This window comes from Pseudomonas sp. 25 R 14, from assembly GCF_900004755.1.
Classification (GTDB): domain Bacteria; phylum Pseudomonadota; class Gammaproteobacteria; order Pseudomonadales; family Pseudomonadaceae; genus Aquipseudomonas; species Aquipseudomonas brenneri.
The window spans coordinates 1-46,666 of record NZ_CVTS01000002.1 but is presented as its reverse complement, the minus strand read 5'-3'; the positions used below and the strand labels follow the sequence as shown (position 1 = coordinate 46,666).

The 46,666-nt window shown below is 59.3% G+C and carries 46 protein-coding genes and 1 tRNA gene; 23 read left to right on the top strand and 24 right to left on the bottom strand.

The window, feature by feature from the left end; all coding sequences use genetic code 11:
- Positions 1 to 383: 383 nt before the first annotated feature.
- Both BFQ03_RS00275 and BFQ03_RS00270 read right to left on the bottom strand, forming a co-directional pair.
- A complete protein-coding gene (locus BFQ03_RS00275; protein WP_065942289.1) occupies positions 384 to 626 on the bottom strand; it encodes a hypothetical protein in 243 nt (80 codons plus the stop codon).
- Positions 627 to 638: 12 nt separating this feature from the next.
- Positions 639 to 1,118 carry a hypothetical protein gene (locus BFQ03_RS00270; protein ID WP_032860840.1) on the bottom strand — a complete coding sequence of 160 codons (480 nt, stop codon included), beginning with the start codon at positions 1,116 to 1,118 and terminating at the stop codon, positions 639 to 641.
- Between the two features lie 584 nt (positions 1,119 to 1,702).
- Between BFQ03_RS00270 and BFQ03_RS00265 the strand changes: the two genes are divergently transcribed.
- From BFQ03_RS00265 to BFQ03_RS00250, 4 genes are all read left to right on the top strand, one after another.
- Positions 1,703 to 2,218 carry a hypothetical protein gene (locus tag BFQ03_RS00265; RefSeq protein ID WP_139115615.1) on the top strand — a complete coding sequence of 172 codons (516 nt, stop codon included), beginning with the start codon at positions 1,703 to 1,705 and terminating at the stop codon, positions 2,216 to 2,218.
- The gene (locus tag BFQ03_RS00260) at positions 2,215 to 2,604 is read left to right on the top strand and encodes a hypothetical protein (RefSeq protein ID WP_050593372.1); all 390 of its coding nucleotides are present in this window, start codon (positions 2,215 to 2,217) and stop codon (positions 2,602 to 2,604) included. Before BFQ03_RS00265 ends, BFQ03_RS00260 begins: the two co-directional genes overlap by 4 nt.
- A 536-nt stretch (positions 2,605 to 3,140) precedes the next feature.
- Entirely contained in the window at positions 3,141 to 3,338 is a 198-nt protein-coding gene (locus BFQ03_RS00255; RefSeq protein WP_065942287.1) for a hypothetical protein, read from the top strand.
- Between the two features lie 118 nt (positions 3,339 to 3,456).
- Positions 3,457 to 5,166: a polyurethane esterase gene (locus tag BFQ03_RS00250; protein WP_065942286.1), complete on the top strand. Its 1,710-nt coding sequence runs from the start codon at positions 3,457 to 3,459 to the stop codon at positions 5,164 to 5,166.
- Positions 5,167 to 5,279: 113 nt separating this feature from the next.
- Here the strand turns inward: BFQ03_RS00250 and BFQ03_RS00245 are convergent, their stop codons facing one another.
- The gene (locus BFQ03_RS00245; RefSeq protein ID WP_065942285.1) at positions 5,280 to 7,139 is read right to left on the bottom strand and encodes a calcium-binding protein; all 1,860 of its coding nucleotides are present in this window, start codon (positions 7,137 to 7,139) and stop codon (positions 5,280 to 5,282) included.
- A 796-nt stretch (positions 7,140 to 7,935) separates the two neighbouring features.
- Positions 7,936 to 8,853: a LysR family transcriptional regulator gene (locus tag BFQ03_RS00240; RefSeq protein WP_065942284.1), complete on the bottom strand. Its 918-nt coding sequence runs from the start codon at positions 8,851 to 8,853 to the stop codon at positions 7,936 to 7,938.
- Between the two features lie 66 nt (positions 8,854 to 8,919).
- Here BFQ03_RS00240 and BFQ03_RS00235 point away from each other — a divergent pair, with 66 nt between their 5' ends.
- Positions 8,920 to 9,525 (top strand): LysE family translocator, encoded by a 606-nt coding sequence (locus BFQ03_RS00235; RefSeq protein ID WP_065942283.1) that lies wholly within the window; start codon positions 8,920 to 8,922, stop codon positions 9,523 to 9,525.
- A gap of 43 nt (positions 9,526 to 9,568) precedes the next feature.
- Here the strand turns inward: BFQ03_RS00235 and BFQ03_RS00230 are convergent, their stop codons facing one another.
- Entirely contained in the window at positions 9,569 to 9,979 is a 411-nt protein-coding gene (locus BFQ03_RS00230) for a VOC family protein (protein ID WP_032860829.1), read from the bottom strand.
- Positions 9,980 to 10,235: 256 nt separating this feature from the next.
- Here BFQ03_RS00230 and BFQ03_RS00225 point away from each other — a divergent pair, with 256 nt between their 5' ends.
- The gene (locus tag BFQ03_RS00225) at positions 10,236 to 11,336 is read left to right on the top strand and encodes an alkene reductase (RefSeq protein WP_032860828.1); all 1,101 of its coding nucleotides are present in this window, start codon (positions 10,236 to 10,238) and stop codon (positions 11,334 to 11,336) included.
- Positions 11,337 to 11,375: 39 nt separating this feature from the next.
- Here BFQ03_RS00225 and BFQ03_RS00220 read toward each other — a convergent pair whose 3' ends face one another.
- Complete coding sequence (locus BFQ03_RS00220) at positions 11,376 to 12,260, bottom strand: LysR family transcriptional regulator (RefSeq protein WP_032860826.1); 885 nt, start codon at positions 12,258 to 12,260, stop codon at positions 11,376 to 11,378.
- Between the two features lie 321 nt (positions 12,261 to 12,581).
- Here BFQ03_RS00220 and BFQ03_RS00215 point away from each other — a divergent pair, with 321 nt between their 5' ends.
- Together BFQ03_RS00215 and BFQ03_RS00210 are read left to right on the top strand one after the other, a co-directional pair.
- Positions 12,582 to 13,190 (top strand): LysE family translocator, encoded by a 609-nt coding sequence (locus tag BFQ03_RS00215; protein ID WP_032860825.1) that lies wholly within the window; start codon positions 12,582 to 12,584, stop codon positions 13,188 to 13,190.
- Positions 13,191 to 13,380: 190 nt separating this feature from the next.
- On the top strand, positions 13,381 to 13,830 hold the full coding sequence (locus BFQ03_RS00210; RefSeq protein ID WP_065942282.1) for a hypothetical protein: 450 nt from the start codon (positions 13,381 to 13,383) through the stop codon (positions 13,828 to 13,830).
- Positions 13,831 to 14,166: 336 nt separating this feature from the next.
- On the opposite strand, the gene BFQ03_RS00205 is transcribed toward BFQ03_RS00210, so the two are convergent.
- Positions 14,167 to 14,532, bottom strand: a complete 366-nt coding sequence (locus tag BFQ03_RS00205; RefSeq protein ID WP_223232754.1) for a hypothetical protein — start codon at positions 14,530 to 14,532, stop codon at positions 14,167 to 14,169.
- 300 nt (positions 14,533 to 14,832) lie between these two features.
- On the opposite strand from BFQ03_RS00205, the gene BFQ03_RS00200 reads away from it, so the two are divergent.
- Entirely contained in the window at positions 14,833 to 15,507 is a 675-nt protein-coding gene (locus tag BFQ03_RS00200; protein WP_032860821.1) for a response regulator transcription factor, read from the top strand.
- Entirely contained in the window at positions 15,500 to 16,855 is a 1,356-nt protein-coding gene (locus BFQ03_RS00195; protein ID WP_083204780.1) for a sensor histidine kinase, read from the top strand. The genes BFQ03_RS00200 and BFQ03_RS00195 overlap by 8 nt, the downstream gene beginning before the upstream one ends.
- 40 nt (positions 16,856 to 16,895) lie before the next feature.
- Here BFQ03_RS00195 and BFQ03_RS00190 read toward each other — a convergent pair.
- Positions 16,896 to 16,982, bottom strand: a tRNA-Leu gene (locus tag BFQ03_RS00190).
- A 414-nt stretch (positions 16,983 to 17,396) separates the two neighbouring features.
- Here BFQ03_RS00190 and BFQ03_RS00185 point away from each other — a divergent pair.
- From BFQ03_RS00185 to BFQ03_RS00170, 4 genes are all read left to right on the top strand, one after another.
- Complete coding sequence (locus tag BFQ03_RS00185) at positions 17,397 to 18,584, top strand: NAD(P)/FAD-dependent oxidoreductase (RefSeq protein ID WP_162276354.1); 1,188 nt, start codon at positions 17,397 to 17,399, stop codon at positions 18,582 to 18,584.
- Positions 18,585 to 18,611: 27 nt separating this feature from the next.
- The gene (locus BFQ03_RS00180) at positions 18,612 to 18,986 is read left to right on the top strand and encodes a DUF1641 domain-containing protein (protein WP_065942279.1); all 375 of its coding nucleotides are present in this window, start codon (positions 18,612 to 18,614) and stop codon (positions 18,984 to 18,986) included.
- Between the two features lie 21 nt (positions 18,987 to 19,007).
- Complete coding sequence (locus BFQ03_RS00175; protein ID WP_065942278.1) at positions 19,008 to 19,826, top strand: methyltransferase domain-containing protein; 819 nt, start codon at positions 19,008 to 19,010, stop codon at positions 19,824 to 19,826.
- A gap of 97 nt (positions 19,827 to 19,923) precedes the next feature.
- A complete protein-coding gene (locus tag BFQ03_RS00170; RefSeq protein ID WP_032860772.1) occupies positions 19,924 to 20,277 on the top strand; it encodes a hypothetical protein in 354 nt (117 codons plus the stop codon).
- 282 nt (positions 20,278 to 20,559) lie between these two features.
- On the opposite strand, the gene BFQ03_RS00165 is transcribed toward BFQ03_RS00170, so the two are convergent.
- Positions 20,560 to 21,171 (bottom strand): TetR/AcrR family transcriptional regulator, encoded by a 612-nt coding sequence (locus BFQ03_RS00165; RefSeq protein ID WP_032860771.1) that lies wholly within the window; start codon positions 21,169 to 21,171, stop codon positions 20,560 to 20,562.
- A 16-nt stretch (positions 21,172 to 21,187) separates the two neighbouring features.
- The gene (locus BFQ03_RS00160; RefSeq protein WP_065942277.1) at positions 21,188 to 22,408 is read right to left on the bottom strand and encodes a multidrug effflux MFS transporter; all 1,221 of its coding nucleotides are present in this window, start codon (positions 22,406 to 22,408) and stop codon (positions 21,188 to 21,190) included.
- A gap of 273 nt (positions 22,409 to 22,681) precedes the next feature.
- Here BFQ03_RS00160 and BFQ03_RS00155 point away from each other — a divergent pair, with 273 nt between their 5' ends.
- The 4 genes from BFQ03_RS00155 to BFQ03_RS00140 all read left to right on the top strand — a co-directional run bounded on the left by BFQ03_RS00155 (position 22,682) and on the right by BFQ03_RS00140 (position 26,352).
- A complete protein-coding gene (locus tag BFQ03_RS00155) occupies positions 22,682 to 23,893 on the top strand; it encodes an EAL domain-containing response regulator (protein ID WP_065942276.1) in 1,212 nt (403 codons plus the stop codon).
- A 57-nt stretch (positions 23,894 to 23,950) separates the two neighbouring features.
- Positions 23,951 to 24,430 carry a VOC family protein gene (locus BFQ03_RS00150; protein WP_065942275.1) on the top strand — a complete coding sequence of 160 codons (480 nt, stop codon included), beginning with the start codon at positions 23,951 to 23,953 and terminating at the stop codon, positions 24,428 to 24,430.
- Between the two features lie 55 nt (positions 24,431 to 24,485).
- Positions 24,486 to 25,058 (top strand): nucleotidyltransferase family protein, encoded by a 573-nt coding sequence (locus tag BFQ03_RS00145; RefSeq protein WP_032860767.1) that lies wholly within the window; start codon positions 24,486 to 24,488, stop codon positions 25,056 to 25,058.
- 166 nt (positions 25,059 to 25,224) lie between these two features.
- Positions 25,225 to 26,352, top strand: coding sequence for a GGDEF domain-containing protein (locus BFQ03_RS00140; protein ID WP_032860766.1), 1,128 nt, complete (start codon positions 25,225 to 25,227; stop codon positions 26,350 to 26,352).
- A gap of 114 nt (positions 26,353 to 26,466) precedes the next feature.
- On the opposite strand, the gene BFQ03_RS00135 is transcribed toward BFQ03_RS00140, so the two are convergent.
- The 6 genes from BFQ03_RS00135 to BFQ03_RS00110 all read right to left on the bottom strand — a co-directional run bounded on the left by BFQ03_RS00135 (position 26,467) and on the right by BFQ03_RS00110 (position 34,378).
- Complete coding sequence (locus BFQ03_RS00135) at positions 26,467 to 28,653, bottom strand: response regulator (protein ID WP_065942274.1); 2,187 nt, start codon at positions 28,651 to 28,653, stop codon at positions 26,467 to 26,469.
- A gap of 85 nt (positions 28,654 to 28,738) precedes the next feature.
- Positions 28,739 to 29,590 carry a CAP domain-containing protein gene (locus tag BFQ03_RS00130; protein WP_032860764.1) on the bottom strand — a complete coding sequence of 284 codons (852 nt, stop codon included), beginning with the start codon at positions 29,588 to 29,590 and terminating at the stop codon, positions 28,739 to 28,741.
- 80 nt (positions 29,591 to 29,670) lie between these two features.
- Positions 29,671 to 30,999 (bottom strand): MFS transporter, encoded by a 1,329-nt coding sequence (locus BFQ03_RS00125; protein WP_032860763.1) that lies wholly within the window; start codon positions 30,997 to 30,999, stop codon positions 29,671 to 29,673.
- Positions 31,000 to 31,086: 87 nt separating this feature from the next.
- Complete coding sequence (lhgO, locus tag BFQ03_RS00120; protein WP_032860762.1) at positions 31,087 to 32,280, bottom strand: L-2-hydroxyglutarate oxidase; 1,194 nt, start codon at positions 32,278 to 32,280, stop codon at positions 31,087 to 31,089.
- 112 nt (positions 32,281 to 32,392) lie between these two features.
- Positions 32,393 to 33,103: a FadR/GntR family transcriptional regulator gene (locus tag BFQ03_RS00115; protein WP_032860761.1), complete on the bottom strand. Its 711-nt coding sequence runs from the start codon at positions 33,101 to 33,103 to the stop codon at positions 32,393 to 32,395.
- A gap of 54 nt (positions 33,104 to 33,157) precedes the next feature.
- On the bottom strand, positions 33,158 to 34,378 hold the full coding sequence (locus BFQ03_RS00110) for an MFS transporter (RefSeq protein ID WP_032860760.1): 1,221 nt from the start codon (positions 34,376 to 34,378) through the stop codon (positions 33,158 to 33,160).
- 124 nt (positions 34,379 to 34,502) lie between these two features.
- On the opposite strand from BFQ03_RS00110, the gene BFQ03_RS00105 reads away from it, so the two are divergent.
- The 3 genes from BFQ03_RS00105 (at position 34,503) to BFQ03_RS00095 (ending at position 36,527) form a co-directional block, all read left to right on the top strand.
- Positions 34,503 to 35,411 (top strand): LysR family transcriptional regulator, encoded by a 909-nt coding sequence (locus BFQ03_RS00105; RefSeq protein ID WP_082445615.1) that lies wholly within the window; start codon positions 34,503 to 34,505, stop codon positions 35,409 to 35,411.
- A 27-nt stretch (positions 35,412 to 35,438) separates the two neighbouring features.
- Positions 35,439 to 36,119, top strand: a complete 681-nt coding sequence (locus BFQ03_RS00100) for a GNAT family N-acetyltransferase (RefSeq protein WP_065942273.1) — start codon at positions 35,439 to 35,441, stop codon at positions 36,117 to 36,119.
- 186 nt (positions 36,120 to 36,305) lie between these two features.
- Positions 36,306 to 36,527 carry a hypothetical protein gene (locus BFQ03_RS00095; protein ID WP_032860755.1) on the top strand — a complete coding sequence of 74 codons (222 nt, stop codon included), beginning with the start codon at positions 36,306 to 36,308 and terminating at the stop codon, positions 36,525 to 36,527.
- A 43-nt stretch (positions 36,528 to 36,570) separates the two neighbouring features.
- On the opposite strand, the gene BFQ03_RS00090 is transcribed toward BFQ03_RS00095, so the two are convergent.
- The 6 genes from BFQ03_RS00090 to BFQ03_RS00065 form a co-directional block, all read right to left on the bottom strand.
- Positions 36,571 to 36,960 (bottom strand): hypothetical protein, encoded by a 390-nt coding sequence (locus BFQ03_RS00090; RefSeq protein WP_032860754.1) that lies wholly within the window; start codon positions 36,958 to 36,960, stop codon positions 36,571 to 36,573.
- A gap of 32 nt (positions 36,961 to 36,992) precedes the next feature.
- Positions 36,993 to 38,249 carry a 3-phosphoshikimate 1-carboxyvinyltransferase gene (gene aroA / locus BFQ03_RS00085; RefSeq protein ID WP_032860753.1) on the bottom strand — a complete coding sequence of 419 codons (1,257 nt, stop codon included), beginning with the start codon at positions 38,247 to 38,249 and terminating at the stop codon, positions 36,993 to 36,995.
- Between the two features lie 102 nt (positions 38,250 to 38,351).
- The gene (locus BFQ03_RS00080; protein ID WP_032860752.1) at positions 38,352 to 38,909 is read right to left on the bottom strand and encodes a UPF0149 family protein; all 558 of its coding nucleotides are present in this window, start codon (positions 38,907 to 38,909) and stop codon (positions 38,352 to 38,354) included.
- An 84-nt stretch (positions 38,910 to 38,993) separates the two neighbouring features.
- Positions 38,994 to 39,686: an anti-sigma factor gene (locus BFQ03_RS00075; RefSeq protein WP_032860751.1), complete on the bottom strand. Its 693-nt coding sequence runs from the start codon at positions 39,684 to 39,686 to the stop codon at positions 38,994 to 38,996.
- Positions 39,683 to 40,222 carry a sigma-70 family RNA polymerase sigma factor gene (locus BFQ03_RS00070; protein ID WP_065942290.1) on the bottom strand — a complete coding sequence of 180 codons (540 nt, stop codon included), beginning with the start codon at positions 40,220 to 40,222 and terminating at the stop codon, positions 39,683 to 39,685. The genes BFQ03_RS00075 and BFQ03_RS00070 overlap by 4 nt, the downstream gene beginning before the upstream one ends.
- Positions 40,223 to 40,311: 89 nt before the next feature.
- On the bottom strand, positions 40,312 to 40,833 hold the full coding sequence (locus tag BFQ03_RS00065) for a DUF3455 domain-containing protein (RefSeq protein ID WP_065942272.1): 522 nt from the start codon (positions 40,831 to 40,833) through the stop codon (positions 40,312 to 40,314).
- Positions 40,834 to 41,035: 202 nt separating this feature from the next.
- Between BFQ03_RS00065 and BFQ03_RS00060 the strand changes: the two genes are divergently transcribed.
- Positions 41,036 to 41,821 (top strand): sulfite exporter TauE/SafE family protein, encoded by a 786-nt coding sequence (locus tag BFQ03_RS00060; RefSeq protein WP_065942271.1) that lies wholly within the window; start codon positions 41,036 to 41,038, stop codon positions 41,819 to 41,821.
- A 134-nt stretch (positions 41,822 to 41,955) separates the two neighbouring features.
- Here BFQ03_RS00060 and pcsA read toward each other — a convergent pair whose 3' ends face one another.
- Together pcsA and BFQ03_RS00050 are read right to left on the bottom strand one after the other, a co-directional pair.
- Positions 41,956 to 42,678 carry a phosphatidylcholine synthase gene (pcsA, locus tag BFQ03_RS00055; RefSeq protein WP_032860748.1) on the bottom strand — a complete coding sequence of 241 codons (723 nt, stop codon included), beginning with the start codon at positions 42,676 to 42,678 and terminating at the stop codon, positions 41,956 to 41,958.
- A 150-nt stretch (positions 42,679 to 42,828) separates the two neighbouring features.
- Complete coding sequence (locus BFQ03_RS00050) at positions 42,829 to 43,767, bottom strand: class I SAM-dependent methyltransferase (protein WP_032860746.1); 939 nt, start codon at positions 43,765 to 43,767, stop codon at positions 42,829 to 42,831.
- 192 nt (positions 43,768 to 43,959) lie between these two features.
- Here BFQ03_RS00050 and mdeB point away from each other — a divergent pair, with 192 nt between their 5' ends.
- Positions 43,960 to 46,638, top strand: a complete 2,679-nt coding sequence (gene mdeB / locus BFQ03_RS00045; RefSeq protein WP_065942270.1) for an alpha-ketoglutarate dehydrogenase — start codon at positions 43,960 to 43,962, stop codon at positions 46,636 to 46,638.
- The last annotated feature ends 28 nt before the right edge of the window (positions 46,639 to 46,666 follow it).

The following is a 46,666-nucleotide window of genomic DNA, read 5'->3' as shown; positions in this document are numbered from 1 at the left end:
GCTGGCTGCTGGCTGCTGGCTGCTGGCTGCTGGCTGCTGGCTGCTGGCTGCTGGCTGCTGGCTGCTGGCTGCTGGCTGCTGGCTGCTGGCTGCTATTATATTTAAGTTATTGATATTAGTCAAGTTTTTGTCCGGGTTCTAACTCGTAAGCTGCAGACTTTAGCGACCACTCGGAGTCGTGAACATAAGGCATTTCTGAGTTTGTTTTCGGGGATGCCGGCACTCATTGGTCAAAATAGCCGGGGGAGCTGAGAGTGGGTTATCTGTAAATCTCATACTGGTAATCGTGAAGCTGGCTTGTTTGCGAGTTGTGTTCGGTCGGCAGGACGGGACATGTTAGAAAAATAAATCCGTCCCCTTTTCGCTTAAAACTCCTGCCACCTTCAACCCACCTGCTCGAACCGCCGCCGCTTCAGGAACAACCCCGCCCCCAGTGCAACGGCAAAGATCGACAGCAACCCCAGGTCAAACCCAAACAAGCGGATTTGGCTCGCTGCAACGCAGCCAGCTGCACCTATCGCTATCAGCAGTACCCCTAACCATTTACGAAGCGGGTACGACTTAAGAAACCGATCGAGCAGAAAGAACAGCACCAGAGCAACGACCAGTTGGGTAATGTCAGACATGTGTTTCTCCCGTCAGGTCTTGATGATCAGTGTCGAGGCGGTGCGTTGCGGGCCGATGCCGCCATTCACCTGCGCCTCAATGCTCACCAGTACGTCGCCTGCATGATAGGTGGGCAGGGTTTCATTCACATACATGCGCACACCGGCGCCGACAGGGGCACCCACGTAGGGGGAGGCAACATAAGAGGTAGCGCCAGCGAACGCCGAGGCCGCAAGGTTAGCGATTTTGGTGCGTTGGGTGTTGAGAACATCGCCCTGTTGCCGGGTCAGCGGCTTGGAGATGCCGATCATCATCAGGCACGGCAGGTTCTTGGCAAGCATCTTGTCGTACACCTCGACGACCTTGCGGTTGACCTCGTAGTGGGCGCTTTTTGCTTCGCCAAAATGCAGCTCGCGCAGGCGTCCGCGTTCGCTGTCGGTGAGGGTGATCTGCGAGACGTTGAACACGATCCCGTGATTGCCCATGTATTGGAAAGTCCCTTCGAACTTCATCGCACGCATCCTTTCGAGCCAAAGGCGGGGATTGTCCAGAAAGCGCGCGCTGGATTCAAATCATTTCACCTGGCTGGCAAGGTGCGTTACCCACCGTGAGGTGCTGACGGACATAAATGGTCGTACTGGGCTGCCCCGGGGATAAAGGGGACGGATTTATTTATCCGACACCCGTTTCGCTTGCAGACAGTAATCGAGGAGGTGGCGGTGCGCGGTTTGAGGCGACGAGCAGCGAACGATGCCTGATCGGTTAAGGGACAGAATGGGGCGATCCGTAAGACATTCGGCGTGTGGTGCCAGTGGCGCCACCCGAAAACAGGCGAGGAACAATGGTCGGAGTCACGCACGAGTTGCGTTGGTTGCAAATGAGCATTCCGAGCCTGTTTTCAACGCAGTATGCTCGTCGCACAGGCATTTTCCGTACAAAATCTAAGGGTTGAAGGCGTTTGGCCATTAGCACAAGCGTGCTATTTGATCCTGCCCACCCACGGCTCATATTATTCCTCCTGAATTACAGAAATCGGGAAAGGATCTCCATGGGCTACAGACTTCCACCCCCTTGTCGATGGCTGGCTATCTTGGCCATGGCCTGCAGTACCCCGGCCATGGCCGAACAAGCCTCGGGCGATTACTGGATTATTTACGGTAAAGGGGAGCGCCTGCACAACGAGGTGTACGTGGCCGATGCCGCCGGCATCATGCAAAAGCCTGGTGGCGTGCAATCGGTGCAGGTCATGCAGTTGTTTGAAGACCCGGCCTTCCCGACCCTTGCCGCCTATGAGGTGCAGGTCAAATGCAAACAGCGCCAGATCCGCCTGGATAGCGCCCGGGCGATACGTCGCTTCGACGGTGCCGTGAAGGATGTGAAGACCAATATCCACGGCTGGGTCGCACCGAAGGACTACTGGTTGCAACGCACCTTTGCCTTCGTCTGCGCCCCAGATAACCGCACGCGCAACCAGATGTTGCCGATCGGCAAGATGCCGGCGGCGCGGATGGTCGCCACCATTCAGGCCATGTTCATTCAGTTGATCGGTGTTCAAGCCAACAGCCAGGCGGTGCAAGAACTGGACGACATGCTGGGCAGCAGCGCCCGATGAGCGCACGTCCTCTGCTGCTTCTCAGCTTTCTGCTGCCGACTCTGGTCGGCTGCATCCCAACCCTGCCGGAATTGCGCGCCAGCCACCAATGGCAGGGGCGCGACGCCAAGGAGGCCATCGACTTCTTCGGCCCGCCCGGGCGCATGGAGCCGTTGGCCAGTGGCGGCGGGGTGCAGTTGGGCTGGTACCGCGACACCACCTATGTGCGCCAGGAGGTGGTTGGCAGCACCGCCGAGAGGCAAGGTAATGTGATGGTCCATACCAATTACTGGGACGACGTGACCCATCCTGGCGGCTGCACGATCCTGATGACGGTGGACAAGGCGCGACAGATCAGCGACTTCTCCATCAAGGGTCGCTGTAACGGCGTGAACCTGGCGCCGTAGCAGTCCTGAAGAAAAGCAGGCGAAGGCTCGTGGGGGCGGGCTTGTCCTGCGATTGCCGTGCCCCGACATTGGTCAGCCACCGCGAACCTTCTTTACTTGCTGGTACACCCCTTGCCCCCGGTGTACGCCCATGAAGATTGTGGTCACCAGCATCCCCGTCGACGACCAGGCCAAAGCTATTCGGCAAACCCAAGTGCAGTGAGTGAATTGTTCAGAAAGTCGAAAGGGACGCAGCTATCAAAAGGCAGTTAACCTTATGCCGTTCGCTCAGCCGGGATTTTCATAGCAGCCTTTACCGGGGGAATTGCTTCCGGCTTGGGTGAGCGCTTTGACTGGGTTGATGGGCTAGCGTCTTTAGCAAGTTTCATCGCCTGCCCCGGAGAGCATTGATGAAGTTGAGTGTTTTTATAGATCCATGGTTTTTGGTGGGCATCCCTTCTTTGGTGTTTGGTTTGTTTTTCACGTGGCCGGTCCTGCTCGGGCTCGGCGCTTCGCTACTTGTTTGTTCACTTGTCAGCAAGTAAAGGAGGGTTCTCATGAGCGCTTACTGGAATGAAGTAGCTGATTTAGTTCGGAAAGTTTCCAGCGCGGGGAAGTGTCTGGAAGACTTTCTTCAGCGTGTTCCTGATCCATGGAAGGCGGCTGACAAGAAAGAGTTTTCTGTTCTGCATGCTGACCTCCTGCATGCCCAGCAAGCCTACTCGTCATTCGAGCACTCCAAGCTTGATGTTTGATTTTGCAACTATTCGATTTTTAGGTAACGATTGACTGCCTCCCCCATTCCGCCCTCAATTTATCCCGGCCAACCGAGCTGAAGCCACATAGACAGTCATCTGAAAAGGGGCAAAGGGTATGGGCGTTTTCGACTACAAGGGCATGACAGGCGAGCACGCCAAGGCGCTGTTGAGCGACGCCTTGGCTTTATCCGAATACGCTTATGACTCCACCGGCCAACCTCTGGCAACCGGTGGCTGGGCGCCTATTGGTGCGCAAGCCCTGGGCGTGACGCAGAAAGTGGACAAGCAAGGCACCTTTTGGGGTGAGACCGCATTGGCGCCTTCCGCCAATGTCGAGATTTTGGGGCAGTACGATGGCGTTGGTAAGCTGATTGCCATGGGGATTGCCTTTCGTGGCACTTCCTTTGCCCTGACTTGGGATGGATTGGGGGACGTGGCCAGCGACCTGGCTGCCGCCGCACTTCCCGGATACGCCGCCAATTACGCCAAGTACGCCTTCAGTGCCTTGTTGGAAAACGTCGCCAGCTACGCCACGAGCCAGGGCTTGACCGGCAAGGATATTCTGGTCACCGGCCATAGCCTCGGCGCACTAGGGGCCAACAGCTTGGCAACCTTGAGCCGCGATCACTGGGGTGGCTTCTATCAGGATGCAAACTACGTGACCTTTGCCTCACCCACTCAAGGCTCGGGTGATACACCGGTCTTGAATATCGGCTACGAGAATGACCCGGTGTTCAAGGCCATTGATGGTAAAGGCATCAACACCTCGGCACTGTTCTGGGGTAACGATAGGGCTTGGGATTCGGCCGCCAACAACCTGGTCAGCTTCACTGATAATTACGCCTCGTTCTCGGCACATTTACCCAATAGTCTCAACTGGGGAGTCGCCAAGGCTCACTCCCTGGTCGGCTATATCCAAGGCATGGAACGTATCGCGTCCTCGGATTTCTACGACCTGACCAGCAAGGATTCGACCATCGTCGTCTCCAGCCTTACAGAGGTCGCGCGTGAAACCACCTGGGTGCAAGACCTGAACCGCTACGCTGAAAAACACACTGGCAATACCTTCATCATGGGTAGCGAGGGAAACGACCTGCTCAAGGGCGGAGCTGGTAATGACTTCCTGGAGGGTGGTGCCGGCAATGACCGTTTTCGCGATGACGGTGGCTACAACATCATCCTGGGCGGCCAAGGCGATAACGTGTTGGAACTGCAAAAGTCACTGGCCACCTTCAGCTTTGCCAACGACGGCGATGGCACGCTGTACATCAACGACGCCTATGGCGGCATCAGTATGACCCGCGATATTGGTGCGCTGGTGAGCAAGGAGGCCTCCTATATACCGTGGACTTCAATCCCCTGGGGCTCCTATGACATCACTTATCAAGTCACCGGCAACGGCCTGCTGGCCGGTACCGACTTGACGCAATACGCGACGTCCGCCAAAGGCGATGCGCAGGACAATGTCCTCACCGCTCATGCCGCTGGCGATTGGTTGTTCGGCTTGGGCGGCGACGATCACTTGATCGGTGGTCAGGGCAATGATGTGTTTGTCGGCGGGACTGGTAATGACCTGATGGTTTCGGGCGGTGGCAGCAACACCTTCCTGTTCAACGGCCTTTTTGGCAATGACCGGATCGAGGGTTACCAGGCCAGCGATAAACTGGTGTTCATGGGCATTCCTGGCCTGAGCCAGGATTACGATTACCGCTCTTATGCCTCGACGTTCGAAGACAACACGGTGCTGTCCTTCGGCGACAATTCTGTGATGTTGGTGGGCGTGGACATGACTCAGTTGAATGGGGCGGGGGTTTTCATTTCCTAAAGCAATAGGGGCAGAACACCGCAGGTGGCAATGGGTGATCTGCCCCACTCTTGAACCTCCCCGTAGATCAATGCTCTACGGGGGGTATTACCTTGGATCTTTCGAGATAAGCGTTAAACCAGGCTGATCATGTCTGCGCTCAATTGCGCCGCGCTGAAACCTACCAATGTGACACTGCTGTCGCCTGCCAGGATTATGCTGTCGCTGCCGTTCTGGGTGGTGGCGCCAAGGACAGCGTCGGTGGTGGCAAACAACGATTTGGAGAACACCAACAGGTCGTTCCCGTTCTGATGGATGTTGAAGTCGCTGATTCGGTCCTGGCCGAACCCTCGCTGATCGAACACAAACTGGTCGCTACCCACGCCGCCGCTGAGTTGGTCGTTGCCCAGGCCACCGATCAGGATGTCGTTGCCGCTACCGCCATACAACGCATCATTTTCGGTACCGCCCAGCAGGGTGTCGTTGCCATCGCCGCCGTGCAGCAGGTCGTTGCCGGCGCCACCTTCGAGCCTATCATTGCCGCCCTGGCCGAATATCAGGTCCCGTGCGACGGTGCCTTTGAGGATATCGTCCAATTGGCTGCCCTCAACGGCTCTGGAGTAGGCTTTGTCGGCGCCGAACAGGCCTTCGAAGTCCAGTTTGCCGCTGGTGACGGTGTAGGCTGGAGTCAGTGCCTGCCCGATACTGCTGAAGATCCCGCCGATAACAGGCAATTGCCCGAGTGCACTGGGCAGCCCGGTTTCGAATTCCACATGCTCGACGCCGTGCAGTTCCTTTAGGCCGTACTGGCCACTGGTATCGTTGAGAAACAGGGTGCCGTCACTCAGTTTCACGGCTTCGTAGGAAGAGGCTGCGCCCTTGAGGAAGACTTTGTCATTGCCATCACCCCCAGAGACGATATCGGTTCCGGTGCTGACCCGGAAGCTGTCGTTGCCACTGAACCCGTCAAGGAAATCATCGCTGCGACCGTCTTGCAGTTTGTCTGCACTGTCGGTGCCCAGCAGGAAGGCCGGTGTGCCGAAGTGATTGGAAGTGGCGGTAGCCTTGTCGCTCACCCAGGTAAAGCTGCGGCTGATGGGGTCGAGGTTGCTGATGATTACGGTGCTGTCTCGTTCGATGTGGTCGTAGAACGTCGATTGGCCTATGCGCTGGATGGGATTGATAAAGATCCCCTCCAGGTGAGCCGCCCACCCACTGAGGTTGGCAATCGAGAATGGGCCGTTGGGCCAGGTGGGCAGAGCATAGATCGTGTCGAACAGTACGATGTTATCGGTGGTGGAGGTGTAGCTGGCGTCGCTGCCTTTGAGAGCGTCGATGATGGCGCTGCCCACATTGGTTTCCTGGCCAATGAGGCGGTGGACTACATCATTTTCGAAGCCGAAGTTGAAGATTCCCTCACTGTTGCTGGATTTGGGCGACTCCATACCGAAGTAATCCGAATCCTTGAAGAAACCGTCTGCCAGCGTTTCCTTGCCCAGGTACATGCTGTTGGTTACCGAACCGCCTTGACTGTAGCCGGTGACCAGCACGTCCTTGCCGCTCAGATTGTGGTCAATAGCGTAGTTCTTGATTGAATCGAGCAGGTAGTCATAGCCGCGGATATAAGAGTTGTCGATCATTGCTGGCCAGCCCAGCAAGTCGACCGGGGAGTTGGTGCCGGCAATGGAGAAGCCTATTTTCAGTAACTGGTCACTGTCGTCGTATTGGCCGAAGACCCTGGCCTGGGAGCCGAATACATTCTCGCCCGTAAAGCTGCCAGTCAGGTCGATGTAGCTCTTGTCAACCTTCAGTTCGTTGGCACCGATCTCGCGCCAGCCCTTGGGCAATGCAAAGGTATTGCCCTCTCCCAGGACTAGCCCAGGGAGGTTGTAGAGGGCGCCTACGGTGGCGACGCCACTGGTGTAGGTGGCGAGGTTCCAGGCATCTGAAATAAGGCCGCGGGCGTCTTGCCCCTTGTAATCGAACATAGCCATTTACTTTCTCCTATGGCCCGACGGCCAAAACCGATGGTCGACGATGAAGGCTGATAAGTCGGGCTAAACAAACGTGCATTGAAGTTGTTTTGTGCGTTTGGTTCAGGTTGCTCCCGATCGTCAATATCGGCTTTGACTATAAGTGAGCCAGACAACCCTAACTTATAAATAAATAAAATTGCACTGAAAAAAACTACCGATGATCGGATTGTACTGAAGTTCAGATACCTGAAAGAAACCTGTCATTACTTAATTGAAATGTTGGGTGCGCCCAGAGGTAATAATGTTGGAAGTGAGCTTTGCGGTTTGTGTTCTTGAAATAGATATTTTATGAAGGTAATGGATTGATAATTATGAGTTTTAATTGTTTTTCCACTGCTGGCGAGGCTGTAATAAGCCGTGTGTGACTTGAGTGGTTTTGTTGTGACTACTTGGTCAGCTTGGTGTCGGTTGTAGTGGTTTTTGTTGTGGGGCATAAAGTCGGTCAAGTACTCCTGTGCGCTCTGGCGAAGTCTCACAGGTGGAGGGTGTCGGTTGTTGGGTTGTATTGCAAGAATGAAACTATTGATCGGGGTTATCCCGCAATCGACAGCGGCCCATTCGACTTGGTGTTTATATAAAAAGCACTTGGCTCGGCGGCGGGGTAGTAGATAAGCGCTTTTAAAGGGCGTCAAGCGCCGGGCTTCTTAAGAAGAACTTATTGTGCGAGCGTTGCATGCCGCTGTGCAAATCACAGATATGACAGCCAGCATGAAACGACGGGTTCGCAGCGGGTGCAACTGACAACCCAAAAAGCTCAGCCTGCGGCCTGCAACCACTTAAACAACGCCATTTCCACGCTGCTTGGCTTGGGGGCAGAAGGAGACAACAGGCAGTAGCGCGAGCCATCTTCAACAAATCCCAAGGGCGCGACTAACACACCGCTTTGAATATCGTCGCGCACCAGGTGCCACGGACCAATGGCGACTCCAAGGCCTGCAACAGCCGCCTGGATGCTGAAATAGAAATGCTCAAAAGACTGCATTTCCATAGCCGGAGTGGGTAACCCTTTTGCAGCAGCCCACTCCTGCCAAGCCGTAGGCCGGCTAGTCGTCTGAAGCAGGGGGGCCGAGGGGCGCAGAGCGTTTCGGTTTTTACCAAACCATAGGTCAGCTTTTTCTGGGCGGCAGACAGGGCCGACCTTTTCTGCGAAAAGCGTTTCGGCATGATAACCGGAGGGCCGGGGGAAATCGTCGCGCCGAATGGCCAGGTCGATGCCCTGGTTGAATGAAAAGGGGCCGCCGCCGGCAACCAGATGAATGTCTAACCCTGGATGACATGTTTGGAAGTCGCTCCAGCGCGGGATCAACCAGCGCATCAGCAGCGTTGGCTCGCAGGACAAGACAAGTCGGCGAGCACGCCGTACGTCGCTGCGTATCTCGCGAACGGCCTGGTTCATCAGCCCGAGGCCTTCACTCACCGCTTTGGCCAGGCGCCTTCCGGTATCCGTTAAAAAAACCCTTCGGCTACGCCGCTCGAACAGCTCAGCGCCTAAATCCTCTTCAAGCAGGCGCACTGCGCGGCTAATGGCGCCGGGGGTCAGATGCAGCTCGTCAGCCGCACGGGCGAAGTTTTCGAAGCGTGCGGCGGATTCGAAGCAACGCAGTGCGAGCAAAGAGGGCAGGCGCGCCTCAGAAATAAGTGAGTTGTAGTCACTATTTTCTTCAGAAATCATCGTTATTACCCAAACAGAAGATCTGTAATTATTGCCTTGCGCAACCAATAATTCAAAGGGTACACCATGGACGAATGGATAGTAGTAATCACCATCACACTCCTTGCATGCATCAGTCCAGGGCCCGATTTCGCCATGGTCTCTCGCAATGGGTTGCTACGGTCTCGACGGGCGGGCGTCCTCACGGCTGTGGGGATTGGTGTGGGGGTGCTGGTCCATGTGTGCTACACGCTGCTTGGCTTAGGGTGGGTACTGCAACAGACACCTTGGCTGTTCAATACGTTGAAGCTGGCTGGAGCTGCCTATCTCGTCTACCTGGGCATTAAAATGCTTCGTTCCAGGCCGGCGGTTGAACAACTGGACGCGCCACCTGCGGTGATGTCGGATCTGGAAGCGCTGCGGATGGGATTTCTCACGAATGCGCTGAACCCTAAAACGTCGATCTTCATTGTCAGCCTGTTCATGGGGGTCGTACGGCCGGACACCGCTATCACTGTGCAAGTCGCCTATGGGTTGTTTATCGCCGGGGCGCATGTGTTGTGGTTCAGTCTGGTCGCACTGTGCTTTTCCGCCGGGAGGGTGCGCGAGAAATTGATGGCCGCACGACAGTGGATCGACCGGGTTTTTGGTGCCGCACTCGTGAGCTTCGGGATATTACTGACCGTTGCTTAACGTGATGGCCAGGTTGAATACTCGTACAGGGTTTGGCTGGTCTTCATGCCGTTGCCTGCATATCGCCACGATGCACGATATGCACTTTGTTCCCGTCCGGATCCCGCAGATAGGCGCCGTAATAACCGTCGCCATAATGCGGGCGCGGGCCGGGCTCACCGTCATCGATTCCGCCAGCCAGCATTCCAGCGGCATAGGCCACGTCTACTGCACCTGGCGAGGGGGCAGAGAAAGCCACCATGCTGCCATTACCCGCAGTGGCGTCCTGGCGGTTGTAGGGGGAGTAGACATAGAAGCGCGGTAACGGGCTGCTGGCGCTGATCCAGCATGCGCAAGCCGGCCCGCCATCCGGGGTTACATGGCGGCGGCACAGGCCCAGTGGGATCAGTACGGCATCGTAGAATGCGGCGGCTTTATCCAGATCGTTTGTTCCGACGGTGACGTGGCTGAACATCTCGACTCCTTGAGGGTTATAGGGCTGAAAGTCAAAGTACAGCGCTTTTATTGGGTCTGCCAGCAGAGTGGCGACATGCAATGGCAAGGTCCGTCAGGAGCTAATCGAACCCGAGGTACACTGAGTCTGGGAAAATGCCAGGACGGATTATCCAGATTAACCGCAATATGTTTCCCGAGTCGGGTTGATTATCAAAAGATTCCTCGTCGATATCCTGTGGTCATTGCAACCACTGAATATCGACGAGGAAACACTGATGTCCAAACTTTTTACCCAAGGCATTGTTGGTCAACTGAACACGCCCAATCGCGTGGTCATGGCGCCCATGACTCGCTCGCGCAGCACCCAGCCTGGCGATGTGCCGAACGCCATGAACGCGCTCTATTACGCACAACGGGCATCGGCTGCGTTCATTGTCACTGAAGCCACGCAGATTTCACCCCAGGGCAAGGGCTATTCCTTTACCCCGGGGATTTACAGCCGCGAACAGATCGCCGGCTGGCGTCTGGTGACCGAGGCGGTGCATGCCGCTGGCGGGCGAATTTTCCTGCAGTTGTGGCATGTAGGACGCATGTCGCATCCTGACTTCCACAAGGGTGATTTACCTGTTGCGCCTTCTGCGATTCCTTTCGATGGCAGTATCTGGAAGGTGGATGCCGAGTCGGGTGTCGGCAGCATGGCCCCATGCCCGACACCACGGGCACTGGAGCGCGACGAAATCCACGCCATCGTCGACGATTACCGTACTGCGGCGCGCAATGCCATGACGGCGGGTTTCGACGGTGTCGAGGTGCACGCAGCAAACGGCTACTTGATTGACCAGTTCCTGCGCACCACGTCTAATGTTCGTACGGATGAATACGGCGGATCCCGCGACAATCGCCTGCGTTTTCTCAAAGAAGTCATGGATGCGGTGATTGATGAAGTGGGGGCCGACCGCGCGGCGATTCGTATTGCGCCGTTTCTCACGGCCCGCGGCATGGCGTGCCCGGACATTCTGCCCACTTTGTTGGACGCTGCTGGTTATTTGCAGGACAAGGGCATTGCCTACCTGCACTTGGTCGAGGCGGACTGGGATGATGCTCCCAAGTTTCCCGAGGACTTCCGTCGGGTCGTACGCGAGCGGTTCCGCAATGCCATTGTGGTGGCCGGCAAGTACGATGTGGAGCTCGCAGAGTGGGTGCTGGAAAAAGGCTACGCAGACTTTGTCGCTTTCGGACGTAAGTTTGTCGCCAACCCGGATCTGCCACTGCGGCTGGAGAAAGGCTATCCCTTAGCCGGTTTGGAGGGGGCCGAGTTATTTGGTGGTACTGAGCGCGGCTACTCGGATTTTTCCGCCTGGGCCCAGCAGGGCTGAAACCTACAGGTCAGATCCAAAAATCTCCTTGGGGCGCGCTCAGTTCGCCAGCTTCAAGGAGATTTCGTCCATCAGCAGTTTGACTCGGCGCGGCACAGCGTGGCCGGAAGGGTAGACGATCTGCAAGTCCACGCCCTGCAGAGAATAGGTCTGCAGCACCTCGACCAGCCGGCCTGCGTTCAAGTCATCAAACACATCGATGTAGGACTTGATACAGACACCGTGACCCGCCAGGCACCACTGGCGCACCTGATCGCCGTCATTGGCGATACGCCTGCCCGACACCTGAACCTTGAACGTACGGCCATCGGCGCGGAACTGCCATTCACGGTGGATGTTGCTGCCAAAACGCATCAGGATGCACTGCTGATGGGCCAGGTCCGATGGGTGTCGGGGCGTACCGTGGGCCTTGAGGTAGGCGGGGGATGCACATACGACCCTACGGCCCTCGCTGAGTTTTCTGACGCGCAAGGTGCTGTCAGATAGGGCGCCATATCGAATGGCGAAATCAATCCCTTGCCCCGCGAGATCCAGGTAGCCATCCGTCAGATTCAGGTCGAGACTGATCTCGGGATGAGTTTGCAGAAACTCATCGAGGATCGGCACGACACGGTTTCGGCCCAGGTCAACGGGGGCGCTCAGGCGTATCAGCCCCGAGATACGTTCGATGCCCAGTTTGATATTGCTCTCGATATCGTCAGCCTCTGCCAGCAGGCGCCGGGCGCCCTCCATCAGCATTCGCCCTTCGTCTGTGAGGCTGATTGAGCGTGTCGTACGGGTCAGCAGCGTTGCGCCGTAGTGCCTTTCCAAAGCCCCGAGCCGTTCCGAGACAGACGTCGGCGAAAGTCCGGCTTCGCGGCCTGCCGCCGACAATCCGCCTTTCTCGACAATCAATAGAAACAGCGCGAGGTTCTCGAAGAGCATTATCCGGATTTCCCTGAATATGATTGTGCTTTTTGCCGGATTCTACGCCAGTTAGAAATAGCGATCAGGTCATTTATGGGGGGTAAACCTGCTTTAGTTCAGTAGCGCGTGCCTGACGAATCGTGCCGTTTTTTCCAGTGTTCCCCGCATAGCAAGCCCAGGAGTCGGTGATGGCGGGGCGCTTGCACTTCCACGGTGGGCGCCATGCACGCGAGCACATTGAAGAGAATTGTATCTCTCGATCCGCCCCCAGCTGTACGGGGCAGGGCGCCACAGAACCCTCTACTGTCAGGGCAACAATCATTTGCCGGATGCCGCACCATGTTCATGTCCACCAGCCTGCTTTCGGCCTTTGCGCTGTTTGCCTTCGTGTCTTCGATTACCCCAGGCCCCAATAACACCATGCTGTTGGCGTCAGGCGTGAATTTCGGTTTTCGCCGCTCGATTCCCCATGCCCTGGGGATCAGCGTGGGCTTTATGGTGCTGGTGATTTCGGTCGGCCTGGGCCTTGGGGAGGTGTTCAAGGCGTTGCCTTGGGCGTACACCGCGTTGCGTTATATCGGGGCGGCGTACTTGTTGTACCTGGCATGGAAGATTGCCAACTCTGGCGCGATGTCGGACGACACGCACGGCAAGCGCAAACCCATGACCTTTCTCGCGGCCGCGGTGTTCCAGTGGGTCAACCCCAAAGCCTGGGTCATGGCGTTGGGGGCGATCACCACTTACACGCCGGCTGAAGGCTACTTCACTAACGTACTGGTCATCGCCGTGGTGTTTGCAGTGGTCAACCTGCCGAGTGTGTGCGTCTGGGCGGGGTGTGGCACCGGTTTGCGCAATGTCCTGCGTGAGCCGCGCTGGTTGAAGCTATTCAACTGGTCGATGGCGGGGCTGTTGGTGCTGTCGTTGTACCCGATGTTTTTTCTGGGTTGATGGGATCGAGATATAAAACCCTGGACCTATCCCGAAACACTCTACCGAACTGTGAGAAGTGACAGTATCGAGCAGCAAGGGGCTTGCGCACTATTAATTGCAGTCTGCGGTTTTTCTGTCTTTCCAGCCAATGGTGTTTTTTGGAGGGGATCGTTAAACCATCAATCTCAAGTTAATGGAGTGTTACCCAATGTCGAAGGAATTAATGAGCCCGCTGGGCTCGGACAAGCTGCAAACCAACCCTGAGGTCGGAGGCTCTGCCAATGAGCTGAAAGACCCGTCTTCCCAGTTGGCCTTTCTTAAAGACTATTCCACAGCACCTGCCACCTATTTGGTGATGGTTGATGGATACGTCATGACCACCCCGGATATTGCCAAGGCCTCGAAATTTCTGGTGGTCAACTATGGCTCCGGGAATTGGTACATGGTTACTGTTGGCACGGCACAGTACCTATCGTTTACCAGCCGCAGCTACCTGTATGCCTATTCGAGCTGGACTAACGCCAGGTACATGAGCATTGACCCCGTGAGCTTTAATAGTTACCCGGGGCTCTATCTGTACAACGGTTACGTCTGCTGCAACGGCGTAGCGGACAAGCCCGGCGAGCTGATGAACGTCCATCCCGAATGGATCAAGTGACGCTTTGAAACACGCAAAACTGTGCGCTTGATGAAGTAATACAAGAAGTCAGTTATGCATCACGCGCACTTTGCCTCACACCCCAGTGTCAGACCGGTGAGATGGTGGCCAGCAGGCCGATCCCAATAGTCAGTGCCAGAAACCCAAACAGAAAAATTGCCATCTTAGCCATGGGGCCTCCAAAAGGAAGAAGGGCGGCTGGAGGGTTCCTGCCGATGAGCCATTGTCGGGGTTGTGGTGTGTTCGGTACAGATGCAGGTGATAAAGAAAAAAGCGTATCAGATTCGACATTCAGGCTGCTGTGCTGGGGTTCTGGCTGGGGCTCGGAGGTGCTGATCAGACTGTCGGGAGCTTGGGGTTGGCGTCTGGACTGGGAAGGCCCTTAACGCGCGGCAGGATGTATTTGAGCCATTGCACGCGGTGTGGGCCTGACAGGTCCGGCATTTGGTCGATGCCCGCCGATTCAGCTTCATCGCTTGGGTAGCAGCTGTCACTGCTGCGCCTGCCGTCGGGGTAGACAATAAAGCCCCCGCGCCCGTTTTCACATTCATGTAGATACACCGGCGACAGTTCGCGCTGCTTATCAATGCGTGCATTCAAATGGACGATATAGGCACCCATCGCAATCGTCACGCACACAATCAGCCCCAGGCATATCACCAACTGCCAGGTATAGCCGGCGCCGGCGTTATCAGAATGCACGGGCGACACAGCACTGGCCTGCCTGTTCGCTATGCTTACCCAGCAGAAACCAGCTGCCACCTCCCAGGCGTACCAATTGCCCCCGAGACGGCAGGACGTTGGTCATCAGTGTGAAAAAAATCAAGGCCAGCAGGAGCCCTTTGACTATCGAATAAAGGTTCATGACGGTGATGACCCATGGATAGGAAGCGCCCAGCCTAGACAGTGCCGGGTTAACGCCAGGTAAACATCCACGGAAAATCGCTCGACTTCCGATATCCTTCAAACCTCTGCGCAACCTGTGCCCGAGGGGGCTTTCCCGTGCATATTCACCTGCTGCTGGTCGAGGACAACCTTGATCTGGCCACTACCGTTATCGAGTACCTGGAGATCAGTGGCATGGTCTGCGACCACGTCAGCAATGGCCAGGCCGGTCTTAACCTGGCACTCGCCCATCATTACGACGTCATTCTCCTGGACATCATGTTGCCGCGCCTCGACGGCCAGCAAGTGTGCGAGCGCTTACGCCAGCAAGGCAGCCAGACGCCCATCCTGATGCTCACTTCACTGGACGCTCTCTCGGACAAGCTCGCCAGCTTTGCAGCCGGCGCCGACGATTACCTGGTCAAGCCCTTCGAGCTGGCCGAGCTGGTGGCCAGGATCCGTGCCCTGAGCATGCGCCGCAGCAGCCAGACCAGTCGCTTGCAGGTAGACGACCTGGTGATGGAACTGACCACCCGCAAAGTCAGCCGCGCCGGGCAGGAGCTGCATTTGTCGCCCATCTGCTGGACCTTGCTGGAATACCTGATGCGTGCCAGCCCTGAACCGGTCCCCAGGGAGCGCTTGGAAACCACCATCTGGGGTGACGAGCCACCGGACAGCAATACGCTCAAAGTCCACATGCATCGGCTGCGCAAGGCGGTGGACAAACCCTTCAACCGGCCGTTGATCCACACCCTGCCTGGGGTCGGCATTCAGGTCAAACCCCATGCGTAACGGCCTGAGCCTGAAGTGGGTGATCAGTGGCAGCTTCCTGTTCCTGATTGCTGTGGTGTTACTGATCTACAGCCAGTTGCTGCCGCTATACACCGTGCGCGGCCTGCTCTACACCGCCAGCGCGATGATGGAAGAAGAGGCGCAGTATTTCGTCAGGCACTACAAGAAGGATCCAACCACGCCACCACCGCACAACTACTTCTTTAAGTCGGTTATCGGTAAGGAAGCCTTGCCGGCAAGCGTGCGGGAGATGCTCAAGGCACCGCCGAGCATGTCCTTCGGCGCGGTTCAGGTCTTCGGTGATATCGACTCCGATGACGAAGACGCTGAAGTCCGGGCGGTCCTCTCCCAGCCTCTGGGCGACGGCAAGACCCTTTACATGTATGACATCGACCATGATCACGAAGAGGGTGGCGAGGTGGAAACGCCGCTGTCCGATGCCTACTTTGACCAGGTGCTGCAGGGCGTCACGTTCATCAGCCTGGCAGTGTTCGTGCCGGCGCTGATCATCATCGCCCTGTTGGTCTGGTGGCTGGTACGGCCGCTGGGGCGCCTGGCCCAATGGTCCAGCACGCTGAAAAACCCGGACGCAATGGCCGGCGAGCGCCCTGATTTCAGCTTCAAGGAGTTCAATACGCTGGCCGACGCCCTGGCCCAGAGTGTTGAGCAAGTGCAGGCCGCCAGCCAGCGCGAAGGCCGCCTGTTGCGCTACACCAGCCATGAACTGCGAACTCCGCTGGCGGTGCTAAAGGCCAATATAGAACTGTTGACCCTGCAGGCCGGCGGTGTCTTGCCATCTTCCCTGCAGCGTATTGAACGCTCGGTGCTGAACATGCAGCTTATCGCCGAAACCTTACTGTGGATGAGCCGCGAGCGTCCCGAACCCTTGCCGGAGGAAGACATTGACCTGAGCGCGTTGATGGGCGAGTTAATTGACAAGCATCGCTACCTGATCGGCAACCGGGATATCGAGCTGATGATCGACATCCACAACCAACCTTGCCGATTACCTCCCACCGCATGCCGCATCGTGATCGGCAACTTCCTGCGCAACGCGCTGCAATACGCGGAAGAAGGCCAGGTAGAAATCAACTTCAAATATCCCCGCTTGGTGATTGCCAATCACATCAGGGAAGCCAAGCCGCGGGAGGAATCCAACGATTTCGGCTACGGTCTGGGGCTGCAGTTAATGCGCCAGTTATGCGCAAAACTGGGTTGGAAGATTGATGTGATACTTGAGCAGCAACGTTTTACGGTTGCTCTCGATTTTACTAACTTGCGGGACGACGAAGGGGCGGGGGAAGACAATTGCGGAACAGGTAAGAAAATTGCGAAGCAGAAAAGATAAGGGCTTGCATGAAGTTCATCATGCAAGCCCTTGATATCTATGGTGCCCGAACCCGGAATCGAACCGGGACGCCCTTACGAGCGGGGGATTTTAAGTCCCATGCGTCTACCAGTTTCGCCATTCGGGCGGCAGCGCGATGAAGCAACTCAAGAAGCTTTGCCTGGCAAAGTGCTTGAGCGGTGCAGCAGGCTAGGGAATATATAGATCCAGGCACGTTGGTGCAAGTTTGCGAGCGGTCTTTTTCTGATTGGTTACGTGCGCCAGCGTAGAAAAAAATCCCACCATATCAGTGATCTACATTTGCCAAGGAGGAGCATGCGACTCGGTAGCGCATCGCTGCACAGTCCTTGGGACCGATGATTGGAAAACCATGCACGGCCCGTATTTCGTACCCGTTGGCTGTCTATTTCACCTACTTGACGCTTGCAGGAACCCTATTCGCGATGATCGCTGCAACCGTTATTGCCTTTTAGTCCTGCCTCCACGTGGTTATTTACTAAGGTCCCTTATAGGAGTTCCAACCATGCATGGAGGCAGTGCGGTGATCCGGATAATGATCGTTGGCGGTGGTCTTGGTGGGACCATGGTCGCCAATCAGTTAGTGGCAAAGCTGTATCCCGAAATCGTCAGGGCCAAGGTGAAAGTCAGCCTGCTCTCAAACTCGGCGGAGCACTTTTACAAGCCTGCCTTCATGTACGTGGCGTTTAACCAGTTCTTTGAAGAAGAACTCAAGCGCTCGGAGCGTTCTTTGTTGCGGCCGGAGATCGACTTTCAGGTCGATGAAGTGACCCGCTTCGATTTCCCCGGGCAGACCCTGCATACCCGCAGCGGCCAACGCCACGGCTATGATTACCTGGTGATCGCCACGGGCTGTGTACCCGCGCCGGAACGGATTGAAGGGCTGAAGGAGGCCGGGGATCATTTCTACCAATACGAGCCTGCACGACAGTTGGCCCAGCGTCTGGGCACCATAAAACGCGGGCGGATTTTCATTACCGTTTCTTTCCCCCAAACCCCGAATGTTCCTCATCAATGTGGGATTGCCCCCGTTGAAACCACCCTGATGCTGGATGATTTTCTGCGTCGTCGCGGCGTTCGCGACAAGGTGGAGATCGTCTACACCTATCCCACGACGGCGCAGTTGATGCGCAACTGTTTGTTCTTGCAGCGACCTACAGGCGAAATTCTGCCTGGCCTGTTTGAACAGCGTGGCATCCACTTTCAGCGAGGTTTTACTCTCGACAAGGTCGATCCCGATCAACGCATTGCCTATTCCGCAGAGGGTGATGCCCAGCCGTTCGATATCTTGATGGCGACCCCGCCGATACGAGCGGTGGATGTCGTAATAGCGTCGGGCGTATCCCAGGCGCAAGGCAATGAGGGATGGCTACCCACTCATCACGAGACCCTGCAAGTCTACGGTCTGGAAAATGTGTATGTGATAGGCGATACCGTCGACTTACCCGTCAGCAAAGCAGGAGGCGCTTGCCATAACCAGGCACCGGTTATTGCAAACAATATTGCAGGTGAAATTCGCCATGGTTCTGCCGATGCAATCTACGACGGGCGTGTCCAGGCCGTGGCTCAAATGGGGCTGAACGCGGGTATGCCCCTCTGGTACGACTATACGCACGATGTGTTGCCGACCCCACCGAACAAGTTGGCAGGCTTGCTGCGAAATGGATTTAACCGCGGTCTTTACTGGGCTGTGGCTCGCGGAATGCTTTGACTCAATACAAAGGAAGGAGTCTTTGTCATGGACGCAATACCCTCTGACGGTGCCCAGGCGGGCGCTACGCCTGATCTGGCGATACACGAAATCGTGCAAAAACTTCAACCTTTGCTCGATAGCGGCCGGCTGGACAACCTGATCGACCTGCTCTCAATTGCTTCTGACATCGTCGATCTGCTGGATTGCGCAATGGTGGAAAAGCTCGCAACGCTGTTTGAGCAAACCACCAGCGTGAGTTGGGAGCTGGGCAACGCAGTGCGTATGGCCAAGTCGCAAACCCAGGCCCTGGAACATCCCGATAGCCTCTATGGCTTGCTGACCCTACTTCGCGAACCGGACACCCGGCGGGGCGTAGGTCTGATTCTGAGAACGCTGAACGTCATTGGACGACAACTGTGACACGACCTGGAGGTCCACCTCATGATCGCCGATTCCCCACTGGCACAAAATGCCAGTACCCAATGGGACCCCGCGTCCTACCTGAAGTTTGCCCGCCTGCGAGAGCGTCCTGTTGTTGAGCTTCTTGAGCGCATCCACCTTGAGCGGCCGCACTGTATCTACGACCTGGGCTGTGGCACCGGTATTGCCACCCAGTTGTTGGCCAAGCGCTGGCCAGACGCTGAACTGACCGGCGTCGACAGTTCTGCCGAAATGCTTGCTGAGGCGAAATGCCTGCCAATCAAGGCTCTGTGGCAGCGCCGTGATCTGCAAGGCTGGCACGCCGAGCAACCTGCGGATCTGCTGCTGGCTGCTGCAGTGTTGCATTTTATTGATGGGCATCATGAGCTGTTACCCCGGCTGTTGCGACAGCTCAACCCCGGCGGTTGTTTTGCAGCCCATATGCCCAATTGGCGCGACGCACACTGGTATCGCTTGATGCTCGATACCCTGGAAGATGCGGGGCCCGGAGGCGTGCCATTGGGTACTCTCCAATTGCGCCAGGCAATGTCGACTCGCCCAGTGCTATCGCTGGATTGCTACTACCGTTTGCTGGCTCCCATGAGCCACGAATTGGATATCTGGGAGACTGAATATCTGCAAGTTGTCCAAGGCCAATCGCCGATTTTTGACTGGGTCAAGGTCTCGGCCCTGCGCCCTGTATTGCTGGCTCTGAATGATCAAGACCGGGCGAGGTTTATCTATCACTACCTTGAGCGAGTGCGCCAAGTGTACCCGCCGGAAACAGATGGCCTGACATTGTTCCCGTTCAAACGGATCTTCATTGTGGCGCGGGTCTGACTGCGGACTAACGACATGCCGATGGATGCGATCGCTTACTCAGGGGTATGGCATTATGCGATCATTGAGGTTTGGAACCATCGAATAGGGAAATGGCATGCGCGTCATCACGGTGAGAACCAAAACGGAACTTGAATCTGCCAAGAATGCCGGGTACGAGCAGATCACGGTAGAAGGTGAGCTTGCGAACAAGCTCAAATCGTCGAAGAAGATTGCGGTAGCGGGGACGATCACGATTGGACTGCTGACCGCGGCACTGGCGGCTGTGCCTTTTACCGGTGGGCTCTCCATGGCGGCGGCTGTGCCCATCGCCACCCTGACAGGGTTGGAGATCGCGGCCATTATTGCAGCTGCCACTTTGGGCCTGGGGCTGATCATTGCCCTGTTCAAAGGGTATGAGGAAATCTCCTTTGAGGCCGGAAAGATGGTCCTGAAAAAGAAACAGTCATGAGCGCTTTTGTCGACGGGCCGCCTTATTTCTTCCGCTGCAAGAAGTGCGAGCATCGTTTCACCCGTGCAGTGCGGTTGGGGCTGTTGTGCCCCCAATGTCATTCGATACGGATTGAACGAGACAGGCTGATGAGCAAGTAAACCACTGGCCCACTGTAGGAGCGAGCTTGCTCGCGAAAAACTTGAGAACGCTGCGCTTACCCTGTAAGCACGCGTTATCGTTGACGTCCTTCGCGAGCAAGCTCGCTCCTACAGTGGTATTACGCGAAGGCCGGTCAGGTGTTTATCCGCGCAATCGCCGAATGATCTCCTCGTAACCAACCGCCCGCGACAGTTGTTGCAGCGCCTCAAGGCGACGTGCATAGGCCTGTGCATTACCGTAGGTCAGCTCTACATGCAGGCTGTCTATCATCACCAGGTAGGCCTCGGCCAGAACCTCGCTGGCCTGTTCGTCTATGCCTGGATAGGCTTTGAGCAACCCCTTCTGGAAATGGCTGCGGATCGTGGTCATGTAATCATCGAACCCGGACATGACCACGCCCCTCAGCGGCGCTGGCGGGTAAAATGCGGCCCTCAACAAGAACCGCAGAGATTCATTGGCGCTGTAGCGGCGTTGCAGGTTGTCGATATAGACCTCGCCGGGGGCCTTGACCGATCGTGAGTTTTTCGAAAATTGGCTTTGCACGTAGTCGCGCTCGGCCTGCAGTGCAAGTTCGAGTGCGACCACGTAGAGCGCGTCCTTGCTCGCAAAGTGCGCGTACAGCGAGGCCTTTTTGATGCCCGCGCGTACGGCGATATCGTTCAGCGAGGCGGCGTCGTAACCATGCTCGGCAAATTGATCCAGGGCCAGATACGCGATGCGTTCGGCGGCCGAGGTCAGGGTATTGGATGTCATGGTGTTGCTCCTCAAATCAGTGCCCGGTCAGGTCAAAGGCTTGGCCTGTCCCCCGGGGAAGGCTGATCGTCGTCAGCAGGCAGGTCAGCAACGCGCTGGCCAACAGCAGTGTTGCCCAGGCCACTGGCCCCTGGGTCAGGGCCAATGCCGAGAGTGGCGTCGCACTGGCGGAAATCGACAGTTGGAACGCGCCCAGCAGTGCAGCGGTGGAGCCCAGCGCGCGTTTTTGCGAGGACATGACAAGCGACATCAACGTGGACTCGGCGATCCCCAAGCCAAACAACGCGACGGCCATGCCCGCCACTATACCGGGCAAGCCCAGTTGGGTCAGGGTGCAAACCACAGCGATTGCCGAGCCTGCGGCCATGCACGACACGCCGATCAGCGAGAGACGGCTCAAGCCAAATCGGCTGACCAGTTTCCCGGCGCTCATCGCCCCGATCAGGATGGCTACACCTGTGACACCGAACAGCATGCCAAAGGCTTGTGGGCTCAAGCCGTAGGTCTGTTGATAGACCAGGGTCGCGCCGCCGATGTAGGCAAACAGAAAGAAGAACACCGCCGCCACGGCGAGGGTCGGGCGCAGAAAGTGCCGGTCCCTGGCAATGGTCAGGTACGTGCGACACGCGGCACCCAGGCGCAAGGGTTCTCTGTGGCGAGAAGCCAGGGTCTCTGGTAGCGACAGCCAACTGTTGCCAAGTACCGCCAGGCCAAAAGCGGCGAGCACCAACATCACGGCACGCCAGCCGTAGTGTGTATCGATCACCCCACCCAGTGCCGGGGCGAAGATCGGCGCCACCCCTTCGATGGTCATCAGCAATGCAAAGAGCTTGGTCGCGGCCACGCCTTCGCTGACGTCGCGCACCATGCTCATGATCACCACCAGCGTCAGTGCGCTGCCAAGCCCCTGAACAAAGCGCAGGGCGATCAACGTCTCAAGTGTCGGTGCCCACGCAGCGCCCAGTGAACACAAGGTAAACAGCACAAGACCGGCCAGCAGGGGGCGTCGGCGGCCGTACGCGTCGACGATGGGCCCGAAGATCAACTGGCCTGCACCCATAGCCAGGAGGAAGAACGTCAGGGTCAACTGCACACTGGCGAAACTGCTCTGATACTCGCGGGCAATCTCGGGAAGGCTCGACAAGTACATATCGACCGCCGACGGGCCGAGGGCGCCGATCAGTCCCAGGCCAATAGCCAGCCTCAGGGGGGGGCTGTGGGTGGGTTGCGAATTCATACAGTCTCCAACCTAAAAAACATCCTACCGGTCGGTAGGTTTTGTGAATGATAACGACACCTCGGTTAACGGTCAATGTGGGTAACCTCACCGTTTTCTGTAGCTGACACACCGTTATCACGAGCAACCCCACAGTTGAACTGCAGTGTTTTCATCCCGCGTAAGAAGTCAGCAAATCGAGGAGTTTTCGCTTTCCATTTAGGCGTTTTCCTAAATACGCCGGTAGGACGTGTCGTGAGAATGGGCGCACTTCTATCTCATCTGTGATGTGTCATGTCCTTTCTCCCGATTCGTGTTCTGGTCATCGAAGAGCACCCCTTCAAGCAACTCGTTGCCATTCAGGCCTTCAGGGACGCCGGCTGTGACAGCGTGGTGGGCGCGGCCGATGTGAATGCTGCGCTGCAGTTGCTGGAGCACGCGGGGCCAGTGGATATCGTGCTCTGTGCCTTGAACGAGGAGGGCATGCAAGGGCTGACGACGCTCGAAATACTCAGCCGCACCCGCCGGGTCAAGTCGCTCATCATTTGCAGTGCGCTTGCCCCAGACCTGCAAGACGCCATCGACCGTATGGTCGGCATGCTTGGAGCCAGCGTCCTCGGGTATGTCGATGTGCCGGTACGCGCAGGGGCGATCACGCCACTGTTAAGCCGATACCTGGAAACCACCGTCGCCGCCGGGAATGTATCTGCGAAGGCTCGCTACCCGCTTGCCAGCCAGGCGGGCCTGGAACAGGCGATTGCAGGGAATGAACTCAAGGCATTTTTTCAACCCAAGTTCAATTTGGCGACCGGTGAAGTCGACAGCCTTGAAGTACTCGCGCGCTGGGAGCATCCGCAGCACGGCGTGCTATGCCCGGCGGATTTCCTGCCGCAGGTTAGCCAGTTCGGTTTGATGGATGAGCTGTTTTTTGCCCTGCTGGAACAGGCGTTGGCCTTCCTGCAAATAGCGCAGGCGCAGGGGCATGTGCTGTCCCTGGCGTTTAATCTGGAGGCAGAGCAGCTGTCTTGTGAGTCGCTGTTACCGCATCTGTGCAAGGCGCTGGAGCACTACGCGATACCTGCCTCGCGCCTGACTTTCGAGATCACCGAAAGCGGGCTGCTGGAGGTGTCTCCCAGGGTGCTCGAAACCTTGATTCGCCTGCGGATGATGGGCGCCGGTCTGTCCATCGATGACTTTGGTATTGGCTACTCTTCGTTGGAGCGTCTGTGCCAGTTGCCCTTCACCGAAATCAAGCTCGATGCGCGCTTCGTTCGTGACCTTGATAGCAGCCCCCGTAATTGTGCGGTGATCAGCAGCACTCTGGCATTGGCTGAAGCTCTGGATATGGCAGTCGTGGTAGAGGGCGTGGAGTACGAAAGCCAGCGCCAACGCTTGCTCAAGTTGGGCTGCCATCAGGGTCAGGGTTACCTCTGTGCGCGACCCATGAGCGCAACGCGTGCGCTTTCGTGGCTGGAAATGAAGTTGGCGTCACGCAGCACGCTCTGATGTTTTGAAAGTAGGGGGCTAGACTGAAGCAGTCAATTGCCTTTTTGGAGCATCCCGATGACCCACAAAAACACCATCTGCCTCTGGTTCGACGGCACTGCATTGGAGGCTGCCAACTTCTACGCCCGCACATTCCCGGACAGCACGGTAGAGGCTGTCCATAAAGCCCCGGGCGATTACCCTGCGGGCAAGCAGGGTGATGTCCTGACCGTGGAGTTCACCGTCATGGGCATTGCGTGCCTGGGCCTCAATGGCGGGCCAGGTATCCAGCACAACCAGGCGTTTTCCTTCCAGGTGGCCACCGACGACCAGGCCGAAACGGATCGCCTGTGGCAAGCGATTGTCGGCAACGGCGGAGAGGAGGTTGCCTGTGGCTGGTGTCGGGACAAGTGGGGGCTGTCCTGGCAAATCACCCCGCGCGTGCTGACGGCGGCGATCACCCATCCCGATCCTGCAGCGGCCAAGCGCGCATTCGAGGCGATGATGGGCATGGTGAAAATCGACATCGCGGCCATCGAGGCGGCGCTCAAAGGGTGATGAAATCCTGATATAACGTCGATCCTCAACACGCAACAACGGCAACGGAATGCATATGAAATTGACGCCCCAGAGGCTGGTCGAGCTGGTGATGGCCAACCCCATCAATGCGCAAATGATCGAGCGCTTGCCAGCCCTTGGCCTGGAGCAATGCCTGCTGACCGCCGGCTGCCTGTTCCAGGCTGTATGGAATCATCAGGCCGGATTGACCGCCGACTGGGGAGTGAAGGATTACGACGTGTTCTATTTCGACACGGATGTGTCCTGGGAAGCCGAGAATGAAGTCATTGCGCGCGCCGCCGAGCTTTTCCACGACCTGGGCGTGAATATTGAAGTGAAAAACCAGGCGCGTGTTCACCTGTGGTACCCGCAGCGATTCGGCATGCCTTACCCCCAGTTGCGCTCAGCCAAGGCCGGGGTGGATCGCTACCTGGTGGCGGGTACTTGTATCGCCTTGGCAGCAGACACTGGCGAAATCTATGCGCCCTACGGCCTGGCCGATACCGAACAGGGAATTCTGCGGCTCAACCCCATCACCCCGCAGCCAGGACTGTTCGAACATAAAGCCAGGAGCTATCAGGCTCGTTGGCCATGGCTCAGGATTGAACACACCTCGACCGGGCACTAGGCGCTGGTTTGCCAGCGCTTACTGTACGTGGCTACCCCTACGATAGTGATAATCCAAAGGCTTTAACTCGGGTCTTTGCGCGACATGGGCAGGTGATTTTGCTGTTCCGCCTGCGGCCATGATGCCACAATGCCATTTTGTCGCAGCATTGGATCAGGCAAATCAAATGAATGGCCTTGGGCGTGGGCAGGACCAGGATTTTTTCATCGAAGAGCAGGTGCGTACTGATCGCCTGCATCAGCTGTTTCGCCAATCCTTCTCTGCGGTTTTTGGCAGTTATCTGGCCGCGGGCATGCTGTGCTGGCTGTGCTGGGACCGGCTTGATCCCCGGCTGATGATCGGTTGGCTGGTATTGCTGGCAGGCTCGTCGCTCCTGCGTTTGTCGATGTTTCTCCAGTATTTTCGCAGCCCCCGTAGCGAGCGCACACCGCAACGCTGGGAGCGTCATTATTGGATCACCCTGGTGCTGTCGGCCGGTATCTGGGGCATAGGGGCCTTTGCCGTGATGCCCGCCGATGATCGGTTGACCCAGGCGCTGGTCATGCTCTTTGCCGTGGGCATGTCGGTCAGCGCGGTGTCGTGCTACTCGGCCTACCGCTACATGACTATGGTGTCCATGGCGCTGGTGTTGTTGCCGTGTACCCTGTGGTTGCTGTTTCAACCGTCCAAGATGCAGCTGGGCATGGCGATCGCCGTGCTGGTGTTCTCATCATTTGTGGTGGGCGCCTCGCGTAAATTGTCCGAGGCGCTGGAGACGGCCTTTCGCCTGACCCGTGAAATAGAGCGTGCCCACAGTATTTCAACGCGCGCGGCGCAGACCGACGAACTCACCGGGCTGATGAACCGCCGGGCATTCTTCGATAAAGCCCAGGTGCTGTATGACCAATGCACACGCACCCATCAGCCGCTGTGTGCGCTGATGCTGGATATGGATCACTTCAAGGCCATCAACGACACCTACGGCCACCAGGCCGGGGACCGGGTATTACGGCAGATTGGCCAGGTGATCAGCGCCTCCTTTCGCCAGGCGGATATCCACGGCCGCCTGGGGGGCGAGGAGTTCGCGGTGTTGTTGCCCGATACGACCCTTGAAGTGGCGCGCGACATCGGCGAGCAACTGATCCGCGCCATTGCCGGCTTAAGCATCGACCCGGTGCACGGCTTGAGTGCGAGCCTGGGAGTGGCCTCGACCCATGCCGTGGGTGACGACTTGCAGCACTTGATGAACACCGCCGACAAAGCCCTGTACCGCGCCAAGGCCATGGGGCGCAACCAGGTGGCGGTCGCGTCCTAGCAACCAGCCTTTTGTAGGAGCGAGTTTGCTCGCGAAGAGCGTTAACGATAACGCGTGCTGACGGGATAGGCGCGGTGCTCTTGCGTTTTTCGCGAGCCCGATCGCTCCTGCAAGTCAGTCTTTGCCCATGGCCTTGGCCAGCACCCGTGAGACCTGGTCGGCGGAGTAGGGCTTGGCGAGGAACTCGAAGCCGGCATAGCCGCACTTGGCCAACTCCTCGCTGTAGCCCGAGGTCAGGATCACGGGCAGCTCGGGTCGTCGCCGGCGCAACTCCCTGGCCAGCGCCACGCCGCCCATGCCCGGCATTACCACGTCGGAAAACACCCCGTCGAACGCCCGTGCATCCGGGCCGATCATCTCCAGCGCTTCTTCGGCATGGGTGGCCCAGACCGTCTGGTAACCCAGGTCTTGCAGGATCTGGTTGGCGAAGCGGCCCACTTCCAGGTTGTCCTCCACGATCAGGATGCGCCGCCGCACGGCGTCCGGGTCCAGTTCGAGCGGGGCCTGGACGGTGCAGTCCAGGAGCTCCTCGGGCTCCACCTGTGGCAGGTACAAGGTAAACACCGTGCCCTGGCCGAGCACGCTGGCGACATCGACGTTGCCCCCCGATTGCTTGGCGAACCCGAACACCTGCGACAGGCCAAGCCCAGTGCCTTTGCCGACCTCCTTGGTGGTGAAGAACGGCTCGAAGATACGTTCAAAGGTCGCCTTGGCAATCCCGCTGCCCGTGTCCGCCAGGGAGATCGCCACGAAGGGTTTGCCTGAACCACCGTGCCCGCGTATGCACGGCAGCGGCTGGTCTCTTTCAAGGCGCAGCACCAGCGTGCCCTGGCCGTCCATCGCATCCCGGGCGTTGAGGGCAATGTTGATCAAGGCGGTTTCAAACTGGCTGGAATCCGCGCAGACGTGACAGGCCCGTTCAGGCAATTCGACGCTGACATGAATCCGCGCGCCAGTAACTGTCTCCAACATGTCGCCGATGTTCTGCACGCGCTGGCCCACGTTGAACACTTGCGGGTTCAGCGGTTGGCGCCGGGCGAAGGCGAGCAATTGGCTGGTCAGTTTACTGGCGCGTTCTACGGTATCGGACACGGCACTCATGTAGCGCTGGCGGCGTTCTTCGGGCAGGTTGGGCATGCGCAGGAAATCGACCGACGAGCGGATGATGGTCAGCAGGTTATTGAAGTCGTGGGCCACGCCACCGGTCAACTGGCCAATGGCTTCGAGCTTCTGGGACTGGCGCAACGCCGCTTCCGTCTGGTTGAGCAAGGTGGTGCGTTCCATGACCCGTTGCTCCAGGGTCGCATTCAAATCGGCCAGCGCCGACAGGCCTTCGCGCACGATGGCATCGGCGCGTACTCGTTCGATATGGGCCCAGGAGCGTTCTGTGACTTCACCCAGCAGCGCCAGGTCGTAGGACGACCAGCGGCGCGGGACGCGGTCGTGAATGGCCATGAGCGCGGTCAAGCGCCCGGACTTGATCAGCGGCATGCAAATCGTCGCCGTCACGCCAATGGCCTGGAAGGTCGCGGCGTCCTCGGGCGTCAGTTCCGTCAGGTTGTCATTGATGATCAGCGGCTCGCCGGCCTGCAGGCGCTTGACCGCCAATTGGCCGAAGTCGGCCAGGCGATAGTGCCCGACGATGCTGGGCGAACCTTCTGCGGCCCAGTTGCCGCGAATGGTAAAGCCGTCTTCATCGGCTTCCATGTCGGCATAGGCACAGTTGGACAGGTTCAGGTGGGTCGCCAGCACCCGTGTGGTGGCCGCCATGATCGCCGCCGGATCGGTGGCATTGGCCACACCGTTGCCGATCGCATCCAGCACGGCGAGGCGGCGGGCCATGAACACGGCGTTGGTGGTCTCGGTGACGGTATCGAGCATGCCCACGACCTTGCCATGAGGATCGCGGATCGGGCTGTAGCAAAAGGTGAAATAGGCCTGTTCCGGCGCATCACCACGCTCGATGATCAGCGCAAAGTCTTCGATAAACGTGGCCCGGCCTTCGAATGCAGCGTCGGCGATGGGGCTGATCTGGCTCCAGGCTTCCTGCCAGATAGCACTGAAGGGCTGGCCCAGGGTTTCGGACTTGTTGCCGAGGATCGGCAGGAACGCATCGTTATATAAGGTGATCAGCTCAGGCCCCCAGACCACCGCCTGGGGGAAATGCGAAGCAAGACTCAACGAAACGGTGGTCTTGAGTACATCCGGCCATTGATCGATTGGCCCCAGAGGGGTGTTGGCCCAGTCATGGCGGCGAACCCGTTCGGCCATTTCACCGCAATCTTGCAGCCAGTCTGTCATTTGCTGATTACCCTGTTTGTCGCACTTTGCTGTATTTCATCGCAATGCCAAGCAACAGACCCGGACAGCGCGGGCCAGTTCAGCACTATTGCGTGCCTAATAGCGCCGTCCAGTAGATGCCTGCATCGCTCTTGGGATCCAGCCCATAGGCGGCGCCCAATTCGCGAAACTGTGGGTTCATCAGGTTGGCACAGTGACCGGGGCTGGCGAGCCAGCCATCGACCACTTTGCGCGGCGTATCCAGGCCGGCTGCAATGTTTTCACCGATCTGTTGGGCCACATAGCCCGCCAGTTCCGCACGGTCCCCGGGTGTGCGGCCGTCGCGGTCCAGATGGTCGAAGAAGTTGTTGTTGGCCATGTTGCGCGCATGGCTGTCGGCGGCGCCTGCCAACTGAGCGTTCCAGGCCAGCGGTGTAGTCGCGGCGAAGGTCTGCGTGCCACATTGGCGAGGTTGGTTGCGGGCGGCATTGACCATCTCCAGCAACTGCTGGCCGGCAGTCTCGGAGCTGGCCAGGCCGCGACTCAACAGCGGACGGGCGAGGACAATGCGCCAGTCCTGGCCACTGTTGCTGACGCCAATATCGACGAATTGCGGGTCCAGCACCACCCGGCAGAAACTCTCACGCACCGCTTTCATTGCCGATTGCGAGTCGCGAGGACCGGTCAGGCTGATCGCCTGCACATTGACCATGGGGTAGGCCACTTGGGCCAGGGCTTGCTGCAAGTCGCCAACATTGTTGACCGGCAACACCAGGCGCGGGTCGACCGCCAGCGGCGGCAATTCCTGGGAACCCTGGTCGCCGCAGCGCTGCACCTGGCTGCGGTATTGGTTGATCGAGTCGATCAATTGACTCTCTTCGCTCGCCGACGCCGTGGCGCAAAACACCAGACTGGCGGCCAGCGTCGTAACACCTATCATCAATGACAGAACGCGCATGGACGTTTCCCTTGAGCATGAAAGTGCCCATGATGCGCGATGAAGGGGCGCAGATGCACCCCTTGGGCAACATTTTGCCCTCAGTTCTTGAATGCCGAGTGCTTGCGGCCCTGGTCACACAGGGCAAACACCACCACCAACACCGAGGCGATGGCGAGGATGATCACTACGCCGTCCGTCGAGTGGGTGGTCGAGGCGGCCACCATCGACAGGGCCCCCAGCGGCGCCAGGCCCCCGGCGATGGCCGTACCGATCTCACGCCCGGTGCCGAAGCCCGAAGAACGGGTCTGGGTCGGGAACTGGCGGCTGAGGAACGAGCCCTGTGGGGCGAACATCATCGGCGCGAGGATCCCGGTGCCGATCCCGATGGCCAGGTAGATCATCAGGCTTTCACCGGTGTTCAACAGCGCCAGGAACGGGTAGGCGAACAGCAGCGACAACACACCGCCGAGTACCAGCACCGACTTGCTGCTCCACTTGTCACACAGCCAGCCGAAGCACGGCACAGCGACAATGGCCACCAGGCTTGCGATGGTCACCGACAACGAAGTGACATGTACGTCGACACCCTTGAACTGCGTCAGGTAGGCCAGGGAGAAGGTCTTGAAGATGTAGCTCAGGGCGTTGTAGCCAATTGCCACGAAAAACACCACCGCCAGGCCCTTGAGGTCATTCTTGAACAGGGCCTTGAGCGGTGAGACCTTGGCTTTGGCAGGCTCTTTGCTCAACTCCTTGAACTCCGGGGTTTCCGGGATGCTGTTACGCACCCACAGGCCCACACCCACCAGGGCGATGCTGCAGATAAACGGGATGCGCCAGCCGCCTGCCAGGAGGAACTCATTGCCATTGATGGTCAGCAGGTACACGGTCAGCGACGACAACAACAGGCCCAGGTTCAACCCCAGTGCCGGCCAGGCACCCTGGCTGCCACGCTTGCCTTCTGACGCATGCTCGTAGGACGTGACCGCCGCGCCGGACAACTCGGCGCCGGCGCCCAGGCCCTGGATGATGCGGACAAATACCAGAATGATCGGCGCCCAGATGCCAATCGAGGCATAGCTGGGGATCAGGCCGATCAGCGTGGTGCACACGCCCATCATGCAGAAGGTCAACACCAGCACATGTTTACGGCCGAACTTGTCGCCCAGGTAGCCGAATAGAATGCCGCCGAAGGGGCGGGCGATAAAGCCGATGGCGAAGGTGGAGAAGGCCATCAGGGTCGCGGTCTTCGGGTCACTGTTATCAAAGAAAATCTTCGAAAACACAATCGCCGCCATGGTCGCGTAGAGGTAGAAGTCATACCACTCCAGCATCGAACCGAAGATGGTGGCGGCAGCGACCTTGCGCAGGCGTTTCTTGGTTTGTGCCGGGGTTTCCACCGTGGCGGGGTTGTGGGCTTTTGCCGTCATGCTGTACTTCCTTCTCAGTCATTATATTTATTAGGGTGTTGCAAACGCGGGCGAGACAGCTCCCACAGAGGATTTGTGTCAGGGCTTTCAGTTGGCCTTGAACATGCGGTCGGCGATCATTTCGCCAATCGGAATGGCAGAGGTGGCCGCCGGTGACGGCGCGTTACACACATGCAACATGCGTGGCGTCTGGGCGAACAGGAAGTCATGTACCAAGGTGCCGTCGCGCATCACCGCCTGGGCGCGGATCCCGGCCTCGTAGGGCAGCAGGTCGTCGATCTCCAGGGATGGGCAATACTTGCGGCATTGCTCCAGGTAGCCGGACTTGAACAACGAATTCTTCATTTCCACGCTGCCGGAGCCGAGGTTCTGCCAGATGGTTTTCCAGAACCCGGGGAAACGCGCGTACTCGGCCACATCCTTCCAGTTGACGGAAAACTTCTTGTAGTTCTCCCGGCCCAGGCCCAGTACGGCATTGGGGCCAACGGTGACGCTGCCATCGATCATGCGGGTGAGGTGTACCCCCAGAAACGGCAGTTCAGGGTCAGGGATCGGGTAGATCAAATGGTTGACGATGTTGTTTTTCGACGCCGGCAAGCGGAAGTACTCGCCACGGAACGGGATGATCTGGTGATCGATATCGATTCCGGCCAGGGTCGCCAGGCGATCCGACTGCAGGCCGGCACACACCACCAGGTGCCGCGCCTGCCAGGCGCCGTCGTGGGTGCTGACGGTGACTTTGTCGGTGTCTTCGCTAATCGCGGTCACGGTTTTTTCCAGGCAGATCTCGCCACCATTGCGGCGAATCACCGCGGCCATGGTTTCGCAGACCTGGCGGTAGTCGACGATCCCGGTGGCGTCGAGGAACAGCCCACCCAGGCCGACGATATTCGGCTCGCGGGCGCGCAGTTGATCCGCGTCCAGGCGCTCGACGTTCATCCCGTTGAGTTGCGAGCGTGCATAGAGCGCTTCCATGCGCTGCACTTCCAGGGCCGTGGAGGCCACCAGCAATTTGCCGCACACCTCGAACTTGATCCCGTGTTCGCGGCAGAATTGTTTGGTGGCCTCGGCGCCGCGCTTGCACAAGTCGGCCTTGAGGCTGCCGGGTGCGTAGTAGATGCCGGCATGGATCACGCCGCTGTTATGGCCGGTCTGGTGCTTGGCCAGCACCGGTTCCTTTTCCAGGATCACCAGTGACGCGTTGGGCTGGCGCTTGAGCAGCTCCATCGCGGTGGCTAGGCCGACAATGCCGCCGCCGATGATGCAAAAGTCATAAATCATGTGTGGGGCTACCTAAATCAATACATTTCAGTCTGCTTATCAGGTTGTCAGACTAATGTTTTTGTTAAAAAAACGACGCGCCCGCAGGTACGCTTCATCGGTATCGGGTCGATCAGTGGGTCGCGGGCAGTTCCAGTTGCAGGCGTTTGGCGGCAGCGCGCAAATGCGCTTCGGCGGCAGCGGCGGCGCCTTGGGGATCTGCGTCGAGGATTGCCTGGTACAGCGCCTGGTGTTCCTCGGTGGCATCCGCCGAGCCGCTGGCAAAGCGCGAGGCTGAGTTCTCCCAGGCGGTCTTGCGCGCGCTGGCCAACTGGTTGCGCAAAAAGTCGTGGAAGGCCACGAAGTATTCGTTTTTGCTGGCGTCGGCGATGGCTCGGTGAAACTCCACGTCGGCGAGGGCGGCGGCTGCAAAGTCTGCGCGCTTGTCGTGCATTTCCTGCAGGGCGCGTTTCATGCGCTGCAGGTCGCCCGCGTCGCGGCGTTGGGCGGCAATGGAGGCTGCCTGGGTTTCGATCCATAGGCGCACTTCAAACATTTGCGCGAGGTCAGGACGTCGGCCGTTCTTTTCCGGAAAGCGGAACACCGTGCCGGCCGGGGTCTGCGAAATGAACGAGCCCAGGCCACGCCGGGCGGTGAGTACGCCATCGGCCTTGAGCTGGGCAATCGCCTCGCGCACCACCGAGCGGCTGACATTCAACTGTTCAGCCAGTTGCTGTTCGGTAGGCAGGCGCGACTCGGGCGCCAGTTGTCCGGAGTCAATCTCGGCCCGTATGGCGCTGACAACACGCACGACGAGGGAATCTGGACGCTGGAGCTCAAGCATGACGAAACCTAGGTGATCAGGTTGTCAGACAATAGCCGTTACGATTTTCCCTTGTCAAGGCGCCGTGCTGGCCTGCAGCGTTTTTACCCGGCGCGCGAAGGCCAGCAGCAGTGCCAGCGCAACCAGCCCCGAGGCCACCCAAAAGGTCATGCGCAACCCGTGGCCCACGGCGATGGGGAGGGCGGAGTGGATATCGCCTGTGCTCCAGGCAAACACCGCGCCCAACGCCCACGCGCCGATGATCAAGCCCAGATTGCGCGACAGGTTCAGCCAGCCGGCAATCACCCCGCGTCGATCCGCCGATACATGACTCATCACTGCGGTGTTGTTGGCCGCCTGGAATTGCGCGTAGCCCAGGGTGAGGATGACCAATGCGCCGATATAACCTGTGATGCCCAGGGGCATCAACGCCAGCACCAGGCAGCCTGCCAGCATGCACAACAGGCCACCAAGCGTCGTGGCATAGCTGCCGCAGCGGTCAGTCAGGCGCCCGGCCGGCATGCCCGCCAGCGCCGCGATACACGGGCCGACGGCCATCGTCAGGCCCATTTGCGCGGGATCGAGTCCCAGGCCATGGCTCAGGTAGAACGGCCCGGCGACCAGGGTGGTCATCATCACGGCCGCCACCAGCGTACTCATGCCCAGCCCGGCGCCCAGGGCCCGATCATGCAGTGCCGCGAAAACACTGGAACGCCCCGCGGCTGATGTCTGTGGATTGCTGTCGGCCAGTGTGCGGTGTACCAGCACCCACGCCAGGGCGGCCAACGGCAACATGATCAGAAACAGCGCGCGCCAGCCAGATGCCGCGATCAGCGCGCCACCGATGGCCGGCCCCAGGCCGGTGCCCACCGCCGACAGCGTCCCCAGCAAACCCATGACGCGGCCTGTCTGCGCCTTGGGCACGGTGGCCGCGACCAGCGCCATGGTCATTGCCAGCATGATCGCCGCGCCAAACCCTTGCAGCGCCCGCGCCGCGACCAGCATACCGAGGGAGGGCGCGGCACTGCACAGGACGCAAGCCACGGCGAAGAGCATCACCCCCGTCAGCAACAGGCGGCGGTGTCCGAGCCGATCCCCCAGGCGCCCGACGCTCACCAGTACCGCAGTAATCGCCAGCAAATAACTCAGCACCACCCACTGCACCGCTGCAAAAGGTGCAGCAAAGGTCTCGGCCATCTGGGGCAGGCCGACATTGGCAATACTGGTGCCCAGTGAAGCCAGCAACATGCACAACGACAAGCCGGCGAGCGCGCCGCGTGGGGTAGGGGACGTCATGGGCATTTCTCGTTCTGCTCCGTGGTTGTTGCCCGCACTCTACGGCCTCGCCTAACATGGCGGTAGACGCAGTAGTTGCACTCTATATGTGCGTCAAACGCCTGATGAGGATCATCCTGTGTCGCTGCCTGACTTCAACCTGTTGGTCACCCTGGACGTGCTGCTGGCCGAAGGCAGTGTCGCCCGTGCCGCTCAACGCCTGGGCCTGAGCCCGTCGGCCATGAGCCGCGCGCTGGCCCGCTTGCGGGAAACCACCGGCGACCCCTTACTGGTGCGTGCAGGCCGGGGACTGGTACCGACCCCACGCGCCCTGGAGTTGCGCGAGCAGGTCAGCCAACTGGTGCAGGATGCCCAAGTGCTGCTGCGTCCACATCAGGCACTGGACCTCAAGGGCCTGGTGCGCACCTTCGTGCTGCGCACCAGCGAAGGTTTTGTCGAAAGTTTCGGCCCTGCGCTGATCGCCCGTGTCGCCGAAGAAGCACCCGGCGTGCGCCTGCATTTCGTCCATAAATCCGGCCACGATGGCACGCCGCTGCGCGACAGCGGTGTGGATCTGGAAACCGGTGTGGTCGATAGCACGGCCAACCCAGAAGTGCTGACCCAATTGCTGTTTCGCGACCGTTTTATCGGTGTGGTCCGCGCCGGCCACCCACTGAGCCAAGGCCCTATCACCACCGCGCGCTACGCCGCCGGCCGGCATGTCTACGTGTCCCGGCGCGGGCGCGAGCGCGGGCAGATTGACGATGCGCTTGAGGCCTTGCACCTGACGCGAGACGTGGCGACCATCGTCACCGGCTTCTCTACGGCCGTGGCCTTGGCACAAAGGAGCGACCTGATCGCCAGCGTTCCCGAGCGCTATACCAGCGGCCTGCGCGATGGCCTGTGCAGTTTTGCCCTGCCGGTTGAGGTGCCACCGTTCAGCGTGGCAATGCTCTGGCATCCACGCCTGGATGCCGACCTCGCGCATCGTTGGTTGCGCGGTTGTTTGCGCCAGGTCTGTGGCGCAGAACAGGTACAATCCCCACCGCCTTGATACGAAATACCAGGAAACAGGAATTCGATGTTCACCCTTACCCATTACGCCGCCCCATGCCCCGAGCCGGTCAATAGCCAGATCCTGCAGATGGTGGTCGACTACCTGACCGATATCAGCATGGTCGCCATCCCGCCGAGCAACCTGCTGTACAACGTCTACCAGTATGCAATCGGCTACGAAGTGCACCTGTACCTGGAGGCGCTGGGTGGGTCCAAGGGCATTGCGGTCGAGCTGATTGTGGCGACGGATGAGCAGGCCCCGGCCAAGGTCATCGGCTTCTTGCTGTACCTGCCGGTCAAGGACGATCCCGAGGCTTGCGGCGTGGCCTACATGGCCGTGCATGCCAGCCACCGCCGGCAGGGCGTGGCACGGGCAATGATGGATGAGATGCTCAGCCGTTACCCCCATGGCGAATTGACCTGCGCCGTGGAAAAAGTCCCGGCGTTCGAGGCCATGGGCTTTCAGGTGCGTGGTGTGCGTGGCACCCAAGTGTTGATGAATACACGTGACTACAGCACCGATGGCCTGATGGGCGTATTGGATGTGGCGTCGATCTATAGCTCGCTGGAAGTGCGGCAGATCCACACTTACCTGCTACAGAAGCACGGCAAGCGCGCGATGATTGACGCCGAGAAACAGCGTGACCGGCATTTCGACCAGATGAGCCGCAAGGCCCAACTGTTTGTGCAGTCCCGGCAGGCGTAGCTGCCTGTTCTTTGAGTACTAGGCGGACGCAGTTGCGTCAGGCGCTGGTTTCGATGGCAACAAACAGAGTGCATCCGGATCCATAGGAACTGTTTTTGTTTCTCGGCCACTAGTGATTACTAGCCCGTACACGCTGCAACAGAGATGCAGCCGAGGCTGGTAAAACTATTGCCAATGGAGAAAAACATGTCTTCGATTTCCGCCAATACCCCAGGAATACTTGCTCCTACCATCGATACCTCACAGAACAAACCCACTGCGTTCGATGCACGGCTGGAGACGTTGGATAATGTTGAAAAACACAAATTAGAAAACGAGCAATCGGCGAACAATAACGAGAGTCAAGGCTCTGACAAAGAACAAAAGTTCACATTTAAAACGCCGGGTGGCGGCACTTATACTTGGTAAGCCATGTATGTGACGCCTGTCACCGGTTTGCCCGGTGACAGGCCTAGTTTTCTCGAAACAAGTCATGGGCATCCAGCAATCGATACGCAATTTCCGGCCGTCTCTCCAGCCCTTTGCGAATCGCCGCCGGAATCGACTGCCGGGTCTTGCGACACAGCCCCGGCAGTTCATCGATCACGATCTGGATCCCGCGCATGCTTTTGACTTCGGTATGCCCTGGGGCGATGTGTACGCCGATGCCCAATTGCTGGTGCATCAGGTGTTGCATACGTTCCAGGTCTGCCAGGCTTTGCAGGTTCTCCAGGCGGTCGAGCAGTTTCTTTTCTTCCTGGCGGGTCAGTTGCAGGATGCGCTGGTCGGTGCCAGGCACATCCAGCAGTTGTTCGCGCGCGCAGTCACACACGGTAGGTGGGCAGGGTTGGCGAATTGTCATGATCACTCCCTCCCCACGCGGGTGCTGACGGCTTAGTAGGTCAATTGCACGCCCAGGCTGCCCAGGGCGTTCCAGTACTCAGGATAGGTCTTGCCCACGCAGTCGGGGTCCTGAATCCGGATGCCCGAGACTTTCAGGCCTGCCAGCGCAAAGCACATGGCGATGCGGTGGTCGGCATGGGTGTCGATCAGCGCGGTGCAGGCCGTGCCCGCCAACGCGGGGTCGCTGGCCACCAGCAAGTCATCACCGATAATGGTCGCCAGCCCCGGGCGGATTTCGTTGAGGCCGTCATGCAAGGCCTGGACGCGGTCGCATTCCTTGACCCGCAGGTTGGCCAGTTCGGTGAAGCGCACCGGGGTGTTGTTGAACGCTGCCAGCACCGCCAGCGTCGGGATGGCGTCTTGCATCTGCGAGCCGACGACCGTGGCTGGCATCTGCGGGAATTGGGCGATCACCGCCTGGGCCTTGGCATCGGGCTGGGTGAAGTCCTGTGCCGCAACACCGAGGTCAATGCTGCCGCCAGTGAGCACTTCGGCCGCCCACAAGTAGGTGGCCGCGGAGGCGTCGGGTTCGATCAGGTAATCATTGGCGATGTAGCCGGTAGGGGCCACGCGCCAGGTGCTTTCGTTGACCACTTCCACCTGGGCGCCAAACGCGCGCATGCAGTCCAGGGTCAGGTCGACGTAACCACGGGCGCCGATGTCTTTGCCGGTCAACGCCACTTCGATCGGTGCTTCGCCACAGGCGGCAAGCATCAACAGCGCCGAGACGTATTGGCTGGACAGGCCGCCATCGATTTCGAAGCGCTTGGCCTGGACGCGGCCAGTGCCATGCACGGTCACGGGTGGGCAGCCGGTGGGGCTTTCAACCTGGATGCCGTTCTGGTTCAGGGTCGCCAGCAGCGGGCCGATCGGGCGCTTGCGCATGTACTCGTCACCGTCCAGTACCACGGTGCCTTCCACGGTCGCCACGGCGGCCGTGAGAAAACGCATCGCGGTGCCGGCGTTGCCGAGGAACAGCGGTTGTGCCGGCAACTGCAGCTGGCCATGGCCGGTAACGACGAAGGTCACATCATCCGGCTCATCAATGGTCACGCCCATCTGGCGCAAGGCCACGGACATATGCCGGGTGTCATCGCTTTTCAGCGCTCCGCTCAGGCGGCTGGTGCCCTTGGCCAGGGCTGCCAGCAGCAGGGCGCGGTTGGTAATGGATTTGGAGCCGGGAGGCGCTACCTTGCCGTGCAATGGAAAGTTGGGCGGTGTCACGGTCACGGTTTTCTGCGAACTCAAGGTACAAGGCTCCTGATTCAAGGCGCGGTGGCTGGGAGTGGCCGGCTGGCGGAGACGAATAATCGACCATCTGGCGGGGCAGGGTCAAATCATGCCGTGGGTTTAACCGCGTTGGGTCAACCAATAGGCATGCAGGGCCCTGGCCGCCGGTTCGATGCGGGCCACCTGTTGTTGATGGGCTGCGACATCCAGGTCCGCCGGCAATTCGAAATTGTCCTGCTCGGCACACCAGGAAATGGCTTCCAACTGGGCGGCGTGCTCGGCCGGCAGGGCTGGCCATTGGCTGATCGCCGCGCCACGGATATAGCCAAAGCACCATTCCTCGGCGAGGGTCAGCGGCAGGTCCTGATGTTCGGTGTGTTCAAAGCGTGCCTGGAAACCCTGGGCATCGCTGGCCAACTGCTGGGCAATGTTATTCATATGGCGTGTGCACAGGTCGATGAACTTCTCCAGTTCTGCCTTGCTTTCCCAGGCTGGGATCTGGTCACCCCAGATGGCCGGGAACCAGATGGCGACGTCCATCGCAGCCGGGCCGGACACCAGGGCGGTGAAGTAGCCATCGAGTTCGGCCAGGTTCAACACCGAGTTGTCGTCGCCATACTTGAGCAGAATGTCTTCGATGAACTCGAAATCGGCAGGGGCGAGGGCTTGGTCGTGCATGAACATATCCTTTGAGCGTCAAGCGCCGCAGATAAGGCGGCGTAAAGCGCGGAGGATGGCGCGAGTCGGCGTTTAAATCCAGTGCTAGATCACCTTCACCGCACGACCAATCGCCTGGATCGGCCCGGTGGGCTTGCCAGTCGGCGAGCCGTTGGGGCCTTCCAGGGTCATCTCGAACAGTTGGTTGGGCGCCAGCGGCGGCAGTTTATCCAGGGGGATCGACAGGCTCTGCCCCGGCTTGACGAGCCCGAGGGAAACCGGGCCTTGCCAGTCATCACCCTTGGTCCAGAACTCCAATGCCTTGTCGGCCGGTATCTGCATCACGCCCAGTGGAATCAGTTGGATATGCTGATCGTTGCTGGCCTGGATCACCCAGCCCGGCGCCTGGCTCTGTGGCGCCATCAGCACCACGACATAGGCGGTGGGATTGACTGCGCCGGGGCGGCTCAGCAGCAGCGCAGCCAGGACCAGGCTGGCCAACAGGCCTGCACCGGCCAGGCCACGCCACAGGGCGAGCAGGTTCCACCACGGCACCGACGGTGCAGCGTCCACAGTGTGATGGCCCAGGCTGCGTTCGATGCGCCGCCATAGATTGGGCGACGGCGCCACTGGCTCGGCCAGTTCGGTCAGGGGCAGCAGGCGCTGTTCCCAGGCATCCACCGCCGCGCGCAACGGCGCATCGTGTTCCAGGCGTTGCTGCACGTGCAGGCGTTGCTCGGGCGCCAGGGTGCCCAGCACGTATTCGCTGGCCAGTTCGTCCAATTCGTCAGGTGTCATGCCATGCACTCACGCAATGCCGCAAGGCTGCGTTTGATCCAGGCTTTGACAGTCCCCAATGGGGTGCCCAGTTTCTGTGCGATTTCACTGTGGGACAGGCCGTCGACATACGCATGCAATAGGCAACTGCGACGCGACGGTTCCAGGTGTTCCAGGCACTGGTAAACCTTGCCGCTACGGGCGCGGTACTCGAAATGCTCGACACTGGGCTCTGCTACCAGTGTGTGTTCGTGCTCGTCACTGAGCGCAACTTCGCGACCGGTCTTGCGCATAAAGTTGAGCGCCCTATGCCGGGTCACGCTGTAGACCCAGCCACGGGCCGAACCCCGGCTCGGGTCGAAACCGCCGGCGCCGTTCCAGATATTGATAAAGGCGTCATGCACGATGTCCTCCGCCAGGGCTGTGTCCCGTGCGATACGCTTGGCCACGCCGAGCAGACGGGCGCAATCGTGTTCATACAACTGACGCAAGGCTTGCTGTTCGCCGCGGGCGCAGGCCAACAGGCAGGCTTCATAGTCAAAGAGAGGTTCGGGCAAGGCAGGGGCCGCCATTTCAGGGTCAAACCCCGGCCGTGAGTGGCCGGGGGCTATCGCAGCAGCTTAGACGACTTTGCTTTGCGGGCGGATCATTTGGCCACCCAGAAGATGTAGTCCGCCTGGTACTTCACCACTGCCTGCTTGCCTTTGTTGGCGGTGCTGCATTCGGCACTCGGTGCTACGCCGCCCTTGAGCGCCACGCGCTGGATAAAGCTGACACCGGTCATTGCACCCTGGCCCTCAGCCGGATTGGCCTTGACCAGTTGATAAGGCAGGTTGCCCGCGCTGGACGGCGCTACGGCCAACTGCGTGCCGGTGACTTTCGAACCATCCTTGGCCTGCCAGGTGGCGGGCGGGCCGAAGTAAGTACCCACCTGTTTGCCGCTACGGTCATTGAGCATGGCCTTGGGGCCGACGAAGACCCATTCGGTCTGGCCGGCAGCGTTGGCCTTGTCACGACATTCGTAGGTGATTTCGCCGACACCGGTGGTTTCCATGGTCACCTTGTGTCCGTCCGGCACCTTGATGCTGTCGGGCAGACTGGTCTGGGCAAAGGCCGCTGGTGCGGCGAGCAGCAGGCAGGTCAGGCAGAGCAGGGGTTTAGTGTTCATCGGTGTCTCTCCGTCAGGGTGAACAGCAGAGCAGCGCTGTGGCTACTCCCTGTACTACTCACGGTGTGGCGGATTGGATGCACGCCAGGACAAATAAATCTGCAAGACAAAAAGGAATAAAGTCAGATCGTATTGGTATAAGTCGTTATAAGAAAAATCGCTATGCTGCCGCCAGAATTTTATAAGGCCGCAGGTAGTTGTAATGGATGTGGGTAATTTTGGTTTCGTAGTGGCGGGCCTGATCGTTGGTTTTATCGTTGGCATGACCGGTGTGGGGGGCGGGTCGCTCATGACCCCGATCCTGTTATGGTTCGGCATCAACCCGGCCACGGCCGTGGGCACCGACCTGCTGTATGCGGCTATCACCAAGGCGGGCGGGGTGCTGGTGCATGGCAAGAACAAGAACATCGACTGGACCATCACCGGTTGGCTGACCCTGGGCAGCGTCCCGGCGGTGTTGCTGACGCTGTGGTTCCTCAAGAGCCTGCACACCGATCCCAGCGCGATGAACGAGGTGATCAAACAAGCCCTGGGCGTGGTGCTGTTGCTGACGGCCCTGGCGATCCTGTTCAAGAAAAAGCTCTTGGCCTTTGCCCAGCGCCATGCCGGCGACAGCTACCATATGAGCCCGCGCAACCTCAACGGGCTGACAGTATTCACCGGCGCGATCCTCGGCACCATGGTCGCCCTGACCTCCATCGGGGCCGGTGCCCTGGGCACCGTGGCGCTGTTTATCCTGTACCCGTTCCTGGCCACCAAACGCCTGGTGGGCACCGAAATCGCCCACGCCGTACCGCTGACCCTGGTTGCCGGCCTTGGGCACGCGAGCATGGGCAACATGGACTGGCATTTGCTGGGGTTCTTGCTGATGGGCTCGCTGCCGGGCATCTACGTCGGCAGCCATATGTCAGGCCGGGTGCCGGACGAACTGCTGCGCCCGTGCCTGGCGGTGATGCTGGGGTTGATTGGCTTCAAGCTGGCGTTTTGAGCCAAGCCGCACGCAGGGTGTCAGGTACCGAGCGTTATCGTTGACGATTATCGCTGGCAAGCCAGTTCCTACAAGGGCGTGTACTTTTGTAGGAGTCGGCTTGCCGGCGATGGCGTCCGCCAGGGCACCGCACATCATGCCTTGTGCGACTTATCCAACCACTCCACCGCCGTACGCCAGATACAAATCCCCAGGAAATACGCCGACATCAACAACCACAAACCCATGGTCAACGTGTTGGTGTACGGCTGGTCGATCACCAGCAACAGGCTGCACAGTAGCCAGACCGTGGTTACCGCAATGTTGATCGGCATAAAGCGCTTGACCCGGAATGGGTGCAGGAACTTCATCGGCGTCACCGTCAGCAGCGCCAGGCCGATCACCGTGGCCAGGGTGATCCAGGCGGGTGGATCGATGATGTAGACACACAGCGCCACCACGTTCCAGGCGGCGGGGAAGCCCTGGAAGTAGTTGTCCTTGCTCTTCATGTTGACGTTGCAGAAGCAGAACAGCGATGACACCAGGATCACCGAGACGGTGAACAGGTGGGTGAAGTCCGGCAGGTCGATATAGCGGTAGATAAACAGCGCCGGGATAAACACATACGTCAGGTAATCGATCACCAGGTCCAGCACCGAGCCGTCGAAGCTCGGCAGCACGGTCTGCACATTGACCCGTCGCGCTAGCGACCCATCCACGCCGTCCACGATCAACGCCAGGCCCAGCCACAGCAGGCAGGCCTTGGGTTGGTTCTCCAGCAGCGCCAGCGTCGCGAGGAAGGCCAGCACCACGCCGGTGGCGGTAAAACCATGGGCGCCCCAGGCTTTGAGTCTGGCTACATGCAGGGTCGATATCACAGGGGCGTTCTCCAAAAGGTGAAACAGGGCAGCCGACGGCGATTGAGCGTCGAATCTGGCCAAGGGATGCAGGTATCGACCGGAAAGGTGGGGATAAGGTTCACCACCACGGCGTTAGGTTTAGCGTAGCAAGCGTTGACACATTCGGCATCAACCCTGACGGAACACCAGGGCCTTCAAGCCGCTTTGCGGGTCGATATCGGGAAACTCCGGTGGGTTTTCCAGGCGCTGCTCAAAGCGCAGCGCTGGTGCTTCGCGGGTGACGCCCTCGATCAGGAAGTCTTCGCCCAGCGCTGGGTCGTTCATGCAGGCCAATACCGTGCCCTGGGGTGTCAGCAGGTCCGGCAGGCGCCGCAGCACACGCTGGTAATCCTTGGTCAGCAGAAAGCTGCCCTTTTGAAACGACGGCGGGTCGATGATCACTAGGTCATAGGGCCCGCTGCCCGTGACCTTGGCCCAGGACTTGAACAAGTCATGCCCCAAAAAGCTCACCTTGCCCAGGTCATGGCCATTGAGCCGATGATTGTCGCGGCCCCGGCTCAGGGCGCCACGGGCCATGTCGAGGTTGACCACATGTTCGGCCCCGCCCTCGATGGCGGCCACGGAAAACCCGCAGGTATAGGCAAACAGGTTCAGCACCCGCAGGTCGCGTGCGTGTTCGCGCACCCAGTTGCGGCCGTAGCGCATGTCGAGGAACAGCCCGCTGTTCTGCTTTTTGCCCAGGTCGATGCGATAGCGCAGGCCGCCTTCGGTGATGGTCAATTCCTCGACCATCTGCCCCCACAACCATTCGGTGGTGCTTTGCGGCAGGTAGCGATGTTGCAACGCCAGGGTGTGGGCGCCGGCCTGCTGCCATTCGTTGCTGGTGCAGAGGTCGCGCAGCAAGTGCTGCAAGGCATCCAGTTGCACCGCCTCGGGTTCCTTGAACAACGAGACCAGCACCACGCCTTGCAGCCAATCCACGGTCAGTTGTTCCAGACCCGGCCAGCAGCGGCCCCGGCCGTGGAACAGGCGACGGGTTTCTGCGGGTACGTCGCGCAGGGCGGCGAGCAGATGAGTGTGGAGCAGGGCGAGGGCGTCTGGGGTCATCGGGCAGTGTCGATCGTTGAGCGGGCGGCATTTTAAACACAATTGCGGTGTTTCAGGTGCCTGAAGCACAACGTGCTTTTAATCAGCTGCATTTGAGCATTTCGTGCTGCAAATCGCCCAGCAATCTACCCAGAACAGTCAAAAAATCCTTTTGGGCAAACATAAACTGGAAAAAACAGCTCGGAGGTGCCCATGAACGGTTTCGTAAAGACAGTCAATCACTCAGCCATTGACCAGCAGGAGCTCACCGAGTGGCGCGACGCCCTGCAATCCTTGGTGCGCCATGCGGGCCCTGAGCGCGCGCGGGAGATCCTCGATATGCTGGCCGACGCCGGCAACACCCCGGCCATCGGCTGGAAGCCGCGCCATGGCACGCCGTACATCAACAGTATCGACGTGGATCAGCAGCCACACTTTCCCGGCGACCTGGCCACCGAAGAGCGTCTGGCCTCACTGGTCCGCTGGAATGCCCTGGCCATGGTGGTGCGGGCCAACCAGGCCTATGGCGAACTGGGTGGCCATATCGCCAGCTATGCCAGCGCGGCGGACCTGTTTGAAGTGGGCTTCAACCATTTCTTCCGTGCGCGCCACAACAATGAGGGCGGCGACCTGGTGTTCTACCAGCCCCATTCCGCGCCCGGCATCTATGCGCGGGCGTTTCTTGAAGGCCGCTTGAGCGAGCAGGACCTGGCCCATTACCGCCAGGAACTGGGCGCCGTCAAGGCGGGTGCCCGTGGCCTGTCCAGCTACCCGCACCCGTGGTTGATGCCGGACTTCTGGCAGTTCCCCACCGGCTCCATGGGCATCGGCCCGATCAGCTCGATTTTCCAGGCGCGCTTTATGCGTTACCTGCACCATCGTGGCTTGCAAGACACCACCGACCGCCACGTGTGGGGCGTGTTCGGCGATGGCGAGATGGACGAGCCGGAAAGCATGTCGGCCCTGACCCTGGCCGCCCGCGAAGGCCTGGACAACCTGACCTGGGTGGTCAACTGCAACCTGCAACGCCTCGATGGCCCGGTGCGCGGCAATGGGCGGATTATCGATGAATTAGAGGCGCTGTTTGCCGGTGCCGGCTGGAACGTGATCAAGCTGGTCTGGGGTTCGGACTGGGACGCCTTGCTGGCCAAGGATGAAGACGGTGCGTTGGTGCGCACCTTGTCCCAGACCGTGGACGGGCAGTTCCAGACCTTTGCTGCCAAGGACGGTGCCTATAACCGTGAGCACTTCTTCGGCCAGAGTGAATCCCTGGCCAAGCTGGCGGCGGGCTTGAGCGATGAGCAGATCGACCGCCTCAAGCGCGGCGGCCACGACATGCTGAAAATCCATGCCGCCTACCACGCCGCGCGCCGGGTCAAGGGGCGCCCTACGGTGATCCTGGCCCAGACCAAGAAAGGCTTCGGCATGGGCCAGGCCGGGCAGGGCAAGATGACCACCCACCAGCAGAAAAAACTCGACCGCGAGGCGTTGATCGGCTTTCGTAACCGCTTCCAGTTGCCCTTGACCGACGAGCAGACCGAGTCCCTGAGTTTCTATAAACCCGCCGCCGACAGCATGGAGATGCGCTACCTGCACCAGCGTCGCGCCGCCCTCGGCGGCTATGTGCCCAGTCGCAGCCAGGGCGCCGAGCCGGTGCCCGTTCCGCCCGTGAGTGGCTACGCCGGTTTTGCCACCCAGGCCGAAGGCAAGGAAATGTCCACCACCATGGCCTTTGTGCGGATGCTCAGCAACCTGCTCAAAGACAAGGCCCTGGGCCCGCGGATCGTGCCGATTGTGGCCGACGAGGCGCGCACCTTTGGCATGGCCAACCTGTTCAAGCAGATCGGCATCTACTCCAGCGTCGGCCAGCGCTACGAGCCGGAAGATATCGGCTCGATCCTCAGCTATCGCGAAGCTACCGATGGGCAGATCCTTGAAGAAGGTATCAGCGAAGCCAGCGCCATCAGTTCCTGGGTCGCGGCGGCCACCAGTTACTCGGTACATGGTTTGCGCATGCTGCCGTTCTACATCTACTACTCGATGTTCGGCTTTCAGCGCGTGGGCGACCTGATCTGGGCCGCCGCCGACCAGCGCGCCCGGGGCTTCTTGCTCGGAGCCACGGCGGGCCGTACCACCCTGGGCGGTGAGGGGTTACAGCATCAAGACGGCAGCAGCCACCTGATGGCCGCGACCGTGCCCAACTGCCGCGCCTACGACCCGGCGTTCGCCGGCGAATTTGCGGTGATTCTCGACCACGGCATGCGCCAGATGCTTGAGCACGATGTGGACGAGTTCTACTACGTGACCCTGATGAATGAAAACTACCCGCAGCCGAGCCTGCCGGCGGGCGTCGAAGCAGCGATTATCAAGGGCATGTATCGCCTCGACGGCAGTGCCGGCGCCAAGGTGCGCCTGCTTGGCTCCGGCACGCTGGTGCGCGAGGCCCAGGCTGCCGCGCAGTTGCTGGCCGACGATTGGCAGGTCGACAGCGAGGTGTTCAGCGTGACCAGCTTCAGTGAACTGGCCCGCGAGGCGCGTGAGGTGGAGCGCTACAATCGCCTGCATCCGCTGCAAGCCCCACAGCGCAGCCACCTGGCAACCTGCCTGCCGCTAGGCGCGCCAGTGGTGGCGGTGTCGGACTATGTGCGCGCAGTGCCACAGATGATCGGTTCATACCTGGGGTCGAGCTACACCGTGCTGGGGACCGATGGCTTCGGGCGCAGCGACACCCGTGCGGCGTTACGCGACTTTTTTGAGGTGGACCGTCACCACATCGTCCTCGCTGCGCTGGCGGCCTTGGTGGAACAGGGCAGCCTGGAGGCGCAGGTGTGCCAGCAGGCGATTGAGCGCTATGGCCTGCACACCGAGCGCGCGGCGTCCTGGACCCACTGACCCTCAAGGTAAATGAGGAACAAATGTG

Coding starts and splice junctions, on each gene's coding strand:
- BFQ03_RS00275 (WP_065942289.1), bottom strand. CDS start 626: ATGTCTGACATTACCCAACTGGTCGTTGCTCTGGTGCTGTTCTTTCTG.
- BFQ03_RS00270 (WP_032860840.1), bottom strand. CDS start 1,118: ATGAAGTTCGAAGGGACTTTCCAATACATGGGCAATCACGGGATCGTG.
- BFQ03_RS00265 (WP_139115615.1), top strand. CDS start 1,703: ATGGCCTGCAGTACCCCGGCCATGGCCGAACAAGCCTCGGGCGATTAC.
- BFQ03_RS00260 (WP_050593372.1), top strand. CDS start 2,215: ATGAGCGCACGTCCTCTGCTGCTTCTCAGCTTTCTGCTGCCGACTCTG.
- BFQ03_RS00255 (WP_065942287.1), top strand. CDS start 3,141: ATGAGCGCTTACTGGAATGAAGTAGCTGATTTAGTTCGGAAAGTTTCC.
- BFQ03_RS00250 (WP_065942286.1), top strand. CDS start 3,457: ATGGGCGTTTTCGACTACAAGGGCATGACAGGCGAGCACGCCAAGGCG.
- BFQ03_RS00245 (WP_065942285.1), bottom strand. CDS start 7,139: ATGGCTATGTTCGATTACAAGGGGCAAGACGCCCGCGGCCTTATTTCA.
- BFQ03_RS00240 (WP_065942284.1), bottom strand. CDS start 8,853: ATGATTTCTGAAGAAAATAGTGACTACAACTCACTTATTTCTGAGGCG.
- BFQ03_RS00235 (WP_065942283.1), top strand. CDS start 8,920: ATGGACGAATGGATAGTAGTAATCACCATCACACTCCTTGCATGCATC.
- BFQ03_RS00230 (WP_032860829.1), bottom strand. CDS start 9,979: ATGTTCAGCCACGTCACCGTCGGAACAAACGATCTGGATAAAGCCGCC.
- BFQ03_RS00225 (WP_032860828.1), top strand. CDS start 10,236: ATGTCCAAACTTTTTACCCAAGGCATTGTTGGTCAACTGAACACGCCC.
- BFQ03_RS00220 (WP_032860826.1), bottom strand. CDS start 12,260: ATGCTCTTCGAGAACCTCGCGCTGTTTCTATTGATTGTCGAGAAAGGC.
- BFQ03_RS00215 (WP_032860825.1), top strand. CDS start 12,582: ATGTTCATGTCCACCAGCCTGCTTTCGGCCTTTGCGCTGTTTGCCTTC.
- BFQ03_RS00210 (WP_065942282.1), top strand. CDS start 13,381: ATGTCGAAGGAATTAATGAGCCCGCTGGGCTCGGACAAGCTGCAAACC.
- BFQ03_RS00195 (WP_083204780.1), top strand. CDS start 15,500: ATGCGTAACGGCCTGAGCCTGAAGTGGGTGATCAGTGGCAGCTTCCTG.
- BFQ03_RS00180 (WP_065942279.1), top strand. CDS start 18,612: ATGGACGCAATACCCTCTGACGGTGCCCAGGCGGGCGCTACGCCTGAT.
- BFQ03_RS00175 (WP_065942278.1), top strand. CDS start 19,008: ATGATCGCCGATTCCCCACTGGCACAAAATGCCAGTACCCAATGGGAC.
- BFQ03_RS00170 (WP_032860772.1), top strand. CDS start 19,924: ATGCGCGTCATCACGGTGAGAACCAAAACGGAACTTGAATCTGCCAAG.
- BFQ03_RS00165 (WP_032860771.1), bottom strand. CDS start 21,171: ATGACATCCAATACCCTGACCTCGGCCGCCGAACGCATCGCGTATCTG.
- BFQ03_RS00160 (WP_065942277.1), bottom strand. CDS start 22,408: ATGAATTCGCAACCCACCCACAGCCCCCCCCTGAGGCTGGCTATTGGC.
- BFQ03_RS00155 (WP_065942276.1), top strand. CDS start 22,682: ATGTCCTTTCTCCCGATTCGTGTTCTGGTCATCGAAGAGCACCCCTTC.
- BFQ03_RS00150 (WP_065942275.1), top strand. CDS start 23,951: ATGACCCACAAAAACACCATCTGCCTCTGGTTCGACGGCACTGCATTG.
- BFQ03_RS00145 (WP_032860767.1), top strand. CDS start 24,486: ATGAAATTGACGCCCCAGAGGCTGGTCGAGCTGGTGATGGCCAACCCC.
- BFQ03_RS00140 (WP_032860766.1), top strand. CDS start 25,225: ATGAATGGCCTTGGGCGTGGGCAGGACCAGGATTTTTTCATCGAAGAG.
- BFQ03_RS00135 (WP_065942274.1), bottom strand. CDS start 28,653: ATGACAGACTGGCTGCAAGATTGCGGTGAAATGGCCGAACGGGTTCGC.
- BFQ03_RS00130 (WP_032860764.1), bottom strand. CDS start 29,590: ATGCGCGTTCTGTCATTGATGATAGGTGTTACGACGCTGGCCGCCAGT.
- BFQ03_RS00125 (WP_032860763.1), bottom strand. CDS start 30,999: ATGACGGCAAAAGCCCACAACCCCGCCACGGTGGAAACCCCGGCACAA.
- lhgO (WP_032860762.1), bottom strand. CDS start 32,280: ATGATTTATGACTTTTGCATCATCGGCGGCGGCATTGTCGGCCTAGCC.
- BFQ03_RS00115 (WP_032860761.1), bottom strand. CDS start 33,103: ATGCTTGAGCTCCAGCGTCCAGATTCCCTCGTCGTGCGTGTTGTCAGC.
- BFQ03_RS00110 (WP_032860760.1), bottom strand. CDS start 34,378: ATGACGTCCCCTACCCCACGCGGCGCGCTCGCCGGCTTGTCGTTGTGC.
- BFQ03_RS00100 (WP_065942273.1), top strand. CDS start 35,439: ATGTTCACCCTTACCCATTACGCCGCCCCATGCCCCGAGCCGGTCAAT.
- BFQ03_RS00095 (WP_032860755.1), top strand. CDS start 36,306: ATGTCTTCGATTTCCGCCAATACCCCAGGAATACTTGCTCCTACCATC.
- BFQ03_RS00090 (WP_032860754.1), bottom strand. CDS start 36,960: ATGACAATTCGCCAACCCTGCCCACCTACCGTGTGTGACTGCGCGCGC.
- BFQ03_RS00080 (WP_032860752.1), bottom strand. CDS start 38,909: ATGCACGACCAAGCCCTCGCCCCTGCCGATTTCGAGTTCATCGAAGAC.
- BFQ03_RS00075 (WP_032860751.1), bottom strand. CDS start 39,686: ATGACACCTGACGAATTGGACGAACTGGCCAGCGAATACGTGCTGGGC.
- BFQ03_RS00065 (WP_065942272.1), bottom strand. CDS start 40,833: ATGAACACTAAACCCCTGCTCTGCCTGACCTGCCTGCTGCTCGCCGCA.
- BFQ03_RS00060 (WP_065942271.1), top strand. CDS start 41,036: ATGGATGTGGGTAATTTTGGTTTCGTAGTGGCGGGCCTGATCGTTGGT.
- BFQ03_RS00050 (WP_032860746.1), bottom strand. CDS start 43,767: ATGACCCCAGACGCCCTCGCCCTGCTCCACACTCATCTGCTCGCCGCC.
- mdeB (WP_065942270.1), top strand. CDS start 43,960: ATGAACGGTTTCGTAAAGACAGTCAATCACTCAGCCATTGACCAGCAG.